We start from the raw sequence: 57,209 nt of genomic DNA, 5'->3' as shown, positions 1-57,209 counted from the left end.
GACGCCGACGTCGACCCCATCGAGGTGCGCCGCCGGATCGGCATGGTGTTCCAGAAGCCGAACCCGTTCCCCAAGTCGATCTACGACAACATCGCCTACGGCCTACGGGTCAACGGCGTGAAGGCCAACCTCGACGACCTGGTCGAGGAGGCGCTGTCGCCCGCGCCATCGCGGTCCGGCCGGACGTGATCCTGATGGACGAACCCTGCTCGGCGCTCGACCCGATCGCCACCGCCCGCATCGAGGACCTGATGGCGGGGCTGGCCAGCGAGTACACCATCGTCATCGTCACGCACAACATGCAGCAGGCGGCCCGTATCTCCGACTACACCGCCTTCTTCACCGCCGACGTCGACGACAACGGCGTACGGCACGGGCGGCTCGTCGAGTACGACACCACCGAGAAGATCTTCGAGAATCCAGCCGACAAACGCACGGAGGACTACATCACCGGCAGCTTCGGCTGACCGATGCCGTTGCCCGCCGGTTACGGTGAGGGCTACCGGTGCGTCGGCGATCTCGTCGGCGGGTGCTTCGACGGGGTCGAGGCCCTGGGTGGTCAACCTGCATGAGGGCGTGCTGCCTGGCAGCCGTCCGCCCCACAACCGTTCGCGGTCTTGGGGGCGCTGTCCCCAGCGCCGGGGTCAGCGGGCGAGGACGCGGTTCAGCCAGGCCGGCAGGTCGCTGACGATCTCCTGTTTGTTGGTCTCGTGGAACAGTTCGTGGCGGGCTTCGGGATAACTGAGATGGGTCGCTACGGCGAGGTCGGCCTCGCCGTAGCGTTCGACAAGCAGCTTGCTGAGCGAGAGCTCGGCGTTCAGCGGATCGTGATCCCCGGCCAGGAAGCAGATGGGTAGATCCGCCGGGATGCCCCTGGGCTGGGCAAGTGCCGCCGAGGCGATGGTGATGTCGGCCATGCCCAGGGCGGGACTGGACCATTCCTCGACACACCGTCAGGCCGTACGCACCAACAATGTGACAACGCCCGATGGGTTGATCGGACGACCATTTTTGCGGGCAATGAAATGCTCTTGTGGTGCTACCTTGCGGCGGTGCAGACTCACGCAACACCCGTGTCGCTACTGTCCGCGCTGAGGCCCCGCAACCAGGACAGGCTCTACGGCTTCTACCGGGAACTTCGAAACGCTGACGACCTCTACTGGGATCGCCACTTGGACGCCTGGGTCGCGACCAGTTATGCAGTGGTCAGCAGCACGGCAAGTGATCCACGCTTCTCCTCGGTGCGCTATCCGGACATCGAGGCGGTCTCCGAGGAACTACGGCCACTGGCCCGGGTCCTGAGCCGGCAGATGCTCTACAGCGACGCCCCTGACCACGCCCGGCTGCGCTCCCTGCTCAGCAGAGCCTTCACCCCCCGGGCCGTGGCGACGCTACGCGACCGGATCTCCGACGCAGTCGACCAGATCATCACCGCCGCAGCGCCGACCGGCCGGTTGGACATCGTCGCTGACCTGGCTCGCCCACTGCCCCTGGCTGTCATCTGCGACCTCCTGGGGGTGCCGGAACAGGACCGACCCGCTCTGTCCTCCTGGTCAGACCCGGTCGCCGCAGCCATCGGTAGTTCCCGGCTGGACGCCGACGACAGCCGAGCCGCCTCGCAGAGCATGCAACAGATGCTCGCCTACCTCCGGGAACTCCTCACCCGCAAGGACGGCCCGCCCGCGCCCCACACCCTGCGCGCGCTGCTGGCCACCGGAACCGAGAACGCCGACCAGGACTTCGACGAACTCCTCGCCAACTGCGCCCTGCTCCTGATCGCCGGCCATGAGACCACCACCCACTTCATCGGCAACTCCGTCCTCGCCCTCCTGCGTCACCCGCAGGCCGCCGACCAACTGCGCAGCCGGGCGGACCTGATCCCCGCCGCCGTCGAGGAACTCCTGCGCTACGACAGCCCGGTGCAGCTGATGCTGCGCCGTGCGCGGCACGACCTCGACCTCGCAGGCCGCTCCATCACCGCCGGACAGGCGGTGCTCCTGGTGTGTGGTGCCGCCAACCGGGATCCGGTGGCCTTCCCCGACCCTGACCGGCTGGACTTCCAGCGTCCTGGTGGGCGACACGTCGCCTTCGGCTACGGGCCGCACTTCTGCCTCGGCGCAGCGCTGGCCCGGCTGGAGGGCGCCGTCGTTCTGGAGGCACTGCTCACCCGCCTGCCCGACTGGAGGCTCGACGGCACCTCGCCGCGCTGGCAGCGCAGCCTCAACTTCCGGGGTCTGACCAGCCTGGACATCGCCTTCACCCCGTCCTCGGACAATCACGACACCAGTACGCAGGCCCTGGCGACCTGAGCTCGAGGGAGAGGGCGCAACCCGGAGAGGGCGCAACCCTCCACGGAAAGGTCTTAGCTTCGACGAACGCGGCGAACGCCTCCTCTCACGCAGAGTCTTCAACGACGAACTGGCCCTGCTGGAGCTGATCGCAGACGTGTACTCGCGCTGTGCGAGGACGCCCTGTGGGCGGTGGACATCAACCAGGGTGGCGCCGCCCTCCTCATCGGCCTCCTGCTCAGCCACGACCAGCCGGTGGCCTACCTCACCGGCCTGGCCGTGCACCAGGTGCGGCGTGCTGGAGGTAGGGGGCGAGGCGGTGTTTGAGGGCCAGGCCGGCCCCGCTGGGTACGCGAGCAGCACGACTTCCTCACCCTGCCGTTGCTGGCCCGCCCCGGCGAGACGGCCCGCTTCGGCGTCCGCCGCGAGGAGACCGCCTCCACGTCACGACCGACAGTCCGCACCCCTGGCGGCTGCGGATCGGTGGTCCCGGCGGCACCGTGCACACCCACACCGCGGGGCGCGCGACGACCGAGTTGCGCTACGAGGACTGAGCCTCCTTGCTCTGGTGATCACGTCGGATCGCCTCCGGGCGCGGTCCGTGCTGCAGCGCAGGGCCGGCCGGTGGGCGAGGCTCAGGCCACGTACCGACGGGCTCTGCGCTCGCGGACCCACTGCAGGTCCTTCTTCGTCCTTCGTCAGTGGGTTCGCACTACATCGAATACCGAAAGGGCCACATGAAGTTCGGTGCGTTGTTCGCCGGACTCGAGGTCACGGGCGAGGAGGCGCTCGATGGTGCGCAGGCGTTGGTACATGGTTTCGCGGGAGAGGCCGCCCCGGCGGGCCGCGGTGGTCTTGTTGCCGGCCGCGTCGAGGTAGTGCCGCAGGGTCGTCAGCAGGTCGGTGCCGTGCTGGGTGTCGTGGTCGATGAGTCGCCCGAGCTGCCGTTCGGTGTACTCCTGGATCCGGGTGTCCTCGCGGAGGGCGTGCAGCAGCCGGCGGAGACCGATGTCGGACAGCTCGTGGAAGGAGCGGTCCGGGGGGAGTGGCTGGCCGGGCGGGGTGGCCTCGGTGACGTGGGCCGCCTCGCGGAAGGAGCGGGCGGTGTCGAAGAGCTCCGTGACCTCGGAGCCGACACTCACGACTGCCTGCGGGGCCATGCCCAGCGCGGTGCCGGCCAGGCGTTCGACGACGGGGCGCCAGAGTTGGGAGGCGCGCAGAGCCAGCAGGATACCGAGGCGGCCGGGGGACAGTTCGCCGACGAGGGCCGGGATGCCTGCCGTGCGAAGCTCCTGCAGCAGGCGGGTCTCGGGCTCGGCTTCCCCCTCCCCGGTACGGAGATCCACGAGGACCCCGACGAAGGTGCCGCCCTGGGCGGGCAGGCCCAGCGCGGCGCAGCGGGTGCGGGCGTCCGCCGGGGAGCGGTGGCGCTGTTCGGCCAGGTCGCGCAGGGCGTTGCGGTGTGCGGTGTGTTCCCACGGTGTGGGGTGGATGAGACGGGCGACGGTCAGGGCCATCGCCGTTCGCTCCAGGACGGTGATGTCCTCGGGCCCGAAGGCGGGTTCCTCCGTGCGGGACGGGAGCATGGCCACGCGGCCCCAGCGTTCGCCCTGGTACTCGACGGGTGTGGTGAGCCAGTTCTCCGGGCCGCGTGTCGCCGTACTGTCGCCGGGCCCGGTTGCCCTGGAGCGCCGTTCCCAGGCGGTGAGTGCCTTCTCCACCGTGGTGCCGGAGGGTTCGCAGATCAGTGCCTGGTGCACCAGGTTCTCCAGCACGACCGTGCGCCCACTCATCTCCGCCGCCGCGCGCACCACGTCCTGCGGCCCGGCGCCCCGCAGCGTCAAGGCGGTGAACGCCTCATGGATGTGCTGCGTGCGGCGCATCGCCTCCGCCTGGTTGCCGAGCAGGAGCGCGTGCACGACCTGGGTGACCTCAAGGAAGTTGACGTCCTTGGCCAGGGTGACGAGGGGCAGGCCGCGCAGGCGGCAGGCGTCTACGAGCGCGTCCGGCGGGCGGTGATAGCGCCGTACGAGTTCGATGACCAGCGCCGCCGCCCCGATGTCGGCGAGTTCGTCGACGTATCGGCGCACGCCGACCGCGTCCTCCGGCAGCGGCATACCGGTGGTGAGGACGAGTTCGCCGCCCTTGAGGAAGGAAGCGGGGTCGGTCAGTTCGGTGATGTGGACCCACCTGACCGGCCGGTCCAGGTGGGTCACGCCGGTGACCACCTGGGGCTGTCCGGCGGCCAGGACGGGAAGGGCCAGGACGTCGGCCACGGTGAACGGACGGGTGGGCCCTTGGCCGGCCGGGTGGTTGTCGTTCACGGTGTCTCCCTGGGGGTCCCCTGCTCGAGCTGAGCCGAGAGCTCGGGGGAGTGCCCGGCCACTCTGACAAGCGTCGCTGACCTGCGCAAGAGCGATCCGTGAGCGATCCGTGGGGGAACGGCACCCGGCATGATCCCGTGCAGGGGGAGGGGGGCTGACACAACGTCCGGATATCGCGTCCAGGCCGGACAGATCGTGCGTTGGCGCGGCCCTGGTCCGCCGAGATGCTCGGGAGACCGCAGCAGACCGAACCGAGGCCGGGAGACGAACATGACCGCACTGTCGCCGCACCTTCGCCAGGCCACGCCCGTGGTGGCGGCCCGGGGCGAGGGTGTCCACCTCTATGACCAGGACGGCCGCCGCTATCTGGACTTCACCGCCGGCATCGGCGTCACCAGCACCGGGCACTGCCACCCCAAGGTCGTCGCGGCGGCGCAGGAGCAGGTGGGCACGCTGATCCACGGCCAGTACACGACGGTCATGCACGAGCCGCTGCGTCGGCTGGTCGACAAGCTCGGCGAGGTGCTGCCGGCCGGTCTGGACAGCCTGTTCTTCACCAACTCCGGCAGCGAGGCGGTGGAGGCCGCGCTGCGGCTGGCCCGCCAGGCCACCGGCCGCCCCAACATCGTCGTCTGCCACGGCGGCTTCCACGGCCGTACGGTGGCCGCCGCCGCCATGACGACCTCCGGCACCCGCTTCCGCTCCGGCTTCTCCCCGCTGATGAGCGGGGTCGTCGTCACCCCCTTCCCGTCGGCCCACCGCTACGGCTGGGACGAGGAGACCGCGACCCGCTTCGCCCTGAAGGAGCTCGATTACACGCTCCAGACGATCTCCTCGCCCGCCGACACGGCCGCGATCATCGTCGAGCCCGTACTCGGCGAGGGTGGGTACGTGCCCGCCACCCGGGCCTTCCTGGAGGGGCTGCGAGAGCGGGCGGACCGCCACGGCTTCCTGCTGATCCTCGACGAGGTGCAGACGGGCGTCGGCCGCACCGGCCGCTTCTGGGGTCACGACCACTTCGGTGTCACGCCCGACATCCTCGTCACCGCCAAGGGACTGGCCAGCGGCTTCCCGCTGTCCGGCATCGCCGCCTCCGAGGAGCTGATGACCAAGGCGTGGCCCGGCTCGCAGGGCGGCACGTACGGCGCCAACGCCGTCGCCTGCGCCGCGGCCTGCGCGACCCTGGACGTCGTACGCGACGAGAAGCTGGTCGAGAACGCCGAGGCGATGGGCAAGCGGCTGCGCCAGGGCCTGGAGGCGGTGGCCGACCGGACGCCGGGCATCGGCGACGTCCGCGGCCTCGGCCTCATGCTGGCCACCGAATTCGTCACCGAGGACGGCAGCCCCGACCCCGAGACCGCCGCCCGCGTGCAACGTGCGGCGGTGGACCAGGGGCTGCTCCTGCTGCTGTGCGGCGCCTGGAACCAGGTCGTACGCATGATCCCGGCGCTCGTCATCGACGAGACGGCGGTGGACGAGGGCCTCCACGCGTGGGCGACCGCGGTCGAGGTCGGCACATCGGGAGCGGCAGGGCGATGACGGACACCACCACGGCCCTGGAGCCGCTGGTCGCGCGGCTCACCGAGACCGCTCCCGGCCTGCGGGTGGAGACCGGACCGGGCTCCACCGGCCTCTACGCCTACGACGCCTCCAACTACCGGGTCCCCCCGCGGGCCGTGGTCTTCCCCCGCGATGCCGACGACGTGGTCGCGGTGCTGCGCGCCTGTCGTGAGACGGGCGTCCCGGTCACAGCGCGCGGCGGCGGCACCAGCCTGTCCGGCAACGCGGTCGGTCCGGGTGTCGTCCTGGACTTCTCCCGGTACATGAACCGGATCCTGGACATCGATCCGATCACGCGCACCGCCCGCGTCGAGGCAGGAACGATCCTCGACGCGCTGCGCAGCGCGACCGCCGTGCACGGGCTCACCTTCGGACCCGACCCCTCCTCGCACAGCCGCTGCACCCTCGGCGGCATGATCGGCAACGACGCGTGCGGCAACCGGTCGGTGCGGCACGGGCGTACCAGCAGCCACATCGAGGCGCTGGAGATCGTGACGGCCGACGGAGTGCGGGCCGTCGCCGACCGCACCGGCCTGCGCGCGGCCGACCCGAACGACACGGACGCCGGCCGGCGTGTCGCCCGCCTCGAAGCGGATGTGCGCCGCCTGATCGACGCCAACCTGGCGCCGATCCGCACCGAGCAGGGCCGTATTGCGCGCCAGGTCTCCGGTTACCAACTGCACCACCTGCTGCCCGAGCACGGCTTCGACATGGCACGTGCCCTGGTGGGCACCGAGGGCTCCTGTGCGGTCGTCACCGCAGCGACGGTCCGCCTGGTGGCGACCGCACAGGCTTCCACCCTGCTGACGCTCGGCTACGACGACGTGGTCGACGCGGCCGAGGACGTGCCGGAGATCCTGCGCTGGAATCCCACCGCCGTGGAGGGCATGGACGAGGCGATCGTCGCCACCATGCGTGCCCGGCGTGGTCCCGACTCCGTCACCGGACTGCCCGACGGGCGGGCCTGGCTGTACGTCGAGCTCGACGGTGACGACCAGGACGGGGTCGACGCCCGCGCCGCCGAACTGCTGGACGTGCTCAAGACCCGGGGCCGCATGACCGGCGGGCGCGTCGTGCAGAGCGCGGCCGAACGGCGTGCGCTGTGGCGGGTCCGTGAGGACGGTGCCGGGCTCGCCGCCCGCCTGGTGGACGGCGGGGAGTCATGGCCCGGCTGGGAGGACGCGGCGGTCGCGCCCGCGAACCTGGCCGCCTACCTGCGCGACTTCCGCAAGCTGCTGGTCGACCACGGCCTGACCGGCGTGCTCTACGGGCACTTCGGCGCGGGCTGCGTCCATGTGCGCATCGACTTCGACTTCGCCACCGCCGACGGACGCAGCTCCGCCCGCCGCTTCCTGAGCGAGGCGGCCGCCCTGGTCGTCGGCCACGGCGGCACCCTGTCGGGTGAACACGGCGACGGGCGGGCCCGCAGCGAGCTGCTGGAGGTCATGTACAGCCACGGGCTGATCCGCGCGTTCGCCGCCTTCAAGGAGATCTTCGACCCCGAGGGACTGCTCAACCCGGGCATCATCGTGGCACCGGCCCGGCTCGACGCCGATCTGGCGCTGCACACGCCCGCTGACGTGCTGCCCGTCGAGACCCTCTTCTCCTTCCCGCACGACGAGGACGGCTTCGCGGGCTCGGTACGCCGCTGCGTCGGTGTCGGCCGCTGCCGTAGCGACGCGGGCGGCGTGATGTGTCCCAGCTACCGGGCCACGGGCGAGGAGAACGACTCCACGCGGGGCCGGTCCCGCCTGCTCCAGGAGATGGTGCGGGGCGAGCTGGTGGAGGACGGCTGGCGCTCGACCGAGGTGCGTGACGCGCTCGACCTGTGCCTGTCCTGCAAGGCCTGTTCCAGCGACTGCCCGGTCGGCGTGGACATGGCCACGTACAAGGCGGAGTTCCTGCACCACCACTACAAGGGCAGGCTCCGGCCCCGCTCCCACTACTCCCTCGGCTGGCTGCCCTTGACCTCCGCACTCGCCGGATTCGCCGCCCGCCCGCTCAACGCGCTGCTGCGTGGACCGGTCGGCAAGCTGCTCGCCCGGCTCGGCGGCGTGACCACGAAGCGCCGGATCCCGGCCTTCGCCTCCCGGCGCGCCCGGCGCAAGGTCCTGCGCGCGGCGAAGTCCGGTGAACCGGCGAAGGCCCTGCTCTTCGTCGACAGCTTCACCCGCGCCTTCCGCCCCGAGGTGGCGGGAGCGGCGAGCCGCGTACTCGCCGACGCCGGCCTCCCCTGCACGGCACAGGACGGCCTGTGCTGCGGCCTGACCTGGGTCAGCACCGGCCAGCTGTCCATCGCCCGCCGCGTGATGGCCCGTACCGTCGCCCGGCTGGACAACGGCGACGACCGGCCCATCATCGTGGCCGAACCCAGCTGCGCCGCGGCCCTCAAGCGTGACGTGCCCGAACTGCTCGGCACCGACGCCGCCCAGCGCGTCGCGGCTCGCGTCCACACCTTCACCGGTGCCCTGAGCGACCTCGCCGCGCCCGGCTGGACGCCTCCCGAACTGCCGGACAACGTCGTCCTGCAGACCCACTGCCACGAGTACGCCACCTTCAAGGGCCGCCACCCACGCGACCTGCTCAGCCGCCTCGGCGTGACGAAGGTCGACGAGGCCGAGGGCTGCTGCGGACTCGCCGGCAACTTCGGCTTCGAGGCACAGCACTACGACACCTCGATGGCCGTCGCCGAACTGGCGCTGAAGCCAACCCTCGACGGCATCGACCAGGACACACCCGTAGCCGTCGTGGCAGACGGCTTCAGCTGCGCCACACAGATCGACCATCTCGCCGGTGACCAGGGCATCCGCGCCCTGCACCTGGCCGAACTGCTCGACACCGCCGCCGACCGATCAGGAGAGCCCTGATGACCGACACACCCACGCAACTGTTCATCGGCGGCGCCTGGGTGGACGCCGTGGACGGCGCCACCATGCCCGTCGACGACCCAGCGACCGGCGACGTCCTGTGTCACGTGGCCGACGCCGGCCCCAAGGACGCCCGGCTCGCGGAGGACGCGGCCGTCCAGGCGCAGGAGGCGTGGGCCCGTACGGCACCCCGGGTGCGCAGCGAGATCCTGCGCCGGGCCTACGAAATCATCGTCGAGCGCACCGACGAGCTCGCCCACCTGATGACGGCCGAGATGGGCAAGCCGCTGGCCGAGGCCAGGGGAGAGGTGGCGTACGCGGCGGAGTTCTTCCGCTGGTTCTCCGAGGAGGCCGTCCGCATCGACGGCGGCTTCGGCACCCTGCCCGACGGCCGCAACCGGATGCTGCTCTCCCGCCGCCCGGTCGGCCCGTGCCTGCTGATCACCCCGTGGAACTTCCCGTTGGCCATGGGGACCCGCAAGATCGGGCCGGCCGTCGCGGCGGGCTGCACGATGGTGCTCAAGCCGGCCCCGCAGACCCCTCTCTCCAGCCTGGCCCTCGCCGCGATCCTCAAGGAGGCCGGGCTGCCCGACGGCGTGCTGAACGTCGTCACCACCTCCCGTGCGGGGGAGGTGTGCGAACCGCTCCTGCGTGGCGGGCGGATTCGCAAGCTGTCCTTCACCGGCTCCACGGCCGTCGGGCAACTGCTCCTCGCCCAGAGCGCGGAGGCGGTCGTGCGGACCTCGATGGAGCTGGGCGGCAACGCGCCGTTCATCGTCTTCGAGGACGCCGACCTGGACAAGGCCGTGGACGGCGCGATGATCGCCAAGATGCGCAACATGGGCGAGGCATGCACGGCCGCCAACCGCTTCTTCGTGCACCGGTCGCTGGCCCAGGAGTTCGGGCGGCGCCTGGCCGAGCGCATGGGCGCGCTCGTCGTGGGCCCCGGCACACGGGACGGCGTCGACGTCGGCCCGCTGATCGACAGGACCGGGCGCGGCAAGGTGGAGGCGCTGGTCGCCGACGCGGTGGAGCGCGGTGCCCGAGTCCTCGTCGGTGGCCGTACGCCGGAGGGTCCGGGCTGCTTCTACCCGCCGACCGTGCTCACGGACGTGTCCCCCGAGAGCCGTCTCATGGACACGGAGATCTTCGGTCCCGTCGCCGCGATCCTCACCTTCGACGACGAGGACGAGGTGATCCGGCGAGCCAACGACACCCCCTGGGGCCTGGTCGGCTACGTCTTCACCCAGGGCCTGGACCGCGCACTGCGCGTCAGCGAGCGCCTTGAGGTCGGCATGGTCGGCCTCAACACCGGCCTCGTCTCCAACCCGGCCGCGCCCTTCGGCGGCGTCAAGCAGTCCGGGCTCGGCCGCGAGGGCGGCCGGGTCGGAATCGACGAGTTCCTGGAGTACCAGTACCTCGCCTTGCCCGTGCGGTGATCTCCGCCGCCGAATGATGGTTGCCGTGACCTTCCGGCCCGGTTGGGCCACGGGGCGCTGCGCACGGCCGGGGTCGCCCTCGTGACCCCGGCCGCCGCGCTGGTGGTGCTGCCCGTGCCGGGGAGGACGGCAGCGTACTCGCCCTTCAGGCGCGGTGCGTCTCGTCGATCACGTATCCGCGCCGCTTGTCCACAACGTTGCGCAGTGGCCGGCCCTCGATGTGCCGGGTGAGGTTGTCGAGGAACACCTCGACGAGCGCCTCCCGCTCGCTGGTGGTCTCGCCCGCCGTGTGCGGGGAGATCATCACGCCGGGCATGTCCCACAGGGGTGATTCGGCAGGCAGCGGTTCCTGGGCGAACACGTCCAGGGCCGCGCCGGCGAGCCGTCCGGCGGCGAGGTGGTCGACCAGCGCCTCCTCGTCGACGAGTCCGCCCCGGCCGACGTTGATCAGCCGGGCCCCCGGCTTCATCGCGGCCAGCACGGGGGCGTCGACCATGCCCCGGGTGTTTTGGGTGAGGGGGGCGGCCAGGACGACGTAGTCCGCCTCCGCCAGGGCTGCGTGCAGGGTGGCGGAGGCGTGGACCGTGCCGAAGTCCGGGTGGTCCGTGCGGGCCCTGCGCCCCGCGCCGCAGACCCGCATGCCGGCGGCCCGCAGCAGCCGGGCGGTGGCCCGGCCGATCGGCCCCGTGCCCCAGACCAGCACGGTGCGTCCGGTGATGCCGTCACTGGGGCGTGGGCGCCACTCCCGGCGCCGCTGGTGCTCCCAGGTGCCGGGGAAGTCCTTGGCGAGGGCGAGGATCAGGCCGAGGACGTACTCGGCGGTCGGCTGGTCGTAGACCCCGCGGGCGTTGGTCAGGACAACGCCCGGATCGTCCACAAGGGCGGGGAACAGGAAGGAGTCCACTCCCGCGGAGGACGCGTGGACCCAGCGGGGTGCCTTCTCGGGGTTGTCGGGCCAGGCTTCGCGGATGGCCGGGGTGATGGTCACCCAGGCCAGGAGGGCGTCGGCACCGGGGAGGAGGTAGGGGAGTTCCTCCTCGGTGGCGTAGACGGTGTCCGCGAGCCGCTCGATGAGTCCTGTGGCGGGGGGCCGGTTGCCCCGGTAGAGGACGACGAGGCGGTCGGCCATGTCAGGCTCCGGTAGGGACGGCGATGTACTTGTATTCGAGGAACTCGTCGATGCCGACGCGTCCGCCTTCGCGGCCCAGTCCGGACTGCTTGACGCCGCCGAAGGGGGCGGCGGGGTTGGAGACCAGTCCGGTGTTGAGGCCGATCATGCCGCTTTCGAGGCGTTCGGCGACGCGCAGGGCGCGGTCGAGGTTCTGGGTGAACAGGTAGGCGGCCAGGCCGAATTCGGTGTCGTTGGCGGCGGCGATGGCCTCGTCCTCGGTGTCGAAGGTACGGATCGCGGCGACCGGGCCGAAGATCTCCGTGTCGATGATCGCGGAGTCGGGGGCGATGCCGGTCAGGACGGTCGGCGGGTAGAAGCAGCCCGGCCCCTCGGGGAGTTCACCGCCGGTCAGGACGGTGGCGCCGCGCTTGACGGCGTCCCGCACCAGGTCGTGGGCCTTGCTGCGGCCGGCGGCGTCGATGAGGGGGCCGACGTCGGTGCCGGGTTCGGTGCCGTCGCCGACGGTCAGGGCGGCCATGCGGGCGGTGAGGCGGGTGGCGAACTCGTCGGCGATCGAGGTGTGGACGTAGATGCGGTTGGCTGCGCAGCAGGACTCGCCCATGTTGCGCATCTTGGCGACCATGGTGCCTTCGACGGCCACGTCGAGATCGGCGTCGTCGAAGACGATGAGGGGGGCGTTGCCGCCCAGTTCCATGGAGGTGCGGATGACGGTGTCGGCGCACTGGGCCAGCAGGATCCGGCCGACCTGGGTGGAGCCGGTGAAGGAGAGCTTGCGGATCTTCCCCCAGCCTCCGGCCGGGGGGACCCCCATCTCGCTTCGCTCCCCGCGCAGCAGCGGCTCGACGACACCGGCGGCGTCGGTGGTGGTGACGATGTTCAGCACACCGGCCGGCAGACCCGCTTCGGTGAGGATCTCCGCCAGGGCGAGGCTGGCCAGGGGGGTCTGGGGTGCGGGTTTGAGAACGATGGTGCATCCGGCGGCGATGGCGGGGCCGATCTTGCGGGTGCCCATCGCCAGAGGGAAGTTCCAGGGGGTGATGAGCAGACAGGGGCCGACGGGCTGACGGGTGACCAGCAGGCGGTTCCTGCCGTCGGGGGCGGTGGTCAACCCGCCGTCGATACGGACGGCTTCCTCGGAGAACCAGCGGAAGAACTCCGCCGCGTAGGCGACTTCAGCACGCGCCTCGGCCAGGGGCTTGCCCATCTCCAGGGTCATCAGCAGCGCGAGGTCCTCGGTGCGCGCGATGATGATGTCGTAGGCGCGGCGCAGGATCTCGCTGCGCACCCGGGGCGGAGTGGCGGCCCAGGCGGCCTGCGCGGCGACCGCCGCCTCGACGGCACGCCGGCCGTCGGCGGGTGAGGCGTCGGCGACCCGGCACAGTTCCTCGCCGGTGGCCGGGTTGTCGACGGACAGGGTCCGGCCGGACTCGGCGTCCTGCCAGCCACCGCCGATGAACAGCTGCTTGGGAACATCACGGACGACAGTCATGGTGGGTATCTCCTTGTATGTGTAGAGGGGCTGCCGACCGGTCAGCGGATGCGGTCCAGCGTCTTGTAGTAGGCGCCCGCGAAGGGCAGGAACCAGGCAGTGCCGTTGTAGAGGGGGATGCGGGGCGGGGCCAGGTCGCGGACGGGGCTGACCTCGGGGTGGCCGTCCATCACCTCGGCCATGACCTGCCCCATGTGCGTGGCCATCTGCACGCCGTGGCCCGCGTATCCCATGGAGTAGTAGACGCCGTCCTCGGTCTGCCCGGCGTGCACGATGCGGTCCATCGCGAAACCGACGGAGCCACCCCACACGTACTCGACCTTTGTCCGGGCGAGTTGGGGGAAGATCTCGCACATCTCACGGAACAGAACGACCCCGCTCTTCTTGTCCGAGGTGGGATCGGACGGCGCGAAACGGGCACGGCCGCCGAACAGCAGCCGGTTGTCCGGAGTGAGCCGGAAGTAGTGGCAGACCTTGTTGGAGTCGACGATGAGGCGGGCCTTGGGGATGATGTCCCGGGCGAGCTCCTCGCCGAGCGGCTCGGTCACGATGATGAAGCTGCCCAGGCAGACCTGCCGGCGGCGCAGCCACGGGAAGTTCTTGTCGGTGTAGGCGTCGGTGGCCATCATGACCTGCCCGGCGCGGATCACACCGCGCTCGGTGCTGACCTCGAACCGGCCGGCGGCGGTTCGCCGTACGGCGATGGCCGCGTTGCGCTCGTGGATCTCGACGCCGGTGCGCTCGCACGCCTCGGCCATGCCGCGCACGAAGCGGCCGACGTGCAGTGCGGCGCTGAACGGGTCGAGCAGGCCGCCGTGGTAGGCGTCGGACCCGATCTCGGAACGCAGCTCGGACTTGCCGATCAGAGTGGTCTCGTGTCCGAAGTGCTTGGCCAGGTCGCGCTGTTGGGCCTTCTTGTTCTCGAAGTGCGCGGGGCGGGAGGCGACGCCCAGACGTCCGACGCGACTGAACTGGCAGTCGATGGACTCCTCGTTCACGAGCCGCTCGACGGTGTCCACGGCCTCGCCGTAGGAGTTGTAGATCTCGCGGGCCCGTTCGAGTCCGTACCGGCGGATGGCCTGGCTCACGCCGATCGTGAAGCCCAGGTTCGCCATGCCTCCGTTGCGCGCTGAGGCACCGGAACCGATCTGGCCCTTCTCGACAAGGGTGACACGGGCACCCTTGCGGGCGGCGTGCAGGGCTGTGGACAGACCCGTCAGGCCGGCGCCGACGACCACCAGGTCGGTGTCCTCGGTCAGCGGCTTGCCGGACCGGTCGGGAAACACCCCAGCGGTTTCTATCCAGTAGGGAATCGTCTTCATTTCGGGTCCTCTGCGGGGAGTTTCGAAGTGGGGCGCGGCCGGGCGCCACCAGGGCCCGGCCGACGGCGCTGTCAGCGGTATCGCGTCCCGTGCCGGCGCAGGGCTCAGTTGAGGCGTTCGACGGGGAGGACGCCGCCTTGCTGGTTGCGGTGGCCGCCGAGTTTGCGGACAAGGGCGACCAGGGCGAGGGCGAGGATGGCCAGGGCGATGAGCACGGCGCTGACGGCGGTGACGGTGGGGTCGACGTCGAACTGCAGGGCGTTGAAGACCAGGACCGGCAGGGTGCGGGTGTCGGGTGTCGACATGAACTGGGCGATGAAGAACTCGTCGAAGCTGGTGATGAAGGAGAACACCGCTGCGGCGATGAGGCCGGGTGTGGCCAGGGGGAAGGTGATGCGCCGGGCGATGGTCATCCGGCTGGCGCCCATGCTGGCGGCGGCGTCTTCGAGCCGTTCGTCGATGCCCTTCAGGGTGGAGATCATGATGAGGATGGCGATGGGTGCGGCGAGCACCGTGTGGCCGAGTGCGATGGCCAGGGGGCTGCCGAGCATGCCGACGGGTTCGAAGAACAGGAACAGGCCGAGTGCGATGACCACTTGGGGGATGAGCATGGGGGCCAGGACCAGTCCGTAGACGGCTGCGTGCAGGGGCAGTCGGCCGCGGGCCAGGGCGGTGGCCGCGGTGACTCCCAGGATGAGGGAGAACACCGTGGTCAGTGCGGCGACCAGGCTGGACAGGGCGATGGAGGTGGCCCAGTTGCCGCCGGGTGCGGCCATCTGCTCGTACCAGCGGGTGCTGTACTCCTTGGGCGGGAAGGTGCCGATGCCGTCCGCGCCGAAGGAGGTGACCAGGATGATCACGATCGGCATGGCCAGGAAGAGCAGGATGGCGGTGGCGCTCAGGGCGCGGCCGATGTGTCCGGCGCGGGTGGGGGGCAGTTCCATCATGAGCTGCTCCTTCGTGCGTGTGCCTTGGTGCGGCGGAGCTTGGCCAGGCCGAGCACGCCCAGGCCGGCGAAGGTGAGCAGGAGCAGGATGACGCCGAAGGCGGCGGCGGAGTTCCACTGGTCCTGCTTCATCACCTGCTGGTCGATCAGCGCCGCGACGACCGTCTGCTTGCCGCCGCCCATCAGGGCCGGGGTGATGTAGTAGCCCAGGCAGAGGATGAAGCTGAGCAGCCCCGCAGTGCCGATCCCGGGCGCGACCAGCGGCAGGTAGATCCTGCGGAAGATGGTGAACCGGCTCGCGCCGAAGCCTGCCGCTGCGGCCAGGAGCCGGCCGTCGACGCCCCGCATCACGCCCTGCAGGACGAGGACGGTGTAGGGCAGCATCACCGAGGTGGTCCCGATGACGACACCGGTCTCGTTGTAGAGCAGCGAGTAGGGGGCGCCGGGGGCGTGCACGGAGGTGGCCAGGGTGTTGATGAGGCCATGCTCGCCGAGCATGATGATCCAGCCGTAGGTGCGTACCAGGGCACTGATGAAGTGCGGCACGACCACGATCAGCATGGCCAGCGCGGCGAAGACGGGCCGCATCCGGGCGATGGCGTGCGCCAGGACAAAACCCACCAGGAGACTCAGCAGCGCGGTCTCCGCGGAGATCCGCAGGGTGGACAGCAGCACGGACAGGTTCACGCCGCTGAGGGCGTCGGCGTACCAGTGCAGGGTGAAGCCCCCACTGTCGCCCTCCAGGCTGAGGGAGAGCACCCCGATGATCGGGTAGACGAACAACACCAGCAGGAACACCGTGACGGGGACGGCGTTGACCAGGGCAATCCGGGAGCGGTGCCCACGCTTCTCGGACGTTTTCACACGCACCTTGGCAGGTGCGAGAGCGGTGCCGGCCACGGCTCACCCCCCGTCCGTGGCGTCGAAGACGCTGACGTCGTCCCGGTCGGCGGTCACGCATACGCGTTCGCCCGGACGTGGCGGGGCCAGGGCGGTTTCGATCCGCAGCGGCGGGGTCCCCGGAGCGGCACCGTCCAGGCGGACGGTGATCCGGGTGAGCGAGCCGACGTAGACGGCCGTCTCGACCGTGCCGGTACAGCAGCTCTCCTCGGCGCTGACCAGGCGCAGCTTGCCCGGCCGCACCGCGGCGCGCACGCTCTGTCCGGGCACGCAGGGGTGGGCACGGGCCGTGAGGACGCCGCCGGTGTCCAGTCGCACGCGGGTGAAGTCGTCTCCCCGGCCGTCCTCGACCTTGCCGGTGAGGAAGTTGGCGGCGCCGAGGAAGTCGGCGACGAAGGGGGTGCGGGGGCGTTCGAACAGGCCGCGGGGGGTGTCGAACTGCTCGATACGGCCGTCTTTCATGATGGCGATCCGGTCGGACAGGACGAGGGCTTCCTCCTGGTCGTGTGTCACGTAGATGACGGTCAGGCCGAGTTCGCGCTGGATGGACTTGATCTCGGTCTGCATCTGGTCGCGCAGCTTCTTGTCCAGCGCGCCCAGTGGTTCGTCCATCAGCACGATCGGTGGGCGGTAGACCAGGACCCGGCACAGGGCGACGCGCTGCTGCTGGCCGCCGGAGAGCTCACGGGGCTTGCGGCCGGCGAACTTCGACAGGCCCGCCGCCTCCAGCGTCTCACCCACCCGGCGGCGGATCTCCGCCTTGTCCACCCCCCGCAGTTGCAGCGGGAAGGCGACGTTCTCGGCGACCGTCATGTGCGGGAAGAGCAGGTACTGCTGGAAGACGAAACCGAAGTCACGCTTGCCCGGATTGAGCCGGGTGATGTCATGGCCGTCCACTGCGACGGAGCCGGAGTCGGGCTCGGTGAACCCGGCCAGCATCATCAGCGTGGTCGTCTTGCCGGAGCCCGACGCGCCGAGGAAGGTGACGAACTCACCGGCCGCGATCTCCATGTCCACGCCGTCGACCACCGTCGTCCCGCCGTAGGACTTGCGCAGCCCCGTCACCGACAGCGACTTGCCCGTCGGTGAGGAGGAGCGAGGGGCCAGGGCAGCGGCGAGGTCGTCGGCGGACAGCTTTCCGGCGGTCAGACTCTGGGTCCGCTCAGGCATCGGCCCACTCCTGCCAGCGCTTGATGACGGCGTCACGGTTCTTGTCCCACCAGGCGGCATCGGCATCGAACCCGGTCTTGAGGTTCTGCGGCGAGGTCGGCAGCGTGGCCAGGACGTCGTCCGAGAGCTGCTTGGTTGCCGCCGGGACGACCGGGCCGCCGGTGGGGCTGAGCTTGGCGAACGCCGCCTGCACCTCGGGCCGCAGCGAGAAGTCGATCAGCTTGTAGGCCGCGTCCGTGTTGTCCGCGCCCTTCGGGACGCCCCAGCCGTTGGTCATCCTGCGGGCGCCGTTCCACTGGTAGGCGACCGGCATCCCCTGCTTGATGAGCTCGTCCGCGCGACCGCCCCACAGGCTGGTCGCGACGACCTCCTTGCGGCCGAGCAGGACGGCCGGCAGGGCGCCGGTGTTCCAGAACTTCTTCACATCACCGCGGATCCGCGACATCGACGCGAAGGCGCGGTCCACATCGAGCGGGTACAGCTTGTCCAGCGGCACCCCGTCGGCCAGCAGTGCGAACTCCAGCTCCGGCAGGTCCGCCTCCGCGCTCTGCAGCGAGCGCGGACCGGCGAAGGCGTCCGTGTTCCAGAAGTCGGCCCAGCTCTTCGGGACACGCTTGAGGCTGTCCGTGCGGTAGGCCATCACGCTCGCCCACACGTTCTTGCCGACCGCGTGCTCCGGCAGGTTGTGCTCCGCGATCCCGGCGCCCTTGACACTCTTCAGCCGGTCGTGGTCCACCGGCTCCAGACACTCCAGCCGCGCCATCTTCTGGAAGTTCAGCAGTGTGTTGTCCATCAGGTCCACCTGCGGACGGCCCTGCTTGACCTGGGCGATGATTTGCGCCGACTGGTAGTTGACCGTCGTGACCGTGATGCCGGTCTCCTTGGCGAACGGCTCGTAGATCGCCTTCGTCAAGGCGTCGTTGTAGGCGCCACCGCTGTTGCTGACGACGAGCCTCTTCTTACCGCCGCCCGACGAGCCGCGGCTTTCGCCGGTGCCCATGAGGGTGCCGCAGCCGGTCACCGCGGTGGCGGCGGCCAGCGCGCCTGCGGTGCGGAGTACGGTTCTGCGTCCTATCCGGTTGGCTTCCATCGGGCGCCTCCTGGTGATGGGTGTGGATTCGGGGGAGCGGAAAACGCTGAGGTGGGGGGTGGGGGTCCTTCGGGGTTGTCCGTGCGGGACGAGGGGCGTCGCGAGTCAGATGCCGAGCATGGTGTTGAGGTCGTCCAGGGACTTCACGGTCACGTAGTCGTAGCCGTGGGTGACCGGGTCGCAGCCACGGTCCAGGAGGATGAGGTTGCGGAAGCCCATGTCGTGCATCGGCATCAGGTCGTAGCGGGTGTGGGAGGAGACGTGCACGAAGTCCTCGGGGGACGCGTCGAGTTGGTCGAGCATGTACTCGAACGCGGCGTACCGGGGCTTGTAGTAGCCGGCCTGCTCCGCGGTGAAGACCGCGTGGAAGTCCGCGCCGAGCCGGGGCACGCTCTCCTCCAGGTAGGCGTCCCCGGCGTTGGAGAAGATCACCAACTTGTAGTTCTCGCCCATCTTCTTCAGCGGTTCCGGCACGTCGGCGTGCGGGCCCCAGCTGCGCACGCCGTCGGCGAACCGCTTGCCGGCGTCCGGCGCCGCCTTGACACCCCACTTGCGGCAGACCCGCTCGAAGGAGTCCTGCAGCACCTGCTCGTAGGGGTAGTACTCGCCGCGGACCTGGTCGTAGCGGTAGCCGCGGAACTCCCGGACGAACTGGTCCCACTGCTCGGCGGGGATCTGGTCGCCGACGAGCTCACGCGTGATGGGGGTCATCGGCCACTCGATCAACGTGCCGTAGCAGTCGAACGAGACGTACTTCGGGCGGAACTGAAACGAGGGAATGGGCATGAGGATGGTCCTGTCTTTGCTCAGGGGAACTGGTTACGGTCGGCGTGTGGGCTTTTCGGGCATGCCCATGACAGAGATGTCGGGGTGGGGGGGCGGGGGCGGTGCCGTCGGCATCGCCGGGGATCAGGCGGCGCCGACTCCTGCCGGAGCGAGGAAGTCGATGGGGTGATCAGTGGTGTCGTCGAGCGCCAGGTCGGCGGCGATCTCTCCCATCGCGGGCGAGATCTTGAAGCCGCTGCCGGAGAATCCGGCCATGACGATGATGTCGTCCTCGCCGGGGAGATGACCGACGAGCGGGTTTCCGGACTCCGTGTAGCCCTCCATGTAGGCCGACATCCTGATGGGGTCGGGGTTCAGGTCGGGCATGAGTTCACTGATGAGCTCACGGAAGGTGCCGAGTTCTTCGGGACGGACCGTACGGTCGAGCCGTTCGGGCTCGGGCACCGGCAGATGGCGTGCGAAGGAGAGACCGAGCTTGACGGAGATGCCGTCGGGCGACGGGAGCCCGAAGCAGTCGTGGGGTGTGGCACGTACGAAGGGGGGAGCTCCGCCCGCGAACCAGTCGTGGCGGGTGGGCAGGTGCCAGGAGCAGACCACCCGGCGGACGTCGACGGTCCGTGGGAGGTCCGGGAGCAGTGTGTTGATCCAGGGGCCCACGGTCACCACGGCGGCATCAACGTGGTCAGTGCCCTGGTCGGTGACGATCTGCACGCCGCCTCCCGCCGCAGGCACGACCTCCCGCACCGGGGTGTAGCGGTGCAGCAGGGCGCCCAGCTGCTCGGCGCGGGTGGCGGCCGCCTGGACCGACGCCTCGGGCCTGATGACGGCGCCCTCGCGGTCGAGGACGGCGGTGTGCCCGTCCGGGAGACGGTGCTGCGGGAAGCGGCGGGCGAGTTCCTCCCGGTCCAGTACCTCGTGATCCAGACGATGGGTGGCGCTGGAGGAGAGGAGCTGGCGCATGGCCGGTGATGCGGTCTCTCCCATCACGAGGCAGCCGCTGCGGCGTCGCAGCGTCCGGCCCGTCTCCGCCTGGAGCTGCTCCCACAGCCCGTCCGCGAGCCGCAGCAGCGGAACGTACCCGGGTTCGCCGAGGTGGGCGGCTCGGAAGATGCGACTCTCGCCCCCGGCCGCGCCGCGGTCGTGACCCGGCGCGTACCGGTCGTAGCCGATGACCTCGGCTCCGCGGGCGGCCAGTCGCCACATTGCCTGGCTGCCCATGCTGCCGGCACCGATCACGGCGACGCGCTTCGGGATGCGCATGAGGTCGCTCCTTTCGATGGTGTGGCCTGGGTGGCAGTCGGGCCCAGTTCGGTGCGGACACCGTGTGGACCCTTCCGGTTCGGGTCCCGCTGGGGATGGCGTTCACTTTCGTCCCGGGGGAACCTGCAGGTCAACCCACACTGTGTTCCACCTTGGGGCCTTCTCGAGACGGTCTGTCACTGCGGACGGCCGGGCCGCACGAAATGCCGGGCACCCTCTTGTCACGGTGAGTGGCCGGTGCGAGGGTGAGCCCGATCCCCTCGGATGAAAGCACCCCCTATGCCGCCCAGACGTCCTGCAGCCGGGCAGTTCCCCACCATCGCGGAGGTACTGAGCCTGCCCGTGCTCGCCGAAGGGATGCCGCGCGTGCTGGCCGGTGAGTCACAGCTGGACAGGGCGGTGCGCTGGGTGCATGTCACCGAGCTGCTCAACCCCGCCGATTTCCTGGAGGGCGGCGAGCTGGTGCTGACGACCGGCATGCCGCATCCCGAGGACGCCTCCGAGCTGCGCGGCTACGTCGACCAGCTCGCCGACGTCGGCGCGGCCGGTCTGATCGTGGAGCTCGGTTACCGGTACCGGAAGGTGCCCGACGAGCTGGTGGCGGCGTGCCGTGCCCGTGAAGTGCCGCTGGTCGAGCTGGCCCGTGGCGTCCGGTTCATCGACGTCACGCAGACGGTGCACGCGCTCATCCTTGACGCCCAGGGGGCCCTGCTGCGTCGCGGGAGGGACATCCAGGACATCTTCACCGCCCTGACGCTGCGGGGCGCGGACCCCGAGGAACTGGTACACACCACCGCGGAGCTCACCGGAGCCCCCGTGGTGCTGGAGGACCTCACTCACCGGGTCCTGATGTGCGAGCTGCTCGGCCGGCCGTACGAGCCGGTGGTGTCGGCCTGGTCGCGACGTTCGCGGGCTGCCCCCACGCCGGAGACGATCACGCCGAGCGGCCCGGAGGGGTGGCTGATCGCACCGGTGCAGGACCACCACGGGCTGTGGGGGCGGCTGGTCCTGCTGGAGGGCCGGCTGAACGCCGAGCCCGACCCGGAACACGTCCTGGTGCTGGAGCGGGCGGCGGTCGCGCTGACCATGGCGCGCCTGGCCGGGCCGGCCTGGTGGGAGCGACGGGCCCACCGCTCCGTACTGCGGGACCTGTACGAACGGCGCTTCCGTTCCCCCGCGGACGCGCGCGCCCGCGCCGAGGCACTGGGGCTCCCGGCCTTCGGGCACCGGCTCTTCGCCGTGGTCATCCGCCACACGCACACCGGCACCGAGGGTGAGCACCTCGACGAACGGATCGCGAAGGCGCTGGCGCAGACCGGCGTCCGCGCCCTGGTCGGCGAGACGGCCCCGGGCCGGATCGGCGTACTTCTGGCACTGGCCCAGGCGAGCGCCTGGCAGCCGGTCGCCGAGCGGATCGGCCGTCTGACCCGGGAGGAGCTGGGACCGGAGGCCGTCGTCGCCGTCGGCCCCGGGGTGACCGACCTCTCCGGGATCGCCCGGTCGTGGCAGGAGGCCGAGCAGACGGCCGAGGCCATCACACCGGCCTCCCCGGAGCGGTGGTTCTACGTCCCCGCCGACGTCCGGCTGCCGGAGTTGCTGGGCGTCCTGCGGGAGGACACCCGTCTTCAGCGGTACGCGGAACGGCAACTGACCCGCCTCATCGAGCACGACGACCGCAACAGCGGAGATCTGCTCCCGGCACTGCGCGCCTATCTGGCGGCGGCCGGGAACAAGTCGGTCGCGGCCAAACGCGCCGGCATGTCCCGGCAGGCGTACTACCAGCGCCTCCACACCATCGAACGGCTTCTCGGCTGCGACCTGGAATCAGGTCTGCAGCGCACGTCCCTGCACGTCGCGGTGCTGGTCCTGGACGCGCGAGAAGCAGCTGCTCCCGGCGCATGACCGGCACGCCGGTCGTCACGCGGAGTAACCTCGCGGCGAACGGTGCCAGCGGGAGACGCCTCATGCCGTTGTGACTGAGCTCGGGCCCGGCCTGTTCTGGCCGGGCCCGAGCGCGCGTACGCATCCGGCGTACGCTCCTCCCGGGCATGGCGCGACGAGGACCTGGGACGTGGGTGGCTGCCCAGCGGTTCAGGCTTGCGTCGGCAGACTTTCCGGAAGGCTCGCGGCCTGTTCCGCTGGGGAGAGGGCGCGGGAGTGCCCGGTGAGCGGTGGGCGGTCGTCCCTGCCGCCCACCGAGGGGGAGATGGCTCAGAGGAGCTCGATCAGCTTGTCGGTGAACTCGGCGGTGTTCGCGGTTCCGCCCAGGTCACGGGTGCGGATATCGGTCTTGGCCAGGACCGAGGCGATCGCGTCCGTGATGTCCCTGGCCGCGGCGGGATGGCCGAGGTGGTCGAGCATCATGGCCGCGGACCAGATCGCGCCGAGCGGGTTGGCGATGCCCTGGCCCGCGATGTCGGGCGCGGAGCCGTGCACCGGCTCGAACATCGAGGGGAAGTCCCGCTCGGGGTTGAGGTTGGCCGCCGGGGCGATGCCGATGGATCCGGCGACCGCGGCCGCGAGGTCGCTGAGGATGTCGCCGAAGAGGTTGGAGGCGACGACGACGTCGAAGCGGCCTGGTTCGAGGACGAACTTGGCCGCGAGCGCGTCGATGTGCTCCTGGTCCCAGGTGACCTGCGGGAACGAGGCGGCCCGCTCGGTGACGAGCTGGTCCCAGAACGGCATGGTGTGCACGATGCCGTTCGACTTGGTCGCGGAGGTCAGGCGGCCGCCGCGCTGGGAGGCGAGCGTGAAGGCGTAGTCCAGCACGCGTGTGACGCCGGCCCGGGTGAACACGGCCTCCTGCACGGCGATCTCGTCCGGGAAGCCGCGGTTGAGTCGGCCGCCGACCTCGCTGTACTCGCCTTCCATGTTCTCGCGTACGACGACGAAATCGACCTCGCCCGGCCGTGCGCCACGCAGCGGACTGTCGATGCCTTCGAAGACACGGATGGGCCGGAGATTGACGTACTGGCGGAAGCTGCGCCGGATCGGGATCAGCAGCCCCCACAGCGAGACATGGTCGGGCACCCCCGGGTATCCCACCGCGCCCAGCAGGATCGCGTCCTTGTCGCGCAGCTGGTCGATCCCGTCGGCGGGCATCATGGCGCCCTCCCGCAGGTACCGCTCGCACGACCAGTCTTCGTACGTCGTGTAGGACAGGCTGAAGCCGTGGCGGCGGCCGAGAACATCGAGCACCTGCTGTGCTGGGGGCAGTACCTCGGCGCCGATGCCGTCGCCGGGGATCAGGGCAATGCGGTGGTTCGTTGTCATGCCGTCGATTGCAGCAAGGCGGTCCGTGGGGCGTCCAAGACGCAAAGCGGATCTCCCTTATAAGCAGTGCCTATCGGCAGTCGGCGGCCGAGGTTGCGCTCGTGACGAACGCGGCGGCTGCGGGCGACAGGCTGCCGCGGCGGCTGACGAGGGCGATGTCCAAGGTGGTCTCCGGCTCGATGTCCAGGACGCGGGCGCCCAGTCGCCGGGCGACGTCCCGCCAGGAATCCGTCACCACCGCGAGCCCGACCCCGGCCGTTACCAGGGGCATGAGCGACACACGGTGCTCGGTCTCGGCGGCGACGGTGAACTCGATGCCCTGCTCCCGCAGCGCGTCGACGTAGGCGCGCATCCCGGTACCCGGCTGCCCGACGATCAGCCGCTGGCCCGCAAGCTCCCGGCACTCCACTGCCGTCCGATCAGAGAACGGGCCGTCGGTCGACACCACCAGCACAAAACGCTGCCGCCCCAGCGCATGTGAGGCGACCTCCTTGTCGGAGACCGGACCGGCGGACGCCAGGAGCCCCAACTCCACGGCACCCGTGCGCACCATGTCGATCACATCACGCGACGTGAACGCCGCTTTGATGGCCACAGCGACGCCGGGATACCGATGGCTGAAGGCACTCACCAAGGTCGTCAGCGGCTCCACCGCCTGCGACGGCATGGATGCCACATCCAGGCGCCCCTCACGCAGCTCATGCACCGCCGCGACACTCGCCCGCGCCGTCTGAAGACTCCGCACGGCCTCCCGGGCAGGCTCGATCAGGGCCCTTCCGGCCTCCGTCAGGACTGCCCTACGCCCGATGCGATGGAACAGCTCGGAGCCGAGATCACGCTCCAGCGCCCGCACGGCCTGCGACAGCGACGGCTGCGACACGTACAGAGCCGAGGCCGCACGGTTGAACCCCCCACGATCAACAATCGCAAGGAAGTACTCCAGCTGCCGAATGTCCATACGCGCTCTCTGCCCCTCGAGAAATCAACCGACGACTCCATTGGTCCCGACCATGGTTGCGTGAAGGATCGCCTCGACGAAGTGACGAAGTACGGACCACCCATGCACTGGCCGTAATCGTCACCGAAGCGCGGTCACAGCTAACTGAGGCACTCCGGTTTGCGGAGTCGGCCCGTCGGATCCTGGTTGATCTGGTAGGTGGAGGTGCCGCGCTGGGCTGGGTCGGACCACCCTCGCGGGATGAGTGGGCGGAACTTCTCGGCCACGCTGCGGTACGCCTGACCGACCCATCGGCCCCACGTCGATCTGGAGAAGATCGTGGTAGGTGCTGCTGCACATGGTCGTGCCGGTTCCTGGCCGCAGACCAGGCCCCGGAAGCCCGATGCCGAAGGCTTCCGCGACGAGGTCTCCATGGAGATCGCGGGGGGCGAGTTCGTCACCTTCCTGGTTCTCCGGCTCCGGCAAGTCCACCACCTTGATGATGATCGCCGGGTTCTGCGAACCGGACTTCGGCCCGCTCAACAACGGGGAGAGCGCCGCCTGAACGTGGCCATCACCCGCGCCCGCCAGTCGATGACCGTCGTCAGCTCCTTCACCCACCACGACTTCGACCTCGGCAAACTCAGAGCCACCCGCAACCGTGGCCCCGAAATGCTGCGCGCCTTCCTCGAGTACTGCTCCCACGGAGGCGACCTCCACCGAACCGGGACCGCACGCACCGACTGGAACCTCAACGGCTTTGAACAGCAGGTCCTCGCCGCCCTCGGCCAGATGGTCCTCGCGCGCGACGCCTCACGACAGGCCGACCATGTCCCACCCACCCCCGAACCCGAGCCCGCCCCACGTCCCGCCGCACCCCCGCCCGCAGCAGACACCCGTGGCCCGCGTCCCGTCCTCCCCGACTACACCGACACCGATCTGCTCAACCTCGCCACCTGGCTGCTCAGCGACGGATTACAACCGGCGAGCCCGCGTCATGGTCCGTCCGTTGTCGCGGACACGGCCTTCTCCCAGGGTATGGCCGCTGGTTCCAGCGGATGAAGCACGAGGCGGGGGGGGATGAGGGCCCGGTCAGCCGAGTTTGAGAAGGCCGGCTTCGACGACGGCGCGACCGAAGGGGCTGGCGAGTTCGGCGAGACGCTCACAGTCGGCGTCACCCAGGACGGCGTAGGCGGGGAGGGCCAGGCGGTCGGTGCGGTCCTCGATGTGCCGGCGCAGGAGTACGCCTTCCGGGCTGAGGGAGTCGCCGTCGAGGAGGCCTCGCGTGCGTAGGCGCTCCTGGGTGCCGGCCCACTCCTCCTCGGGCCATGCACGGCTCGCCTTGAGGAAGTCGACGGGAACATCACCGGTCGCGGCGTGCAGAACCAGGGCCTCCAAGCCTGAGACACCCTCGCTCAGCAGGCACGCGACATGGCCGTCTCCACGGAACTCCCGGAGCAGTGTCTGAGCATGCCACAGCTGCAGTACCGGCTCCTGCGGCCAAGGCAGTGCGGCATGCGCGGCGAACAGCGGGCGGCCCTGCGCGTGTTCGCAGGCCGCCTCGGCGGCCCGGCGGGTCAGCGCCAGCACCACGTCGAAGTTGGGCAACCCGTGGATTCCCGCCCGTCGCAGGGCTTCGCCCGCCGCGTCGTACCGCGCGTCCAACACCTGCTGCGGCGTAGTGGCGTCCCAGGCCCCATCGACCGCCTGCCGTACGACATCGGGGTTGAAGTTGTAGAAGGTCGAGATGACCAGCTCGGCGGATGCGCGGCCGAACGCGGCGCTCCTGGAGGTGAAGTACCCGGCGCGACCGCTCAGGCCGAGGTCCGCGTACCGTCGCCTCCCCTCGGGGACGAAGTAGATCATTGCGTGGACGGGCTCGAGGCGGCGCCAGGCCGCGCGCGCAGTCTCCATGGGGTCATCTCTCCGGAGAGTCGACGAACGGGATATTCGCTGCGGGTTCAGTACTCGCCGTGCGCTCGCAGGTGTTCGAGCAGGAGGCGGCTCAGCGTTTCGGGCGCCTCCTCGGGGATCCAGTGGCTGACGCCCTGGAGGGTCTCGAACCGGTACGGCCCGTTGACCCATCGCTCGGTCTCCTGCGCGGCTGCCGGGCCGAACGCGCTGTCCTCCGTGCTCCAGACGTACAGCGTGGGCAGGTCGACAACGTCGATCGCGCCGTCGGGGCGGCCGGCCCGGTACCAGTTCAGTGCCGCGGTGAGAGCGCCGGGCTGGGACAGGTGGCGTACGTAGGCGTCCGCACTGTCTTGCGGGACCTTTCCGGCGTAGAAACCGCGAAGTTCTTGGGCATCGTGGGCGAGCATGCGCTCCTCGGTCGCGGGTGTTTCGCGCCAGTCGATCATGTATTGCGAACGCTTGCGCTGGTCGTCGTCGGTGCGCAGGGCGGTGGCCAGGGCGCCGGGATGAGGTGTCGAGGCAACCGTCAGGGTGCGTACGCGGTCGGGGTGGGCGTGCGCGGTCCACCAGGCCACCGCGCCTCCCCAGTCATGGCCGACGAGGTCGAACGCCGCCCAGCCCAGTTCCTCGCTGATCGCGACCACGTCGTCTACGAGAAGGCTGATGCGATAGCCCTCGGGCCGCTCGGGGCGGGCGCCGGGGGAGTACCCACGCTGGTCGGGTGCCGCCACCCGGTAGCCGTGCGCGGCCAAGGCCTCGATCTGCCGTCGCCACACCAGCCCCGTCTGCGGGAAGCCGTGCAGCAGCAGCACCGGGCGGCCCTCGGGCGGTCCCGCCGCGATCGCGTCGAACACACCCGCATCCGTGGAGATGCTCAGCTGGGTCACGACCCCACCTCTTTATACCGACTGGTCGGTACCTTCCAGGCGCAGGAGCGGGCTGTCAAGACCCGGGGCATGGTTGAACCTGACGCCGAATTCAACTATAACGGTCGCGGGCCGACCCCTGTCACCCCTGCGGCCATGACATGTCATCGGTCACCCGAGGAGTCGGTCAATGAGCCCTCTCCCCGCCGCAGTTGGCGTTCGGCCCCCCTATCGGCAATCGAGCCCGGCTCGCGGCGTTCGGAGTTCCGGCCCCGAGGGCCCCGGACGAACCGGACCAACAGGAATCAGTGAGGCGACATGAGGGAAGCAGTCATCGTTTCGACGGCACGGACGCCGATCGGAAAGGCGTACCGCGGCGCGTTCAACGACACCCAGGCGCAGGAACTTGCCGCCCATGCCCTTGCGCACGCGGTGCAGCGCGCCGGGCTCGAGGGAGGTGAGGTCGAGGATGTGATCTTCGGCTGTGCAGTGCAGCAGGGGTCCTCGGGTTTCAATGTCGCGCGTCAGGCTGCTCTGCGTGCCGGACTTCCGGACATCGTGTCGGGGATGACGATCGACCGGCAGTGCTCGTCGGGTCTGATGGCCATTGCGACGGCCGCCAAGCAGATAGTCGCGGACGGAATGCAGATCGCTGTCGGCGGCGGGGTCGAGTCGATCTCCCTGGTGCAGAACGACCACATGAACACCCACCGCATGACGGATCCCTGGCTGGTGGAGCACGCGCCGGGCATCTACCTGCCGATGCTGCACACGGCGGAGATCGTCGCCGAACGCTACGGCGTGAGCCGGGAACGCCAGGACGAGTTCGCGCTGGCCTCACAGCAGCGCACGGCGGCGGCGCAGGACGCCGGCCGATTCGACCAGGAGATCGTCGCGCTCGACAGCGTCAAGAAGGTCCTGGACAAGCAGTCCGGGGAGCTGCGGGACGAGGCCGTGACCCTGACCCGGGACGAGGGCAACCGCGCGTCGACGACGCTCGAGGGCCTGGCCGGGTTGGCGCCGGTGCTGCCGGACGGTCAGGTGAGCGAGCATTCCAGCGTCACGGCGGGCAACTCCTCGCAGTTGTCGGACGGGGCCTCGGCGTCGGTGCTGATGGAGTCGAAGGAGGCCGAGCGCCGCGGACTGGAACCGCTGGGCGTCTACCGGGGTATGACCGTTGCCGGTTGCGGGCCGGACGAGATGGGCATCGGGCCGGTGTTCGCCATTCCGAAGCTGCTGAAGCAGCACGACCTCACCATTGACGACATCGGCCTGTGGGAACTCAATGAGGCGTTCGCTTCCCAGGCGTTGTACTGCCGGGACGAACTGCACATCGACCCGGAGCGGTTCAACGTCAATGGCGGCGCCATCTCGGTCGGTCATCCGTACGGAATGACCGGCGCCCGACTGGTGGGGCATGCCCTCATCGAGGGCAAGCGTCGGGGCGTCCGGTATGTGGTGATCTCGATGTGCGTCGGCGGCGGAATGGGCGCAGCCGGACTGTTCGAGGTTGCCTGAGATGTCGAGCGTGACGGACAAGGCCCGAACCGCAGTCCTCGTGGACTTCGGCGGTGTCATCACTTCCAGTGTGTTGCGGGCTTTCACGGACTTCGGCGCCTCGCTCGGCGGCGACCCGCGCCTGCCGCTCGACCTCCTCGGCCGGGACGAGGCATCACGCACCCTCCTGGCCGACCACGAGTGCGGCCGTATCGACGCCGAAGCCTTCGAGCGAGGATTCGCCGAACGGCTCCGTGCGCACGGAGCCGACGTGGTCGCCGAGGGGCTCACGGCCCGCATGCAGGCGGCCATGTCGATCGACCAGGACATGCTCGCGCTGCTCGGTGATCTCCGAGCCGCCGGCCGTCCCGTCGCGCTCGTGTCCAATTCCTTCGGTACCGGAACCTACGACGGGGTCGAACTCGCCGCTGTTGCCGACGTGATCGTCATCTCCGCCGAGGTCGGGATCCGCAAGCCCTCCCGGCGGATCTACGCGATCGCATGTGAACGCCTCGGCATCGACCCCGAGGAGGCGGTCATGATCGACGATCTGCAGCAGAACCTCGAGGGAGCGGCACGGATCGGAATCGAGGGCGTACTGCACACCAGCGCCGCCGACACCCGTCGCCAACTCGCCGAACGCTTCGGGATCATCACCTGACGATCCACCGACCGGGCGGAGTGAGGTCGGTCATCCGGCCACGCAGCCCGAGGACTTGATGCCGAAGCCGGGCCAAGTCAACCCATCGGAGAGGGTGCGCCCCGCACCATCACCTGCTCACATCCCGGAAGGCACGCCCATGACCAGCGTCTTCGATCCTGTGTGCCGCCACGCGGCCGCCACTCCCGACAACATCGCACTGCGCGGCGCCACGGATCAGTGGACCTACCTTCAGCTGCGTGACGCGAGTATGCGGTACGCGGGCGCCTTGGCCGCCGCGGGCCTGTCCCCGGGGGACCGGGTGCTGCTCGCGGCGCCGTCGGTGCCCGAGTTCGTGGTGGCCTACCTCGGGATTCAGGCCGCGGGCTGTGTCGTGGTGCCGGTCAACACGATGTCCACCCGGGCGGAGGTCGAGTACGTTCTCGGCGACGCCGGATGCTCATTGGCGATCGCATGGCACGCCCTCGGCCCCGCCGTCGCGGAGGCGGCCGAGGCGCTCTCGGTGCCCTCTTGGACGCTGTCCCCGGGCGCGCCGGTCACCGCTGCCCCTGCCGACGTCGTCGACCGGGATCGCGACGAGACCGCGGCCATCCTGTACACATCCGGTACCACAGGGCGGCCGAAGGGGGCCCAACTCACCGTCGGGAACCTGCTGTCCGCCGGGGAGATCGGCGCCGAGTGCAGCCGAGCATCGAGCGCCGACCGCACCGGCACCGGACTCCCGTTGTTCCACGTTTTCGGCCAGGCGTCGGTCATGATGGCGACCTTGACCGTGGGCGGCTCGATGTCGTTGCTGGCCCGCTTCGACCCGGCGTCGATGCTGGACATGCTGCGCCGCGACCGGCTCACCATCATGGCCGGCGTGCCGACCATGTGGAACGCGCTGCTGCACGCGGCGGGTGACGCGAACCCCGCGGACTTCGCCGGCCTCCGCGTCGCCGTCTCCGGCGGCGCGTCGCTTCCCGGGGAGATCGCCCGGGCCTTCGAGGCCCGCTTCGGCTGCACGATCCTCGAAGGGTATGGGCTCACCGAGACCACGGCGTTCGGCACCTTCAACGACATCGACCGCGGCGGCAAGACGGGGTACACCGGCAGGGCGGTGCCGCGGATGCGGGTTCAGGTGCGTGACGACGACGGCAACGAGTGCCCGCCGGGCGGCGTCGGCGAGGTGCACATCAAGGGGCCCACGGTGATGCGCGGCTACTGGAACCGCCCCGCGGACACCGCCGCGGCCATCTCGTCCGACGGTTGGTTCCGGACCGGCGACCTCGGTGAAACCGACACGGACGGGGACCTGCGCATCGTCGACCGTCTCAAGGACCTGATCATCCGCGGCGGTTACAACGTCTACCCCGGCGAGGTCGAGGAAGTTCTCTACGAGCATCCGGACATCGTCGAGGCAGCCGTGATCGGCGTTCCCGACGAGCACTACGGCGAGGAGGTCGCCGCGCTCATCGCGGCGAGGCCCGGTTCCGAGCTCGGTGCAGCCGAGGTGTCGAGCTGGGCACGAGCGCGGCTGTCCGCCTACAAGATCCCGCGGATCGTCCGGTTCGTCGACGCGCTGCCCAAGGGTCCGACCGGGAAGATTCTCAAGCGGTCCATCGACCGTACGGCTCTGACCCGTGACACGGCGCCCGCCGACGCTGCCGCCCACCGCCACTGAGTCCGCGCCCTTCGGGTTTGTGATTGTGGTGTCGGATTCAAGTAGAGTTCCCGGGATGGAGACTACTGCGCCCGAGGAGATCGACGGCGAGCAGGCACCGCCCATGGCGCCCCTCTCGCACCTTCGCGAGCCGCCTACGACGAAGCGCGGAGCTCGGACACGGGCAGCATTGGTGAAAGCCGCGCGGAAGGTGTTCGAACGGGACGGCTACCTCGACACCCGCCTGACCGACATCACCAAAGAAGCTCAATGCGCGGCGGGATCCTTCTACACCTACTTCGCCAACAAGGAAGAGGTGCTCGCCGCCGTCCTCCTGGAGGCGCAGGAGGACATGATGCACCCCGGCATGGGCCGGGTGCAGGGCACCGACGATCCCTATGCGGTACTCGAGGCGAGCAACCGCGCCTATCTCGCGGCATACAAGCGGAACTCGAAGCTGATGGCATTGCTGGAGCAGGTCGCCCAAGTGGAGCCGGAGTTCCGTGAGTTCCGAAGGCGGCGCGGGGACGCGTTCATCCGCCGTAACGCCCGCGGCATCGCCGACCTGCAGGCGCGGGGCGTCGCCGACCGTGAGGTCGATCCGATGATGGCGTCCCGTGCGCTGTCGGGAATGGTCAGCGTCATGGCCTACAACGCCTTCGTGCGCAGTGAAGGGCAGGAAGAGGAAGGTACGCCGGTGGACTTCGAGGAACTCGTGGCCACGGTCACCCGGCTCTGGGCGAACGCCCTGCGGTTCCCCGGCCACCGCTGAAACCACCTGCCTCGTAGCCGCTCATACCCCTGGGGTTGGGCGGCTTTTCCATGTGGTTCCGTGCGGGCAACTATTGAACTTGACGTCGGGTTCAACTATACAGGTCACGGATGCATCGCACGCCCCGTCAACGGAGAGGGTTGCCGTGAACGTTGCAGAAAGAGTCGCCATCGTCACCGGTGGGGGTGGCGGTATCGGCAGCGCGCTGGTCGCACGGCTCGCTCGCGCGGGTGCCCGGGTCGTCGTCGCGGACCTCGACGCGGACAGCGCGCGGGCGGTGTCGGAGACGGTCAACGCCGACCATCCGGGAAGCACCGTCAGCGCCGGCGCGGACGTGTCGGACACCGAGCAGATCCAGCAGTTGGTCGACCTGGCGGAGAGCGCCTTCGGCCCGGTCGACCTCTACTTCGCGAACGCGGGCATCGCCGGGGCACCCGGCCTCGACGCGAGCGAGCCGGACTGGGACCTCTCGATCGACGTGAATCTGCGAGCCCACGTCCGTGCGGCAAAGCTGCTGGTACCGGGCTGGCTCGAGCGCGGTGAGGGCTACTTCGTCAGCACCGCCTCGGCGGCCGGATTGCTCACCCAGATCGGCTCCGCCACGTACGCCGTCACCAAGCACGCGGCCGTCGCCTTCGCCGAATGGCTGAGTGTCACCTACGGCGATCGCGGGGTCCGCGTCAGCTGTCTGTGCCCGATGGGCGTGAACACCAGGCTGCTGTTCTCCGGGGAGGACTCCGGGGACGCGCTGGGAAGGGCCGCGACGCGGGCCGTCACCTCCGCCGGTGACGTCCTGGAGCCGGCCGACGTCGCCGACTCCGTCCTGGCCGCGATCGAGGACGAGCGCTTCCTGATCCTGCCGCACGAAGACGTTCTTGAGATGTACCGGCAGAAGGGCTCGGACTACGACAGGTGGCTGCGCGGGATGCGCCGCTACCAGAGCTCCCTGCTGGCGCAGGCATGACCGGCGCGCCGGGTGAACTCGTCCTCGCCGAACACCGAGGGCCGGTGCTGGTGCTCACGTTCAACAGGCCAGCCAAGCTGAACGCCTGGACCGACGAGCTCGAGGACCGCTATTTCGCGCTGCTCGACGCCGCCGAAGACGACCCGGACGTACGTGCCGTCGTGGTCACCGGCGCGGGACGCGGATTCTGCGCCGGAGCCGACCTGCAACGGCTGCAGGCGGTCGGCGAGGTCTCCGAGGCCGACAGGGCACGGCGCCGTCCGCGGGACATTCCGCGGACCCTGCGCAAACCGCTGATCGGAGCGATCAACGGGGTGGCCGCCGGCCTGGGCATGGTGGAGGCCCTCTACTGCGACCTTCGCTTCGGCTCGCCCTCGGCCCGGTTCACCACTGCCTTCGCGCAACGCGGACTGATCGCCGAGTATGGGATCTCCTGGCTGTTGCCCCGACTGGTCGGGCACAGCCGGGCAGCGGACCTGCTGCTGTCGAGCCGCATGGTGGATGCCGAGGAGGCGTTCCGTGTCGGACTCCTCGACCACCTGGTCACCACCGGCAGCGTGGTGGATGCCGCTGTCGTGTACGCCGCCGATCTGGCGACGCGATGCTCTCCGGCATCCATGGCCACCATCAAGAGCCAATTGAGCAACGACGCGGACGGCACCTACGCCGATTCCGTGACCCGGGCGGAAGGCCTCATGTTCCAGGCCTTCCGCGGGGCCGACGTCGTCGAAGGCGTGGCCAGTCACCTGGACAAGCGCCCGCCCAACTTTCCCTCCCTACCCGTCAGGAGTTCGGATGTCCCTGTTTGAGATGTCGGACCGCGCCAAGAAGTACCGGGCGGATCTGCTCGAGTTCATGGATGAGCACATCTACCCCGCCGAGGCGGTGTACGACGAGCAGATGCGCGCGTCTGGCGACCCGCACTTCCACCCGCCCATCCTCGAGGAGCTCAAGGCCGAGGCGCGCAGGCGTGGACTGTGGAACCTGTTCCACCCGCACCCGGAGTGGGGCCCCGGTCTGACCAACCTTGAGTACGCGCCGCTGGCGGAGATCATGGGCCGCAGCCACATCGCCTCCGAGGCGTGCAACTGCAACGCGCCCGACACCGGCAACATGGAGGTGCTCACGCTGTTCGGCAGCGACGAGCACAAGGAGAAGTACCTCAAGCCCCTGCTCGACGGGACGATGGCCTCGGCCTTCGCGATGACCGAGCCGCGAGTCGCCAGTTCCGACGCCACCAACATCGAGCTGCGGATGGAGCGCGACGGCGACGAGTACGTGCTCAACGGCCGCAAGTGGTTCGCCTCCAACGCGATGCACAAGAACTGCAAGGTGCTCATCGTGATGGGCAAGACCGACCCCACGGCGGCCCCCCATCGCCAGCAGTCGATGATGGTCGTCCCGATCGACGCCCCCGGGGTCACCGTGGTCCGCAACCTCCCGGTGTTCGGGTACGCGGATCGCGAGGGCCATGCGGAGATCATCTTCGAGGATGTCCGGGTGCCGGCCAAGGACGTGCTCAAGGGCGAGGGTGAGGGTTTCGCGATCAGCCAGGCCCGGCTCGGGCCCGGTCGTATCCACCACTGCATGCGGGCCATCGGCGCCGCCGAGCGGGCGCTGGAACTGATGTGCCGACGCGCACAGTCACGGGTGACCTTCGGCAGTCCGGTCGCCGAACGGTCCAACATCCAGGACTGGATCGCGGAAGCGCGCATCGACATCGAGATGATCCGTCTGCTCACGCTCAAGGCCGCGTACCTCATGGACACGGTCGGGAACAAGGAAGCGCGCACCGAGATCGCGGCCATCAAGGTGGCTGCCCCCGACATCGCGTTGAGGATCGTCGACCGCGCGATTCAGGTGCATGGGGGAGCGGGAGTGACCGACGACTTCCCCTTGGCGATGATGTACGCGCATCTGCGGACGTTGCGGCTGGCGGACGGTCCCGACGAGGTTCACAAGCGGGCCATCGCCAAGCAGGAACTGCGGCAGTACCGCGACGTGGCGACGGCGGCGGTGAGCTGAGATGGCAGGACTCGATCTCACCGGTCGCACCGCCGTCGTCACCGGGGCCTCGCGCGGCATCGGGCTGGCCATCGCCCAGGCCATCGCGGAGGCCGGCGGAAACGTCGTCCTCACCTCTCGCTCTCAGGAGGCGGCGGACGCCGCCGCGGCCCAGGTCAAGGGCACAGCGGTCGGCGTCGGTGCGCACGCGGTCGACGAAGAGGCGGCTCGGCGCTGTGTGGAGCTGACGCTCGAGCGCTTCGGTAGCCTGGACATCCTCGTCAACAACGCGGGGACCAACCCGGCCTACGGGTCGGTCATCGACCAGGACCACCGCCGGTTCGCGAAGACCTTCGACGTGAACCTGTGGGCGCCCGTTCTGTGGACGGGATTGGCCACGCGGGCCTGGATGGGGGAGCACGGCGGGGCGGTCGTCAACACCGCGTCGGTGGGCGGCATGGCCTCCGAGGCGAACATCGGGCTGTACAACGCCTCCAAGGCCGCGCTGATCCATCTCACCAAGCAACTGGCCCTGGAGCTCTCGCCGAAGGTCCGCGTCAACGCGGTGGCACCGGGTGTGGTGCGCACGAAGCTGGCCGAGGCCCTGTGGAAGGAGCACGAGCAGGCGGTGTCCGCCTCGATGGCGCTGGCCCGCATAGGGGAGCCTGCCGACATCGCCTCCGCGGTCGCCTTCCTCGTCTCGGACGCCGCGAGTTGGATCACCGGCGAGACCATGGTGATCGACGGGGGGCAACTGCTCGGTGACGCGCTCCCGTTCAGGCAAGGAGCCGGTGTCGGTGTCTAGCGCGGACTTCGTCGGAATCGACGCCGGGGCCGTGGGCCGCTGGTTCGCCACCCTCGGCGTCGACTTCGCCGGGCCCTTGGCCTTCGAGCGGATCGGGCTGGGCCAGTCGAATCTGACGTATCTCGTAAAGGATCAGGACGGCCGCAGATGGGTGCTGCGGCGCCCGCCACTGGGTCGGCTGCTGGCGTCGGCGCACGACGTGGCCCGCGAGGCGCGGATTTTGTCCTCCCTGGAGAGCACCGCCGTCCCGACCCCGCGGGTGCTCGGGCTGACCGAGGATCCCGCCGTGACCGACGTCCCGCTGCTGCTCATGGAGTTCGTGGACGGCGAGGTCGTCGACAAGATGTCGATCGCGCGGTCGTTGACGCCCGAGCGCCGCCGGGCGATCGGCATGTCGTTGCCGCGGACGCTGGCGAAGATCCACGCGGTCGATCTCGAGGCGACCGGGCTGACCGGTCTGGCCAGCCACAAGCCGTATGCGCAGCGTCAGCTCAAGCGGTGGTCGGCCCAGTGGGAGAGGTCCAGGACCCGCGAGCTGCCCGCCCTGGAGGACCTCACCCGGCGCCTCGTCGCCGCCGTGCCGGAGCAGCGCGAACTGACGCTCGTGCACGGCGACTTCCATCTGCGCAACGTCATCACCTCCTACGACAGCGGGGAGGTGACCGCGGTTCTCGACTGGGAGCTGTCGACACTGGGGGATCCGTTGGCGGACATGGGCAGCCTGCTGGCCTACTGGCCCGCCAAGAGTGAGAACACCTTGGGCGACTTCGTCGCGACGGCTCTCGACGGCTTCCCGCCCCGCGAGGAACTCGTGGCGGCCTACCGGGCGACGTCGGGACGCGACCTGACGGCGCTGGGCTACTGGCACGCGATGGGGCTGTGGAAGGTGGCGATCATCGGGGAGGGCGTCATGCGCCGCGCGATGGACGAACCGCGGAACAAGGCCGCGTCCGGGACCCCGACCGCGGAGCGTATCGAGGCACTGGTGGCGAAGGCCCACGAAGTCGCGGACACGGCAGGTATCTGAATCGATCGCCTGCCCACAGGACTTCGACACCCACACTCAGAGGCGAGAAGCAGTGGTGAGTGAGAGGAGCCGAAGCATGGCCGGCCTGCCAGAGGTCCTGGCCCTCGACGAGATCGGGCCGGACCTGTTCCGGTCCGGCCCCCGATTCCCAGCGAGTGGGCGCGGACGTTCGGTGGCCAGATCGCCGCCCAGTCGCTGATGTCCGCGGCGCGCACCCTCGACCGGTCGTACGCGGCGCACTCACTGCACGGGTACTTCCTGCGGCCCGGCGGGGGCGGCGATCTTCACGGTGACGGCGTCGTTCCATCGTGGAGACGAAGGATTTTCCCACCAGGTGGACATGCCGGCGGTGCCGGCACCTGACGACATCCCGGAGTCCGACCGCATCAACGGCTGGGGCATGCCGCGGCCCGCGGAATGGCGCCACTGGGAGATGCGCTGGGTGCCCGGGGGGCGAGATCGGCCACGTCCCGGGGGCGCCGGCCTGCCAGCGGCTGTGGATCCGGTACGAACGTCCGCTGCCGGACGACGGTGCCGTCCACGCCTGCGCACTGACCTGTCTCAGCGACATGGCGCTGCTGGGTTCCGCGCGGACGAGTGACTGCTGTACGACCAGGTCTCCCCTTCGGCCGAGCACGGCCGGGCGCTCACCCGCGGAAGGCTGTTCGACACGGGCGGGCGCCTGGTCGCCGCCGTCGCGCAGGAGGGACTCATACGCTTCGACCGGCCCCGGCCCCGGCCCCGGCCCCGGCCCCGGCCCCGGCCGACGGAGGACGGCGACGGGGAAGCGTCCCTGTCGCCGCCCGCTCCTGCTGTCCCCGACCCGCGTTGACCACCCGTGCGTCACAGGGGCTTGGCGAGGACGGCTTTGCGGTGGCTGAAGGTCTCGATGGAGTAGCGGCCGTGGTAGCTGCCCATACCGCTCTCCCCGACGCCCCCGAACGGTAGGTCGGAGATCGTGAGATGGGCCAGCGGCAGGCCGAACCCGAGGCCGCCGGAGGAGGTTTCGGCGGCGAGCCGCTCCCGGGTGGTGTCGGAGTCGGTGAACGCATACAGAGCCAGCGGCTTGTCGCGGTCGTTGATGAAGCGGATGGCCTCGTCGAGCCCGGCCACCTCGACGATCGGGAGGATCGGGCCGAAGATCTCCTCCTGCATGACTGGCGCGTCCGGTGACACCTCGGCCAGGACGGTCGGCGCGATGTACTTCGTCTCGCGGTCGTACACGCCGCCGGTGACCTGACGGCCGGAGTCGAGGAGAGCGGTCAGCCGGTCGAAGTGACGTTCGTTGACGATTCGCCCGTACTCCGGGGAGGCGGCGGGGTCGGACCCGTACAGCCCCTCGACGGCCTTGGCCAGGGCGGCCTCCAGAGCACGAGCGGTCTCGGGGTCGGTGAGGACATAGTCGGGCGCGACGCAGGTCTGCCCGGCGTTGAGGAACTTCCCGGCCGCGAGGCGGGCGGCGACGGTGTCCAGGTCGGTGCCCCGGTCCACGAACACCGGGGACTTGCCGCCCAGTTCGAGGGTGACGGGCGTGAGGTGCCGGGCGGCCGCGGCCATCACGATGCGGCCGACCATGCCGTTGCCGGTGTAGAGAATGTGGTCGAAGCGCTGCTCGAGCAGGGCGGTGGTCTCCGGCACCCCGCCTTCGACCACGGCGACCGCGTCGATGTCGAGGTACTGCGGCACAAGGCGGGCGAGGGCGGCGGAGGTTGCCGGGGCCAGTTCGCTGGGCTTGGTGACCACCGCGTTGCCCGCGGCCAGGGCACCGGCCACCGGGGACAGCAGCAGCTGCGCCGGGTAGTTCCAGGGGGCGATGACCAGTACGACGCCCAGGGGGTCGTACTGCGTCCAGGCACTCGCCTCCCCGATGAACGCGGGGACCGGGGCCGGTTCGGGGCGCAGCCACCCGTCGAGATGCTCCAGGGTGTGGTCGATCTCGCGGATGACGAAGTCGATCTCCGTGCGGTAAGCCTCGGTGGAGCTCTTTCCCAGGTCGGCGTGGAGCGCCGCGGCGAATGTCTCCCCCTGCTCGGTGAGCAGGGCTCGCATCCGGTGCAGCTGGTCGATACGCCAGGACACGGGCTTGGTGGTGCCGGCGCGGAAGGTGGCGCGCAGCCGGGCGACGAGCTCGGCGGGGTGCTCGGGCGCGAGGTCGTTCATGGTTCCCTCACAGGGTGCGGTACGGGGACGGGGCTTTTGTCGCCGCGCGGCGGGGCGGCCCGGGCGTCGGCGTCGGGCAAGGGGTCAGCCGCGGTTCAGGGTGTCGATGAGGTTCCGGGCGAGCTGCGCCGAGGAGGCGGGGTTCTGACCGGTGTGCAGATTGCGGTCCGCCACGACGTGCTCGCTGAACGGGGCCGCGGCCTGGAAGTCGGCCCCCAGTTCCACCAGGCGGTCCTGGAGCAGCCACTTGGCCTTGTCGGCGAAGCCGGCTGCGGTCTCCTCGGTGTTGGTGAAGCCGGTCATGCGGTAGCCGGCGAACGGCCAGTTGCCGTCCTCGCGCCGGGCGGCGAGCAGGGCCGCGGGGGCGTGGCACAGCACCCCGAGCGGCTTGCCGGAATCCAGCGCCGCGGTGAGCAGGCGGCCGGAGCCGGCGTCCACGGCGAGGTCCTCCATGGGGCCGTGGCCACCGGGGTAGAGGACGGCGGCGTACGCGTCGAGGTGGACCTCTTCGAGCTTGGCCGGGTTCTCCAGGTCGGCGCGGATGGAAGCCAGGTACGCGCCGATGGCATCGGCCTGCTCCTTGCCGCCGGTGGACTCGGCGGCGAGGCTGACGGCGTCGACGGTCGGAACAACGCCGCCGGGTGTGGCGACGGTGACGTCGAACCCTGCCTCACGGAACAGCCGGTGAGGTGTGGCGAGTTCCTCGGCCCAGTAGCCGGTGGGGTGCGGGGTGCCGTCGGCGAGCGTCCAGTGGTCGGCGCCGGTGACGACGAACAGAACTGCGGTCACAGCTGTCTCCTTCAAAGTGCGCGCGGGTCGCGCGGTGGGTGGGGGAGTGTCCGGCGGAGTGCCGGTGGTAGTGCGGCGGCGAGCGGTGGCTCAGGCGACGGTGATGATGATCTTTCCGCGCGTGTGGCCCTCACGGTTGAGGCGCTGGGCGTCGGCGGCCTGCTCGAGTGGGAACGTGGCGGCCACGTCCACCCGCAGCTCTCCGCGCTCGGCGAGCTCGGTGAGAGCCTCCAGGTCCCGGGCGTCGGGTCGCACGAAGACGTAACCGCCACCGAGGCCGAGCACGGCGCCGTCCACAGCCGAGGCCAGGCGGCCGCCCTCGGCAAGCAGCCCTGCCGAGACCTTCAGGGCGTCCCCGCCGACGAGGTCGAGGACGGCATCCACGCCCTGCGGCGCGATGGCGTGGACACGGTCGCTGAGGCCCTCGCCGTAGGCGACCGGCTCCGCTCCCAGCCCTCGCAGGTAGACATGGTTGTACTCACTGGCGGTGCCGATGACCCGGGCGCCGAGCGACCTTGCGATCTGTACGGCCAGAGAGCCGACGCCGCCCGCCGCGGCGTGCACCAGCACGGTGTCGTCGGCCTGCACCCGCAGGGCTCGTGTCAGCGCCTGGTACGCGGTGAGGCCGGCCAGCGGAAGGCCGGCAGCCTCCTCGAAGGAGAGGTTGGCGGGCTTGCGGGCGAGCGTACGGACCGGGGCGGCGACGTACTCGGCGAAGGTCCCGCGGGAGACGAAGTCCTCACGGACGTAGCCGATCACCTCGTCACCTGGAGCGAACTCGGTGACCCCGGCGCCGGTCTCCTCGACGACGCCCGCCACGTCCCAGCCGGGGATGACGGGGAAGACGGCGTCCATGACGGCGTCCAGGTACCCCGCCTGGATCTTCCAGTCGACCGGGTTGACGGAGGCGGCCTTCACGCGGACCAGCACGGTGTCCACGCCGAGCTTCGGGTTCGGCACATCGCCGTACTCCAGGACCTCCGGGCCGCCGTAGGTGCGGTAGGTGATCGCTTTCATGGTGGTGACTCCTCGGTGCAGTGGTGCAGTGGTGCGGATCGCGGTGGGCTCGTCAGGCAGCGGTAGTGGCGGCGGCCGGTTTCGTCGCGGGCAGGTGTTCCGTACGAAGCGCCTGGTGTCCCGGTTTGAGGCCGACCAGGGAGAGGGCCAGGACGAAGGCGAAGGCGATACCGGCAAGGGTGAAGCTCAGGGTGAACTGGCTCTCGGCGGGAAGCGGGGGCACTCCGGCCGGAAGGTTCTCGATGGTTCTGGAGGCGAGCAGTGAGGTGATCAGCGCGCTGCCGATCGCGCTGCCTACGGACCGGGAGATGGAGTTGATGCCGTTGGCGATGCCGGTCTGGTGGGGTGGCACCCCCGCGACGATGAGGGCGGGCATCGCGGCGTACCCGAGGCTGATGGCTGTTCCGACAGCCATGCCGGCGCCGATGACCGAGGGTGTCGAGGAGTGTGCGGCGGCCAGCCACGCGAAGCCGGCGATGCCCATCGCGGCGCTGAGGGCGAGGGTGAGGCGTGGGCCGATCCTGCGGATCAGCACGCCACCGAACTGGGAGACGACGAGGGACGCGATCGTACTGGGCAGCAGGTACTCGACGGAGGCGCGGAGAACGGAGGCGCCGAAGCCGTAGCCCGCGACGTCCCTCGGCACCTGCGCCAGGTAGGAGACGCCGAGGAACTGGGCGAACATCCCGAATCCCACGAAGAGGCCCGCGAGGTTGCTGAAGAGCACCGGGCGGTGGAGGAACATCCTCATGTCGACCATGGGTTCGCGGACCCGGCGCTCGGTGAAGCTCCAGACGCCGGCCATGAGGACCGCTCCGGCGAAGCTGCCCAGCGTACGGGCGGACGTCCAGCCCCACTCGTGCCCCTGGGAGATCGGCAGCAGCAGAAGAATCAGGAAGAGGCCCAGAGTCAGGGCGCCGAGTATGTCGGTGCGTCCGCCGGTCTTGGTGCGGCTCGCCGGTACGAGGAGGACGACGGCGATCAGGGTGACCACCGCGAGGCCGGTGGCCAGCCAGAAGACGCGGTGGTAGTCGGCGTCGGCGCCGCGGGTCAGCAGGCCGGTGGTGACCAGTGCGAAACCGCTGCCGAACGCCAGGGTGCCGCTGACCAGTGCCATCGCTCCCGGCAGACGGCGGGCGGAGACCTCCTCGCGGAGCACCGACAGAGCGAGCGGGAAGATCGCGGTGGCGGCGCCCTGCAACACGCGGCCGACGATCAGCCAGAGCAGCGAGTCGGTCGTGGCGGCCAGGACAGAGCCGACGATCATCACCGCCAGCACGCCGATGAGGGTCGGCTTCTTGCCGTGCTGGTCGCCGAAGCGGCCGAGCAGCGGGGTGAAGACGGCTGCCGAGAGCAGGGTCGCGGTGGTGACCCAGCTGACCTCGGCCGCGCTGGCGCCGAGGCTGCTCTGGATCAGGCCGAGGATCGGCACCACCAGTGTCTGCATCATCGACACGATCATCGCGGCGAGGCTCAGGGCGAGGACGACTGCGGTCTCGGCCCGGCGGCGGCCGTGCGGCGGAGCAAGGGGTTGTGACACGGGTGCTTTCTCCGGTGCGGTGCGGTGCGGGGCGTTGTGGCGGGAGCCCGACGGGGCCGGTCGAGGATTAGATGCTTGATGCAGCCAAGCAATGACAGAGACGGTAAACCTCAAAGGTTGAGAACGTCAAACGTTGAGGTTCGCCTACACTTGAGGCATGGCCCACACCCCCGCCCCGCCCGCCGACCGCTCCGCCGCGCCGGACAGCGCCCCTGCCCACGACGCACTCATGGAGCGCCTGGCACGCGCTGCTGCCGGCTACTACCGGGACCTGACGGCGGCGGCCGCCATGCACGGGCTCACCATGACGCAGGCCAAGATGCTCATCCTGCTGCGGCAACAACCGCTGCCCATGCGGGCCCTCGCAGGGCGGCTCGCGTGCGACGCCTCCAACATCACCGGACTCGTCGACCGGCTGGAGGCGCGTGGACTGGTCTCCAGGCACGCCGACGCGGCCGACCGGCGGATCAAGAACGTGGTCGCCACCGAAGAGGGAAGAGAGGCAGTCCGCCTCATCCGCGCCGACATGCGGGCCACCTCGGCAGCGTTCGAGCGTCTGGACGAGGAGGGTCGTCGCAGTCTCTACGAGCTACTGGGGCGCCTGCACCCCGAGGAGACAAGCTGATCGCGGCCGGGGTGCATGGGCTTCCTCGTGAGGCCCTCCACCGGGACATGCGCCGCGCGCTTCAGCCGGGCGGCGCCGTCAGATGGATCAGGATGCCGCACACTTCGTCCACGATCTCCCGGACCTCAGTGTCGTCCCCGCAGTCGCCCAGCTCGCGTGCCGCCCCGCCGATCACGGTGGTGAGCACTCTCACCCGAACCCGGCCGGCACGTCGCTTCTCGTCCACCTCCAGGAGCCGGGCGTTGCGCCGTACCCACGCGCGGTCCCACTGGCGGCGCAGGGCGTCGAAGCCCGCGGGGCCGTCGTCCTCGGCGATGAGTCTGCCGAGCCGCCGGTTGTCCCAGGCACCCTCCAGGTACGCCCTGGCCCCGGCCACGAAGAGGGCGATGGGGTCGTCCACGCCACGACCTCGCTCGGCGGTCAGCGTGGCCGCGGTCCGGCGCTCCTGTTCCTCCCGGAACTCCTCCCAAAGGGCGAGGTAAAGCCCTCGCTTTCCGCCGTAGTGCTGGAAAAGGCTGCCCACCGGGATGCCGGAGCGCGCCGCGATCTCGGCGAGACCGGCGTCGGCGTAACCGCGCTCGGTGAACACCTCCAGCGCGGCGTCAAGAAGCGCACTGCGGACCGTTCGGTGCTCCCCGGTGGCTGCCTCCGGCCGGTCCATTCCCTCCTGCCCGTCCGCCGGCTGACGTAGCGCCTCGGTTCCGGCAGACTCCACGATGCCGCTCACCGGCAATCCCCGCCTTCCCCGGCCCCGTCGCGGATGGCGAGGGCGACCAGCAGTTCCAGGAGGTCGGCGATCCGGCGCGGATTGTGCCCGGTGCGTTCCTCGATCCGGCGCAACCGGTAGTGCGCCGTGTTGTGGTGCACCCGCAGCCGGTCGGCGGCGAGCCGCAGGTTGAGGTCGGCCTCCGCGAAGGCCCGTATGGTGGCCGCCAGTGTGTCGCCCCGTCTGCGGTCCTCCTCCAGCAGCGCACGCACGCGGGGATCGACCAGCTGCCGGGCGAGGTCGTCGGCGCGCAGTGCCAAGTAGTCGAAGGGGGACAGGCGCGGCAGTGCCGCCACCCCGCCCCCGCTCGGCACGAGGTCGAGGGCGGCCCGTGCCTCCTCGTAGGCGCGCGGCAGTTCGCCGGCGCCCTCGGCAACTGTGCTGATTCCCATGGACAGCATGGTCCCCTCTCGCGCGAGCCGTCGCTGTACCGCCTCGAAGTGGGCGCAGATGTCCTCCGCGTCCATGCCGGTGCGGACCACGGGCACGGCCACCACCTCGCCGTGGCGTACGACGACCAGGGTTCGGCCGGCCCAGGGCCCGGCGACGCCGATGGACGCGCTGGTCGCGTAGCCCTGCTCGGCCGAGGTGAGGTCGCCGGTGCGGGTGTCGCCGACGCACACCGCCACGACCGCCATCATCGGCGAGTGCGGTCCGATGCCGTATGCCTGCGCCGCGGCGAGCAGCGGACCGCGCGTCGGTGCCGCGCCGGCCAGGAGTTGATCCAGGAGATCCCGGCGCTCCCGGTCCGCGTCGGCGACCACGTGCTGCTCGTACTCGACATAGGCCTGCGCGGCATGAGTGCTGGCGTAGTCGACGTACCGCATCAGCGGTGTGACGAGGGACAGCGCGGCCTGCTGCGCCTCGGCGGACGTGCCCGCGCAGTCCAGCAACTCGTCCCACAACACTTGCCGCCCCACCCGGAAGGCACTGATCCAGTCCTCGAGGGCGAAACCCGCGCGTGCTCTGCGCATGGCTGCCGCGCGACTGAAGACGAGGTCTTCGGGGGCGATGTCCTGGTCGCCGGCGAGCGCCGCCAGCTGCATCCGGTAGTGCGTGAGGACCTGGTCCCGTACGTCGTCGAAGAACCGCTCGTCCTGGAGCGCGTACGACGGGATCTCGGTGCGCATCACCGCGACGGCGGTCTTCGCCACGTCATCGAGCCGGTCGTGGACGGTGTGCAGGATCCGGTGCCGCTCCCGGCTGAGGGGTTCGGAGAGTGCGGGGGCGCCCAGGGCGGGTCCGCGAGACATGGCGCCGATCGTCGCTGGCCTCCTCGTGTCCCGTCAACAGGCTCGGCGGGCGAGATGCCGGGGGCGTTGGGCGTGGCGCACAAGTCGATGGCCGCGAAGTTGGGTGCTCGCACCCAATGTGCGCTCGGAAGGCCCCCACCTACTGTGACGCTCGCCCACCCCCCAGCACCTCGGAAGGGGCGTCACTCATGCTCGCGGTCGACGGTATCAGCGTGCGCTTCGGCGGGATCACGGCACTGGACGGTGTCGCGTTCACCGTCGAGCCGGGCACCGCCGTGGGGCTCATCGGACCGAACGGAGCCGGCAAGACCACCTTGTTCAACTGCCTCACCAGGCGCTGCACCCCTGATGCGGGGACGCTCCGGTTCGAGGACGAGGACCTGCTCGCCCTCCCACCGCACTCCGTGGCCGGACGCGGCATAGCCCGCACCTTCCAGAACCTGGGTCTGTTCCCACGGCTCACGGTCCGGGAGAACGTCATGGTCGGCGCCCACAGCCGGGGGCATACGGGACACCTCGCCGCGGCGCTCCGGCTGCCCCGCGTCCGGCGGGAGGAGAGGGAACTACGTGACCAGGCGGACGACTTGCTACGGCGTCTCGGCCTGTCGGATGTCGCCGACCACCCCGCCTCCGGGCTGCCGTTCGGCACGCTCAAGCGCGTCGAACTCGCCCGGGCGCTCGCGGTACGGCCCCGGCTGCTGTTGCTCGACGAACCCGTCAACGGGCTCAGCCACGGCGAGGTCGGCCAATTCGCGGATCTGGTCCGGTCGGTGCGCGAGGACTTCGACCTGACGCTCGTGGTGGTCGAACACCACATGGGGTTCGTGATGGGCCTGTGCGACAAGGTCGTGTGCCTCGACTTCGGACGCAAGATCGCCGAAGGCTCGCCGGAGGAGATCCAGCGCAACCCTGCGGTCATCGAGGCGTACCTGGGGGTGGCGGCATGACGGAACCCACCACCGACAGCACCGAGGCCGGGCAGGCGAATGAGGAGCCGGACTTCCTGAAAGTCGCCGGCCTGCATGCCGGATACGGCCAGGCCCGCGTGCTCCAGGGGCTCGACTTCACCGTCGCACACGGCGAGGTGTGCGCGATCCTCGGGCCCAACGGCGCGGGCAAGACAACCACTCTGCGGGCCCTGTGCGGCATGGTCCGCGGACGCGGCTCGGTGACGCTGAACGGTACGGAGCTGCTGGGTCGCTCGCCCGAGCAGACCGCGCGTCTCGGCGTGGCACACGTACCCGAGGGCCGGGGCACCTTCAACGACCTGACCGTCGAGGAGAACCTGCGCATCGGCGCCCACCTGCGCACCGGCCGGTGGCGGCGCGACGGCCGCGCCGAGCGCGCGGCCGTCGCGGCCGACCTGGAGCGCATCTACGGCTACTTCCCCAAGCTCCGCCAGCGGTCCCACCAGGCCGCCGGCAGCCTCAGCGGCGGCGAACAGCAGATGCTCGCCATCGGCAGGGCGCTGATGCTGCGGCCCTCGCTGCTGCTCCTGGACGAGCCGTCGCTGGGCCTCGCGCCGCTGGTCACCCGCGAGCTGTTCGAGATCGTCCGTGCCGTCAACGAGGAGGAACGCACCACCGTGGTCGTCGTCGAGCAGAACGCCCAACTCGCGCTGGATGTGGCGCACCGGGCCCACGTACTGGAGGCCGGCCGCCTGGTGCTGTCCGGGCCGTCCCAGGAGATCCGCGAGGACGGGCAGGTCGCCGAGGTGTACCTCGGTGTCTCCGTCCGGTCCGGAAAGGGCGGGTGAGGGCGGTGACCGAACTGCTCCAGCAAGTGGTGGAAGGGGTCGGCTCCGGCGCGGTCTATGCCAGCCTGGCGCTGGCCCTGGTGCTGATCCACCGGTTCACCGGGATCGTCAACTTCGCTCAGGGTGAGCTCGCCATGATCTCCACCTACGTGGCGTGGCAACTCGTGGCGTCCGGGATGTCGTTCTGGCTGGCGCTGCCGGTGACCCTGGCGGTGTCCTTCGCCGGCGGCATGCTGGTCGAACGGATCGTCATCCGCCCGGTGCAGAACGCGCCCGAGCTGACGATGGTCATCGTCACGGTCGGTCTGTTCATCTTCGTCAACGCGATGGCCGGTCTGATCTGGTCGTTCACCGTGAAGGACTTCCCGCAGCCGTTCCCCGACGGCGGGATCGACCTGGCCGGGGTGCGTGTGGACTGGTCGAGCCTCGGGATCATCGCGGTGGTGGCCGTCGTGATGGGCCTGCTGTACCTGCTGTTCCAGCACACCTCCATCGGCCTGGTGATGCGGGCGGTCGCCTGCAACCCTGCCTCCGCCCGGCTGTCGGGCATCCGAGTGGGCCGCGTGCTGATGCTCGGCTGGGGGCTGGCCGCGACAGTCGGTGCGGTGTCGGGCGTGCTCGTCGCCCCGCTGCTGTTCCTCGAGCCCAACATGATGGGCGGGGTGCTGATCTACGCGTTCGCCGCAGCCACCCTCGGTGGCTTCGACAGCCCGGTCGGTGCGGTCGTCGGCGGCCTGGTCGTGGGCGTGGCCGAGACGCTGGCCGGGGCGTACGTGGACGTGATCGGTGCCGATCTGAAGGTGGGCGTACCCCTGCTGATCATCCTGGCGGTGCTGCTGGTGCGGCCCCAGGGCCTCTTCGGACGGGCGGCGGTGGAGCGCGCATGAGCACGATCACCGCACCACTGGGCACCGACCGCGCCCGCCGCCTGCGGGCCGCGCTCACCGCGCTGCTCGCCGCGGGCGTCGCCGTCGGCGCACCGTTCTACTTCGCCCCCTTCCAGGTCTTCCAGCTGACCATGGTGCTGCTGTACGCCGTGGCGCTGGCCGGCCTGAACCTGCTGGTCGGATTCGGCGGGCAGATCTCCCTCGGGCACGGCGCGTTCTTCGCGGCAGGGGCCTACACGGCAGCGGTCATGCTCGACCGCTACGACACCGGCCACTTGGCCACGCTGCCGGTCGCCGCCGTCGGTTGCTTCCTGCTCGGCCTCGGTTTCGGCGTGCCCGCCCTGCGGCTGCGCGGGCTGTACCTGGCCCTGGTCACGCTCGCCTTCGCGGTGTTCCTGCCACCGCTGCTCAAGCGGCTCGAACCGGTGACGGGCGGCTCCATGGGCCTGACCGTGGACAAGCTGGAACCACCCGCGTGGAGCGGGCTGGCCGAGGACCAGTGGACGTACTTCGTCGTCCTCGCCGTCACCGCGGTGGCTCTGCTGCTCGCCCGCAACCTGCTGCGGTCCCGGGTCGGTCGGGCACTGCTCGCGGTGCGGGACAACGAGAGCGCCGCGGAGGTCATGGGCGTTCGGCTGTCGCTCCACAAGACCCTCGCCTTCGCGTGGAGCGCGATGTTCGCGGGTGTCTCCGGATGCGTCTACACCTGGGTGATCGGCTTCGTCTCGCCCGACTCGTTCAGCTTCGTGCTGTCCATCACGCTGCTGGCCGGCCTGGTGGTCGGAGGGCTCGCCTCACTGTACGGACCGCTGCTGGGCGCGGCCTTCGTGATGTACGTGCCGAACGTGGCCCAGGACATCAGCGAGGCGGCACCCGGCGTGGTGTTCGGCCTGCTGATCATCGCGGTGATGTTCGTGGCGCCGACGGGGCTGGCCGGTCTGGCGGGCCGGGTCCGGGGCGCCGCCGCCGGCCGCCTCACCCGCACCACCACCCCCGCCGCCGACGACCGGACGCCCGACCCCGAACCCTCCGCGCCCCCCACTCCGGCGGACCCCGCACCTGTCGATGCCGAACCCGTGGGCGCACCGCCCCGCACGGAAAAGGAATGAATCACATGCGCATGACGACCACTCTGCGGGCGGCCGCGGCCGCGTCCGCCGCCCTGCTCCTCGCCACCGCCTGCACCAGCCAGCGCGGGCAGGACGACAAGGACGCCGCCGCCGACGGCGCGTGCCAGGGCCAGCAGACCACCGGCATCACCGACAAGACCATCAAGCTGGGCGGCATCTACCCACTGTCGGGACCGGCCTCCGCGTACGGCACGATCAGCAAGGGCGTGAGCGCCTACTTCAAGCACGTCAACGACAAGGGCGGCATAGACGGCCGCACGGTGGAGTTCACCGTCCGCGACGACGGCTACCAGCCGCCCAAGGCGGTCGAGGAAGCCCGCAGACTCGTCGAGCAGGAGAAGGTCTTCGCCGTCTTCCAGACTCTGGGCACCCCGTCCACAGCCGCCGTTTGGGACTACCTCAACAAGCGGAAGGTGCCGCAGCCTTTCGTTGCCACCGGCGCCTCCGTCTGGGGTGCGGACGGCGACCACCCGTGGACCACCGGCTGGCAGCCCAACTACGTCGCCGAGGCGCGGGTGTACGCCAAATACCTCAAGGAGGAGAAGCCGAAGGCCAAGGTCGCCGTCCTCTATCAGAACGACGACTTCGGCAAGGATCTGCTCGGCGGGTTCGAGGCGGCACTCGCCGGCAGCGGCATCAAGGTGGTCGCTGAGGAGAGCTACGAGGTCACCGACCCGTCCGTCTCCGCACAGATGACAAGCCTCGCCCGGTCCAAGGCGGATGTGCTGCTCAACGTCACCACACCGAAGTTCGGCAGCCAGGCCCTCGCCGCGGATGCCAAGAACACCAAGTGGAACCCGCTGCACATCGTGAACAACGTGTCCTCGTCGGCCACCGTGCTCAAGCCCGTCGGGTTCAAGAACGTCCAGGGCGTGGTCTCGGCGACCTACTTCAAGGACCCCGCCGACCCGCAGTGGGCCGACGACGCGGAGATGAAGACGTACCAGGACGCGCTGCGCAAGTACGCGCCCGACTCCGACCCGGCCAACCAGTTCAACGCCTACGGCTGGGCCGCCGCCTCCAGCTTGCACAAGGCTCTGGACGCGATGAAGTGTCCGACCAGGGAGGGGATGCGGGACGCGGTGCGCAACCTCAAGGACGTCAAGGTGGACATGCTGCTGCCCGGCGTCACCCTCTCCACCGGGCCCGATGACGCCTTCCCGATCGAGACGATGCAGCTGATGCGGTTCGAGGGCGAGCGGTGGCAGCTGTTCGGTGAGCCGGTGGACACCCGCAAGGAGTTCGGCCCGCTGGCGAAGTGAGCCGGCGGGGGCGGCCCCGGTCGATGCCCTGACCCCTGGGGCCGCCCTCGCCGACCTGCCGACGGATCTGGCCGCGGCACACCGCTCCTTCGTATCCGCGAAGTCGCCCGCAGCGCGCACGTTCATGTCAGCATCTGCCGTAATCCCTGATGCCCGCCACGCCGCGCCACGCGGCGGGCAAGGCCGCGGCCTCCGCCGGGTTTCAATAGGCTTACATGGTCAGGAGGTCAGCAGGTCAGCGTGCATTCGAGAACGCCGAGCCACCGCCGCAGACGCCGTCATGCCGGTCACCGGCCGCCGTCAGGGCACGCGGCAGAACATCGGCGACCGAGTACACGGTGGTGTCCAGCGGTGGAGAAGCGGATGACGGAGCTCAGCGAAGGCCACGACGATCCGTTCGCCCTGCACCTCCCCGCGTTGGCGGTGCTCGACGACCGGGGAGTCGTGGTCGGATGGAACCGGCGGGCTCAGGAACTGCTCGGCTATCCGGACACAGCCGTGATCGGTCGTCCGGCGGTCGAGGTCCTTGTCGACCCTCGTGATCTGCCGGCCGTCACTCAGGCCGCGGCGAACTGCAGGAGAGCCGACGGCTGGTTCGGTGTCCTCACAGTGCGGCACCGCGACGGGCGGCTCGTGGAGCTGGGGCTCAGGGCCCAGGAGCTGTCACGCGATGGCCGGGTCCGTGAGTGGTTCCTTGCGGGGGCACTCGCGGTTGACGTCCTGGAATGGCAGAGGGACCGCGCGGTTCTCGACGGGTTGTACCGCCAGTGCCCGATCGGCTTGGTCGTCCACGGCCCCGATCTGAGGATTCTCCGGGTCAACCGGGCCATCGAACGGTTCAGCGACGTCCCGGCAGCAGACTTTCGGGGGCTGCCCACCGGCCGGATGCTCCTCCCCGACGACGCGCGCAAGGCTGTGGACCGTGTGCGCCAGGTGATGCAGACCGGAAGACCCCTGGTCTACTCCGAGCAGTTCGTTCGCCTGGAGCAGGATCCGGCACGAGAGCGGGTCGCGTTGGTCTCGTCCTTCCGGATGGAGGATCCCTCCGGCCGCGTCCTGGGTGTGGCCGAGTTGATCGAGGACATCACCGAACGCCATCGGGCCCAGCGTCGGCTCGCGCTCCTCGACCAGGTCGGCAGCCGCATCGGAACCACCCTCGACGTGGCGGAGACCGCCCGGGAACTCGCCGAGGTGATGGTGCCTCACCTCGCCGACCATGCGTCCGTGGACCTGCTTCAGCCGGTGACGCGCGGTGAGGAACCGACGCGCGCGCTGGCCGGGCCTGTGGTCCGACTGGGGACCTGTAGCGTCGGTGCCCAGCAACCCGGCCCGCCCCACCCCGAGGGCGAGCCTGTGGAGTTCGGGCCGGACACACCGCAGGCCGGATGCCTGGCCGAGGGAAGGCCCGTCCTGGAACCGGTTCTCCCGCCCGACTGGTTCTCGGCGGAAGGCCTGCAGGGGGCCCACGCTCCGGACCTGAGCGCCCACTCGCTGATCGTGGTACCTCTTGCCGCGCGTGGCCTGGTGCTCGGCGTCATGACCTTGTGGCGTTCCCGCCGCCCCGATGCCTTCGAGGCGGACGATCTCACCCTCGCTCAGGAACTCGCCTCGCGCGCCGCCGTCGCCATCGACAACGCCCGGCGCTTCACGCAGCAGCAGCAGACCGCGTTCACCTTGCAGAGCAGCCTTCTGCCCCGGGCGATTCCAAATCAGTCGGCCGTCGAGGTGGCCCTGCGCTACCTGCCGGCCAGCGCGGGCCCGGGCCTGGGCGGCGACTGGTTCGACGTCATTCCCCTGTCCGGGGCCCGGGTCGCCCTCGTCGTCGGCGACGTGGTCGGGCGAGGCATCCATGCTGCCGCCACCATGGGCCGGCTGCGCACCGCCGTCCATACGCTCGCCAGCCTCGACCTGGAACCGGACGAGCTCCTCTCCCGCCTTGACGACCTGGTCAACCTGCTGGCGGCCGAACAGGAAGCGGTCGGCGAACGGCCCGTGGGTGAGCAGGTCGTCGGCGCCACGTGCCTGTACGCCGTGTACGACCCGGTCTCCGGACGCTGCTCCGTGGCCCGCGCCGGTCATCCACCGCCGGTGGTGACCGCTCCGGACGGACAGGTGGCTCTGCTCGACCTGCCCGCCGGACCACCGCTCGGCCTGGGCGGCCTGCCGTTCGAGGCCCGGGACATCGAACTGGCAGAGGGAAGTCTGCTGTGCCTTTACACCAACGGAATCATCGGTGAACGTCACATCGATGCCGACGTCGCCCTGACGAAGCTGTGTGCAGCGCTCACCCGCCCTGCGGGCACGCTGGAACGGACATGCCAAGCAGTGGTCGACGCGCTGGTCCCCTCGCTCCCCAGTGACGACGTCGTATTGCTGATCGCTCGCACCCGCATGCTGCCACCGGAGAATGTCGCCTCCTGGCAGCTACCGCCGGAGCCTGCCAGCGCCGCCCGGGCCAGGGCATTGACCTCGGCCAAGCTGACCGAATGGGGTCTGGAGCACCTGGCGTTCACCACCGAGTTGATCGCCAGCGAACTGGTCACCAACGTCTACCGCTACGCCGGCGGTCCTGCGACCCTACGGCTGATCCGTGAACGGTGTCTGGTGTGCGAGGTCAGCGACACCAGCCACACCTCACCGCACCTGCGCCGCGCCCGGACGACCGACGAGGGCGGGCGCGGCCTGTTCCTGGTGGCTCAGATGACCGAACGCTGGGGTACCCGCTACACCCGCGAGGGCAAGACCGTGTGGACCGAACAATCGCTGACCGGCACGTCCGCCTGACCGGTCTCGAGCACAGGGCTCCAGTGCGGTGCCCCGGACGAGGTTCCCCTCATCGGCGTGTGATTCATCACAGCACGTTATGTTGTGCACAATTTAATTGCTGGCTAGGTTTTGGGAGTCAACGGCACTGTCACAGGGAGGCAGCACCATGGATCCCGTCCGCTATGAGGATTACCGCCCCGCCGAACGTCCGGCATATCAAGCAGAGTTGGACGCAGTGGTCGCACAGGTGGCGCAGCGCACCGGCGCTTCGGTCGAGCGCGAGGCCGTCGGCCGCGCCGTCCGTACCGCCCACGGAAAGACGTACGGCCTCCTCAAGGCCACCGTCACGATCGGTGACAACCTCGGCTTCCACGCGCAGGGCATCTTCGCCCGGCCCACCGTGTACGACGCCGTCGTCCGCTACTCCAACGGTCTGGGCCACCAGCGTCCCGACCACCAGCTGGGCGCGGCTTGCGGGATGGGCATCAAGCTGTTCGGGGTTCCTGGCCGGTCACTGCTGGCCGATGAACCGGACACCGGTACCTTCGACCTCAACCTGATCAACAATGACGTCTTCTTCGCGAACACCGCCTACGACTACATGGTCATCGAGGAGTTGTTCGCGGAGCTGCCCGAAGGCCTGGCGAACCCCGCCCGCCGCAAGACCTGGATGGCCGAGTTCCTGACCCGCCGGGGCACGCTCACCGATCCCGACGGCTGGCTGTGGGACGAACTGTTCGCCATGCTCTCGTTCACCACCGTCCCGCGCAGGAACCTGCTGTCGTACACCTACAACAGCATGGGTGCCTTCCGATACGGCGACCACATCGCCAAGATCCGCACCGTGCCGACGGCCGAGTCCCTGGCCGCCCTCACACACCAGATCGTGGACGTGCGCGCGGACAACGAGGCGTTCCGCCGCACGCTGGTTGCCGAGGCCGCGGAGCGCGACCATTCCTTCGAGCTCCAGGTGCAGCTCAACACCGATCTGGCTCGCATGCCGGTGGACAACACCTCCGTGAAGTGGCCCGAAGAGTTGTCCCCCTGGGTGACCGTCGCCCGTGTGGACCTCCCGGGTCAGGACATCGGCGGGGAGGACAACGTGGCGGCCGCCGACGCCACGTCGATCACACCGTGGCGCTCCCGAGAGGAGCACCGGCCCATCGGCGAGATCCAGCGGGTGCGGCAGGAGGTGTACCGGCGCTCGTCCATCGAGCGGCACCGCGTCAATGGACAACAGCGGCGCGAACCGGTGAGCAGCGCGCAACTGCTCGGTTGAGCCGGCCGAGCCGCGTTCCGCAGCCTGCGCCGACCGCACTCGGACCGAACGGCTCCGTCACACCACCATGCACCCGCCGGATCTGACCGCCAGTCAATAGGGCGGAACCCGCCCTACCCCTGCTCGGGAACGGCCATCTCGCCCAGCAGCGCCCAGTCGTCCTGCGGAATGTTCGCGTTCACGATGCGGGGTGTCTCGATCAGATGGGGCGGCAACGTCTGCTGCGCGGCCCTGAAGTGCGCCGACTGCACGTGAGCAGCGCCTGCTTCGTCATCGCGGAAGGCCTCGACCAGGACGTACTCCGTGGGGTCCGTCACGCTTCGCGACCACTCGAACCAGAGGCAGCCGGGCTCCCGGCGCGTGGCTTCGGTGAAGTCGGCGGTGATGTCCGGCCACCGATCGGCATGCTCGGGACGGACTCGGAACTTTGCGGTGATGAAGATCATCAGCCTTCCTGCCTCCTCGGACGTACGTCGTCTCGGTTGCCGTCCGGCAGTAGATGACGGAGGCCGGCATGCGCGGCCCGGCCGGTATGCCCGGGGTGCGGTTCGAACGGGCCGGCAATGGAGTGCCGGCGATGCCGGTCCGCCGAACGAGCAGTCGCCGGCTCATACCCAGCTACCAGTGATGCGTGGCGACAGGATCGTACGACGTCAGCCGCGCATGGGCAGTTCACCCGCGCCAGGAAGTGCCTTTATGGAGGGTCTTGCGGACGCCGTCGGAGCGGCCTGCGAACAGTTCGTACGCCGCTGGGCCTTCGGAGAGGGCGTAGCGGTGGGAGACCGCGACCTCGGGCTTGATCCGGCCGGCACGGGTGAGGGCGATCAGGGGAGGGAGTTCGTAGTGCACCGAGCACAGGCCGATGGCGAACTCCAGTTCCTTGATCTGGGCCAGTCCCATGTGGAAGGGGAATGCCTTGTTCTGGCTGACCCCGATGACACTCACCCGGCCGGCCTGTCGGACGGCCTTGAGGGCGAGTTCGATGGTGGTGTCGGAGCCCACGGCCTCCACGACGGCGTCCGGCCCGCGTCCGCCGGTCATGGCCCGTATGGCCGCCCGCGCACGAGGACGAGCACCGCGTCGGCATCGGGTCGGCGGAAGTGTGGTGCGATGCCAGGCGCGAGGCCGTCGCGGTCACGCTGCCTACCACGCACCGGCCCGAGCCGAACACGGCCTCTCTCCACGTGTTCGCGCTCGCTGTCCAACCGGCCGCCCAAGGCACGACCCTGACGCTACGTCATGCCCGCTCCACGGCCTCGCTGCTGGATCCCGGCGGCGCCCAGAGCGTGGAGGCGACGCTCGTCAACGCGGGGACGGAGCCAAGTATGCCGAGTGGCATTGGAACCACATGCAGGACCGGAACAACGCCGTGTACGCCTATCACGCACAGACGTACGGCGAGGACTTCGCCTACGACGACTTCATCCCCATGTTCCGGGCCGAACGGTTCGATCCGCGGGCGTGGGTGGAGGTGTTCCGGGACGCGGGCGCGCAGCACCACGTCCTGACCTTGAAACTCCACGAGGGCTTCGCGCTGTGGGACACCAAGCTCTCCGAACGGAACTCGGTGAAGATGGGGCCCGGGCACAACCTGGTGCACAATCTCGTCGACATCGTCTCCAAGAACGGCAACCTGCTCCTCGACGTCGGCCCGCGTGCCGACGGCACCATCCCCGAGATCATGCAGACGCGGCTGCGTGAGACCGGCCGCTGGCTCAAGGTCAACGGCGAGGCGATCTACGACACCACCTACTGGTCCCGCATGGCGCAGGTCGGCCAGGACCTTCGTTTCACGGTGCGGCAGGGCAAGGCGTTCTACATCCACTCCCTGGCCGAGCCGGGAAGCCGCCTGACCGTCGAGGCGCCGGTGCCCATCCGCAGCGGTGACAAGATGACGCTGCTCGGCCACGACGGCCGCTGACCTGGGCCGTGCGAGGTGGAGCACTGGTCATCGACGTGCCGGTGGCCGCTCGGGCGGCGGGGGAGCACGTGTGGGTCTTCAAGGTGGAGTGGAGCGACTGAGCGTCCCCGCGCGGGCACCCGCGCGGGGTGATCATTACGCCCCTTCAGAATCGCGAGCACCGCCTCCACCGTCGGCTGCCGAGCGGGTTCCCCGCCGGCGGGGGGCTTCTCGCCAGTTCGACACCCGTCTTGCGGATGTTGGCGTGCTCCCCGCTCGCGGTTGCATTCCGAGGGCCTGGTGGTTCGCGCAGCCATCGCTTGGGGCTCGCCGCCGACGCATCCAGGCGTTCGTGCCCTGCGCCACCACTCTCGTGCTGGTTCCGTGCTGACTTCGGCAGCCGGAATCATGGAAAACCGCAGATCCTAGCCCCGATCGAATGAGTTGTCGTACCACTCGATGGTGGTGCCGATGAGGCTGGCGGCGACGATGCGACGGAGGTTCGCGGGTGGTGGGGGAGCGGTGGTTCCGGAGGCCATGTGCGCCACTTCCTCGTGTGCGGTGGGGACGGGCAGGTACCGGCAGACGGTAGAAAGGCGCAGGTCAGGCGCACATGTGGTGGGGCAACATAGTTCTGGGTCTGGGTATGCGTACGGGCTCCATGCCTCCTTGTGGAGCGGTGGTTCAGAGGCCCGCGAAAGGCCGAAGCGACCGCTGTCCGAGAGGCGCAGTTGGGGATGACTTGACGGCGCCGTGCTGACTCCCGTGCTGGTTTGGTTCACCGAGTGGACCGAGGCCCGGGTGTGGGCCAAAGCATCCGGCGCCGCATCGCCCGCAAGGGACTCGAGTCCTCCCAACGACTGGGACGGCACCGCTGGGTCGTGGAACGAACCCCGTCCTGGCTGTCCGGCTGCCGTCGACTCCACCGCCGCTGCGAACGCAAGTCCGAACACTTCCTCGCCTTCACCGCCATCGTCGCCGCCCTCATATGCCGCCGCAGACTCACCAACTGAAATGGGCCTCTTAAAGAGCGTTTTGTCCCGGCGAGGTTGTTTGGTTCGAGATTCAGGTGTCGCGCCAGTTCGGGGTGGATTCGCGGGTGAGCCTGCGGCTTATGAGGTCGATCATCGCGACGTGGATTATT

General features: G+C 69.8%; 50 protein-coding genes and 3 pseudogenes (1 of these 53 running past the window's edge). 30 read left to right on the top strand and 23 right to left on the bottom strand.

What is annotated here, in order from left to right; all coding sequences use genetic code 11:
* Positions 1-467: pseudogene (locus tag ACIA8X_RS39430) on the top strand (phosphate ABC transporter ATP-binding protein); its annotated part reaches 57 nt to the left of the window's first position; the annotation flags it as partial.
* Positions 468-644: 177 nt separating this feature from the next.
* On the opposite strand, the gene ACIA8X_RS39425 reads toward ACIA8X_RS39430, so the two are convergent.
* Positions 645-917, bottom strand: a complete 273-nt coding sequence (locus tag ACIA8X_RS39425; RefSeq protein WP_393462029.1) for a hypothetical protein — start codon at positions 915-917, stop codon at positions 645-647.
* A gap of 135 nt (positions 918-1,052) precedes the next feature.
* On the opposite strand from ACIA8X_RS39425, the gene ACIA8X_RS39420 reads away from it, so the two are divergent.
* Complete coding sequence (locus ACIA8X_RS39420; RefSeq protein ID WP_393462027.1) at positions 1,053-2,309, top strand: cytochrome P450; 1,257 nt, start codon at positions 1,053-1,055, stop codon at positions 2,307-2,309.
* A gap of 171 nt (positions 2,310-2,480) precedes the next feature.
* Positions 2,481-2,615 carry a hypothetical protein gene (locus ACIA8X_RS39415; RefSeq protein WP_393462025.1) on the top strand — a complete coding sequence of 45 codons (135 nt, stop codon included), beginning with the start codon at positions 2,481-2,483 and terminating at the stop codon, positions 2,613-2,615.
* Positions 2,616-2,986: 371 nt separating this feature from the next.
* Here the strand turns inward: ACIA8X_RS39415 and ACIA8X_RS39410 are convergent, their stop codons facing one another.
* Complete coding sequence (locus ACIA8X_RS39410) at positions 2,987-4,612, bottom strand: PucR family transcriptional regulator (protein WP_399460334.1); 1,626 nt, start codon at positions 4,610-4,612, stop codon at positions 2,987-2,989.
* A 270-nt stretch (positions 4,613-4,882) separates the two neighbouring features.
* Here ACIA8X_RS39410 and ACIA8X_RS39405 point away from each other — a divergent pair, with 270 nt between their 5' ends.
* The 3 genes from ACIA8X_RS39405 to ACIA8X_RS39395 are packed head-to-tail and all read left to right on the top strand — an operon-like array spanning position 4,883 to position 10,478.
* Positions 4,883-6,151: an aspartate aminotransferase family protein gene (locus ACIA8X_RS39405; protein ID WP_399460333.1), complete on the top strand. Its 1,269-nt coding sequence runs from the start codon at positions 4,883-4,885 to the stop codon at positions 6,149-6,151.
* Positions 6,148-9,039, top strand: coding sequence for an FAD-binding and (Fe-S)-binding domain-containing protein (locus tag ACIA8X_RS39400; protein WP_393462019.1), 2,892 nt, complete (start codon positions 6,148-6,150; stop codon positions 9,037-9,039). The genes ACIA8X_RS39405 and ACIA8X_RS39400 overlap by 4 nt, the downstream gene beginning before the upstream one ends.
* Positions 9,039-10,478, top strand: coding sequence for an NAD-dependent succinate-semialdehyde dehydrogenase (locus tag ACIA8X_RS39395; protein ID WP_393462017.1), 1,440 nt, complete (start codon positions 9,039-9,041; stop codon positions 10,476-10,478). The genes ACIA8X_RS39400 and ACIA8X_RS39395 overlap by 1 nt, the downstream gene beginning before the upstream one ends.
* Before the next feature lie 145 nt (positions 10,479-10,623).
* Here the strand turns inward: ACIA8X_RS39395 and ACIA8X_RS39390 are convergent, their stop codons facing one another.
* The 9 genes from ACIA8X_RS39390 to solA form a co-directional block, all read right to left on the bottom strand.
* Positions 10,624-11,607: a D-2-hydroxyacid dehydrogenase gene (locus ACIA8X_RS39390; RefSeq protein ID WP_399460332.1), complete on the bottom strand. Its 984-nt coding sequence runs from the start codon at positions 11,605-11,607 to the stop codon at positions 10,624-10,626.
* A 1-nt stretch (position 11,608) separates the two neighbouring features.
* Positions 11,609-13,099 (bottom strand): NAD-dependent succinate-semialdehyde dehydrogenase, encoded by a 1,491-nt coding sequence (locus ACIA8X_RS39385; RefSeq protein ID WP_393462013.1) that lies wholly within the window; start codon positions 13,097-13,099, stop codon positions 11,609-11,611.
* 41 nt (positions 13,100-13,140) lie between these two features.
* Positions 13,141-14,421 carry an NAD(P)/FAD-dependent oxidoreductase gene (locus ACIA8X_RS39380; RefSeq protein ID WP_393462011.1) on the bottom strand — a complete coding sequence of 427 codons (1,281 nt, stop codon included), beginning with the start codon at positions 14,419-14,421 and terminating at the stop codon, positions 13,141-13,143.
* 104 nt (positions 14,422-14,525) lie between these two features.
* A complete protein-coding gene (locus tag ACIA8X_RS39375; RefSeq protein ID WP_393462009.1) occupies positions 14,526-15,368 on the bottom strand; it encodes an ABC transporter permease in 843 nt (280 codons plus the stop codon).
* Positions 15,365-16,231, bottom strand: coding sequence for an ABC transporter permease (locus ACIA8X_RS39370; RefSeq protein WP_393462007.1), 867 nt, complete (start codon positions 16,229-16,231; stop codon positions 15,365-15,367). Before ACIA8X_RS39370 ends, ACIA8X_RS39375 begins: the two co-directional genes overlap by 4 nt.
* Positions 16,232-16,270: 39 nt before the next feature.
* Positions 16,271-17,437 carry an ABC transporter ATP-binding protein gene (locus ACIA8X_RS39365; protein WP_393462005.1) on the bottom strand — a complete coding sequence of 389 codons (1,167 nt, stop codon included), beginning with the start codon at positions 17,435-17,437 and terminating at the stop codon, positions 16,271-16,273.
* Positions 17,430-18,527 (bottom strand): extracellular solute-binding protein, encoded by a 1,098-nt coding sequence (locus ACIA8X_RS39360; protein WP_393462003.1) that lies wholly within the window; start codon positions 18,525-18,527, stop codon positions 17,430-17,432. Before ACIA8X_RS39360 ends, ACIA8X_RS39365 begins: the two co-directional genes overlap by 8 nt.
* Positions 18,528-18,632: 105 nt before the next feature.
* Positions 18,633-19,313: a haloacid dehalogenase type II gene (locus ACIA8X_RS39355; RefSeq protein ID WP_393462001.1), complete on the bottom strand. Its 681-nt coding sequence runs from the start codon at positions 19,311-19,313 to the stop codon at positions 18,633-18,635.
* A 123-nt stretch (positions 19,314-19,436) separates the two neighbouring features.
* A complete protein-coding gene (gene solA, locus ACIA8X_RS39350; protein ID WP_393461999.1) occupies positions 19,437-20,573 on the bottom strand; it encodes an N-methyl-L-tryptophan oxidase in 1,137 nt (378 codons plus the stop codon).
* A gap of 279 nt (positions 20,574-20,852) precedes the next feature.
* Between solA and ACIA8X_RS39345 the strand changes: the two genes are divergently transcribed.
* Positions 20,853-22,475, top strand: coding sequence for a PucR family transcriptional regulator (locus ACIA8X_RS39345; protein ID WP_399460331.1), 1,623 nt, complete (start codon positions 20,853-20,855; stop codon positions 22,473-22,475).
* A gap of 309 nt (positions 22,476-22,784) precedes the next feature.
* On the opposite strand, the gene ACIA8X_RS39340 is transcribed toward ACIA8X_RS39345, so the two are convergent.
* A complete protein-coding gene (locus ACIA8X_RS39340; protein WP_399460330.1) occupies positions 22,785-23,846 on the bottom strand; it encodes a tartrate dehydrogenase in 1,062 nt (353 codons plus the stop codon).
* 70 nt (positions 23,847-23,916) lie between these two features.
* Positions 23,917-24,804 (bottom strand): LysR substrate-binding domain-containing protein, encoded by an 888-nt coding sequence (locus ACIA8X_RS39335; protein WP_399460329.1) that lies wholly within the window; start codon positions 24,802-24,804, stop codon positions 23,917-23,919.
* 411 nt (positions 24,805-25,215) lie between these two features.
* Between ACIA8X_RS39335 and ACIA8X_RS39330 the strand changes: the two are divergent.
* Positions 25,216-25,333 (top strand): annotated as a pseudogene (locus ACIA8X_RS39330) (polyamine ABC transporter ATP-binding protein); the annotation flags it as partial.
* A gap of 17 nt (positions 25,334-25,350) precedes the next feature.
* Positions 25,351-25,845: a hypothetical protein gene (locus tag ACIA8X_RS39325; protein ID WP_393461991.1), complete on the top strand. Its 495-nt coding sequence runs from the start codon at positions 25,351-25,353 to the stop codon at positions 25,843-25,845.
* Positions 25,846-25,875: 30 nt separating this feature from the next.
* Here the strand turns inward: ACIA8X_RS39325 and ACIA8X_RS39320 are convergent, their stop codons facing one another.
* Positions 25,876-26,697, bottom strand: coding sequence for a hypothetical protein (locus tag ACIA8X_RS39320; protein ID WP_399460328.1), 822 nt, complete (start codon positions 26,695-26,697; stop codon positions 25,876-25,878).
* A gap of 47 nt (positions 26,698-26,744) precedes the next feature.
* Positions 26,745-27,584 (bottom strand): alpha/beta fold hydrolase, encoded by an 840-nt coding sequence (locus tag ACIA8X_RS39315; protein ID WP_399460327.1) that lies wholly within the window; start codon positions 27,582-27,584, stop codon positions 26,745-26,747.
* Positions 27,585-27,881: 297 nt separating this feature from the next.
* Between ACIA8X_RS39315 and ACIA8X_RS39310 the strand changes: the two genes are divergently transcribed.
* The 11 genes from ACIA8X_RS39310 (at position 27,882) to ACIA8X_RS39260 (ending at position 37,767) form a co-directional block, all read left to right on the top strand.
* A complete protein-coding gene (locus ACIA8X_RS39310) occupies positions 27,882-29,081 on the top strand; it encodes an acetyl-CoA C-acyltransferase (RefSeq protein ID WP_399460326.1) in 1,200 nt (399 codons plus the stop codon).
* A 1-nt stretch (position 29,082) separates the two neighbouring features.
* The gene (locus ACIA8X_RS39305) at positions 29,083-29,721 is read left to right on the top strand and encodes an HAD family hydrolase (protein WP_399460325.1); all 639 of its coding nucleotides are present in this window, start codon (positions 29,083-29,085) and stop codon (positions 29,719-29,721) included.
* 139 nt (positions 29,722-29,860) lie between these two features.
* Complete coding sequence (locus tag ACIA8X_RS39300; RefSeq protein ID WP_399460324.1) at positions 29,861-31,384, top strand: class I adenylate-forming enzyme family protein; 1,524 nt, start codon at positions 29,861-29,863, stop codon at positions 31,382-31,384.
* A gap of 55 nt (positions 31,385-31,439) precedes the next feature.
* Complete coding sequence (locus tag ACIA8X_RS39295) at positions 31,440-32,135, top strand: TetR/AcrR family transcriptional regulator (protein WP_393461979.1); 696 nt, start codon at positions 31,440-31,442, stop codon at positions 32,133-32,135.
* Between the two features lie 145 nt (positions 32,136-32,280).
* Positions 32,281-33,099 carry an SDR family oxidoreductase gene (locus tag ACIA8X_RS39290; RefSeq protein WP_399460323.1) on the top strand — a complete coding sequence of 273 codons (819 nt, stop codon included), beginning with the start codon at positions 32,281-32,283 and terminating at the stop codon, positions 33,097-33,099.
* On the top strand, positions 33,096-33,908 hold the full coding sequence (locus ACIA8X_RS39285) for an enoyl-CoA hydratase-related protein (RefSeq protein WP_399460322.1): 813 nt from the start codon (positions 33,096-33,098) through the stop codon (positions 33,906-33,908). Before ACIA8X_RS39290 ends, ACIA8X_RS39285 begins: the two co-directional genes overlap by 4 nt.
* Positions 33,895-35,124, top strand: coding sequence for an acyl-CoA dehydrogenase family protein (locus ACIA8X_RS39280; protein ID WP_393461973.1), 1,230 nt, complete (start codon positions 33,895-33,897; stop codon positions 35,122-35,124). Before ACIA8X_RS39285 ends, ACIA8X_RS39280 begins: the two co-directional genes overlap by 14 nt.
* A gap of 1 nt (position 35,125) precedes the next feature.
* Positions 35,126-35,908, top strand: coding sequence for an SDR family oxidoreductase (locus ACIA8X_RS39275; protein WP_399460321.1), 783 nt, complete (start codon positions 35,126-35,128; stop codon positions 35,906-35,908).
* Positions 35,901-36,935, top strand: a complete 1,035-nt coding sequence (locus ACIA8X_RS39270) for a phosphotransferase family protein (RefSeq protein ID WP_399460320.1) — start codon at positions 35,901-35,903, stop codon at positions 36,933-36,935. The genes ACIA8X_RS39275 and ACIA8X_RS39270 overlap by 8 nt, the downstream gene beginning before the upstream one ends.
* Positions 36,936-37,079: 144 nt before the next feature.
* Complete coding sequence (locus tag ACIA8X_RS39265; protein WP_399460361.1) at positions 37,080-37,298, top strand: acyl-CoA thioesterase domain-containing protein; 219 nt, start codon at positions 37,080-37,082, stop codon at positions 37,296-37,298.
* A gap of 238 nt (positions 37,299-37,536) precedes the next feature.
* The gene (locus tag ACIA8X_RS39260; protein WP_399460360.1) at positions 37,537-37,767 is read left to right on the top strand and encodes a hypothetical protein; all 231 of its coding nucleotides are present in this window, start codon (positions 37,537-37,539) and stop codon (positions 37,765-37,767) included.
* Between the two features lie 11 nt (positions 37,768-37,778).
* Here ACIA8X_RS39260 and ACIA8X_RS39255 read toward each other — a convergent pair whose 3' ends face one another.
* The 4 genes from ACIA8X_RS39255 to ACIA8X_RS39240 form a co-directional block, all read right to left on the bottom strand.
* A complete protein-coding gene (locus tag ACIA8X_RS39255) occupies positions 37,779-39,095 on the bottom strand; it encodes an aldehyde dehydrogenase family protein (RefSeq protein ID WP_393461967.1) in 1,317 nt (438 codons plus the stop codon).
* An 84-nt stretch (positions 39,096-39,179) separates the two neighbouring features.
* Positions 39,180-39,884, bottom strand: a complete 705-nt coding sequence (locus tag ACIA8X_RS39250) for a type 1 glutamine amidotransferase domain-containing protein (protein ID WP_393461965.1) — start codon at positions 39,882-39,884, stop codon at positions 39,180-39,182.
* Positions 39,885-39,974: 90 nt separating this feature from the next.
* Positions 39,975-40,901 carry an NADP-dependent oxidoreductase gene (locus tag ACIA8X_RS39245; protein WP_399460319.1) on the bottom strand — a complete coding sequence of 309 codons (927 nt, stop codon included), beginning with the start codon at positions 40,899-40,901 and terminating at the stop codon, positions 39,975-39,977.
* Positions 40,902-40,953: 52 nt separating this feature from the next.
* Entirely contained in the window at positions 40,954-42,441 is a 1,488-nt protein-coding gene (locus ACIA8X_RS39240; RefSeq protein ID WP_399460318.1) for an MFS transporter, read from the bottom strand.
* Positions 42,442-42,598: 157 nt separating this feature from the next.
* Between ACIA8X_RS39240 and ACIA8X_RS39235 the strand changes: the two genes are divergently transcribed.
* Positions 42,599-43,066 carry a MarR family winged helix-turn-helix transcriptional regulator gene (locus tag ACIA8X_RS39235; protein ID WP_393461959.1) on the top strand — a complete coding sequence of 156 codons (468 nt, stop codon included), beginning with the start codon at positions 42,599-42,601 and terminating at the stop codon, positions 43,064-43,066.
* Positions 43,067-43,127: 61 nt separating this feature from the next.
* On the opposite strand, the gene ACIA8X_RS39230 is transcribed toward ACIA8X_RS39235, so the two are convergent.
* Positions 43,128-43,793, bottom strand: a complete 666-nt coding sequence (locus ACIA8X_RS39230) for a TetR/AcrR family transcriptional regulator (protein ID WP_399460316.1) — start codon at positions 43,791-43,793, stop codon at positions 43,128-43,130.
* Positions 43,790-45,085 (bottom strand): PucR family transcriptional regulator, encoded by a 1,296-nt coding sequence (locus tag ACIA8X_RS39225; RefSeq protein ID WP_399460315.1) that lies wholly within the window; start codon positions 45,083-45,085, stop codon positions 43,790-43,792. Before ACIA8X_RS39225 ends, ACIA8X_RS39230 begins: the two co-directional genes overlap by 4 nt.
* Before the next feature lie 188 nt (positions 45,086-45,273).
* Between ACIA8X_RS39225 and ACIA8X_RS39220 the strand changes: the two genes are divergently transcribed.
* From ACIA8X_RS39220 to ACIA8X_RS39190, 7 genes are all read left to right on the top strand, one after another.
* Positions 45,274-46,032, top strand: a complete 759-nt coding sequence (locus ACIA8X_RS39220; protein ID WP_399460314.1) for an ABC transporter ATP-binding protein — start codon at positions 45,274-45,276, stop codon at positions 46,030-46,032.
* A complete protein-coding gene (locus ACIA8X_RS39215) occupies positions 46,029-46,841 on the top strand; it encodes an ABC transporter ATP-binding protein (RefSeq protein WP_399460312.1) in 813 nt (270 codons plus the stop codon). The genes ACIA8X_RS39220 and ACIA8X_RS39215 overlap by 4 nt, the downstream gene beginning before the upstream one ends.
* A gap of 5 nt (positions 46,842-46,846) precedes the next feature.
* The gene (locus tag ACIA8X_RS39210) at positions 46,847-47,728 is read left to right on the top strand and encodes a branched-chain amino acid ABC transporter permease (protein WP_393461949.1); all 882 of its coding nucleotides are present in this window, start codon (positions 46,847-46,849) and stop codon (positions 47,726-47,728) included.
* A complete protein-coding gene (locus tag ACIA8X_RS39205) occupies positions 47,725-48,837 on the top strand; it encodes a branched-chain amino acid ABC transporter permease (RefSeq protein WP_399460311.1) in 1,113 nt (370 codons plus the stop codon). Before ACIA8X_RS39210 ends, ACIA8X_RS39205 begins: the two co-directional genes overlap by 4 nt.
* A gap of 11 nt (positions 48,838-48,848) precedes the next feature.
* Positions 48,849-50,120 carry an ABC transporter substrate-binding protein gene (locus ACIA8X_RS39200; RefSeq protein ID WP_393461945.1) on the top strand — a complete coding sequence of 424 codons (1,272 nt, stop codon included), beginning with the start codon at positions 48,849-48,851 and terminating at the stop codon, positions 50,118-50,120.
* A gap of 363 nt (positions 50,121-50,483) precedes the next feature.
* Positions 50,484-52,904, top strand: a complete 2,421-nt coding sequence (locus ACIA8X_RS39195; protein ID WP_399460310.1) for a SpoIIE family protein phosphatase — start codon at positions 50,484-50,486, stop codon at positions 52,902-52,904.
* Positions 52,905-53,121: 217 nt separating this feature from the next.
* Complete coding sequence (locus ACIA8X_RS39190) at positions 53,122-54,165, top strand: catalase family protein (protein WP_393462037.1); 1,044 nt, start codon at positions 53,122-53,124, stop codon at positions 54,163-54,165.
* A 113-nt stretch (positions 54,166-54,278) separates the two neighbouring features.
* Here the strand turns inward: ACIA8X_RS39190 and ACIA8X_RS39185 are convergent, their stop codons facing one another.
* Together ACIA8X_RS39185 and ACIA8X_RS39180 are read right to left on the bottom strand one after the other, a co-directional pair.
* Complete coding sequence (locus ACIA8X_RS39185; RefSeq protein WP_393461941.1) at positions 54,279-54,611, bottom strand: putative quinol monooxygenase; 333 nt, start codon at positions 54,609-54,611, stop codon at positions 54,279-54,281.
* Between the two features lie 226 nt (positions 54,612-54,837).
* Positions 54,838-55,215, bottom strand: a complete 378-nt coding sequence (locus ACIA8X_RS39180; protein WP_393462035.1) for a zinc-binding dehydrogenase — start codon at positions 55,213-55,215, stop codon at positions 54,838-54,840.
* 298 nt (positions 55,216-55,513) lie between these two features.
* On the opposite strand from ACIA8X_RS39180, the gene ACIA8X_RS39175 reads away from it, so the two are divergent.
* Both ACIA8X_RS39175 and ACIA8X_RS39170 read left to right on the top strand, forming a co-directional pair.
* Positions 55,514-56,086, top strand: a complete 573-nt coding sequence (locus ACIA8X_RS39175; protein ID WP_399460309.1) for an alpha-L-fucosidase — start codon at positions 55,514-55,516, stop codon at positions 56,084-56,086.
* A gap of 785 nt (positions 56,087-56,871) precedes the next feature.
* Positions 56,872-57,078 (top strand): annotated as a pseudogene (locus ACIA8X_RS39170) (transposase); the annotation flags it as partial.
* Positions 57,079-57,209: the final 131 nt, after the last annotated feature.

The organism is Streptomyces sp. NPDC051738 (genome assembly GCF_044453205.1).
In the GTDB taxonomy this organism is placed as follows: Bacteria; Actinomycetota; Actinomycetes; order Streptomycetales; family Streptomycetaceae; genus Streptomyces.
The sequence above is the reverse complement of the archived record's forward strand: the minus strand, read 5'-3'. Positions and strand labels throughout refer to the sequence as shown.

Coding starts and splice junctions, on each gene's coding strand:
- ACIA8X_RS39425 (WP_393462029.1), bottom strand. CDS start 917: ATGGCCGACATCACCATCGCCTCGGCGGCACTTGCCCAGCCCAGGGGC.
- ACIA8X_RS39405 (WP_399460333.1), top strand. CDS start 4,883: ATGACCGCACTGTCGCCGCACCTTCGCCAGGCCACGCCCGTGGTGGCG.
- ACIA8X_RS39400 (WP_393462019.1), top strand. CDS start 6,148: ATGACGGACACCACCACGGCCCTGGAGCCGCTGGTCGCGCGGCTCACC.
- ACIA8X_RS39395 (WP_393462017.1), top strand. CDS start 9,039: ATGACCGACACACCCACGCAACTGTTCATCGGCGGCGCCTGGGTGGAC.
- ACIA8X_RS39390 (WP_399460332.1), bottom strand. CDS start 11,607: ATGGCCGACCGCCTCGTCGTCCTCTACCGGGGCAACCGGCCCCCCGCC.
- ACIA8X_RS39385 (WP_393462013.1), bottom strand. CDS start 13,099: ATGACTGTCGTCCGTGATGTTCCCAAGCAGCTGTTCATCGGCGGTGGC.
- ACIA8X_RS39380 (WP_393462011.1), bottom strand. CDS start 14,421: ATGAAGACGATTCCCTACTGGATAGAAACCGCTGGGGTGTTTCCCGAC.
- ACIA8X_RS39375 (WP_393462009.1), bottom strand. CDS start 15,368: ATGATGGAACTGCCCCCCACCCGCGCCGGACACATCGGCCGCGCCCTG.
- ACIA8X_RS39365 (WP_393462005.1), bottom strand. CDS start 17,437: ATGCCTGAGCGGACCCAGAGTCTGACCGCCGGAAAGCTGTCCGCCGAC.
- ACIA8X_RS39360 (WP_393462003.1), bottom strand. CDS start 18,527: ATGGAAGCCAACCGGATAGGACGCAGAACCGTACTCCGCACCGCAGGC.
- ACIA8X_RS39355 (WP_393462001.1), bottom strand. CDS start 19,313: ATGCCCATTCCCTCGTTTCAGTTCCGCCCGAAGTACGTCTCGTTCGAC.
- solA (WP_393461999.1), bottom strand. CDS start 20,573: ATGCGCATCCCGAAGCGCGTCGCCGTGATCGGTGCCGGCAGCATGGGC.
- ACIA8X_RS39345 (WP_399460331.1), top strand. CDS start 20,853: ATGCCGCCCAGACGTCCTGCAGCCGGGCAGTTCCCCACCATCGCGGAG.
- ACIA8X_RS39340 (WP_399460330.1), bottom strand. CDS start 23,846: ATGACAACGAACCACCGCATTGCCCTGATCCCCGGCGACGGCATCGGC.
- ACIA8X_RS39335 (WP_399460329.1), bottom strand. CDS start 24,804: ATGGACATTCGGCAGCTGGAGTACTTCCTTGCGATTGTTGATCGTGGG.
- ACIA8X_RS39320 (WP_399460328.1), bottom strand. CDS start 26,697: ATGGAGACTGCGCGCGCGGCCTGGCGCCGCCTCGAGCCCGTCCACGCA.
- ACIA8X_RS39310 (WP_399460326.1), top strand. CDS start 27,882: ATGAGGGAAGCAGTCATCGTTTCGACGGCACGGACGCCGATCGGAAAG.
- ACIA8X_RS39305 (WP_399460325.1), top strand. CDS start 29,083: ATGTCGAGCGTGACGGACAAGGCCCGAACCGCAGTCCTCGTGGACTTC.
- ACIA8X_RS39300 (WP_399460324.1), top strand. CDS start 29,861: ATGACCAGCGTCTTCGATCCTGTGTGCCGCCACGCGGCCGCCACTCCC.
- ACIA8X_RS39295 (WP_393461979.1), top strand. CDS start 31,440: ATGGAGACTACTGCGCCCGAGGAGATCGACGGCGAGCAGGCACCGCCC.
- ACIA8X_RS39285 (WP_399460322.1), top strand. CDS start 33,096: ATGACCGGCGCGCCGGGTGAACTCGTCCTCGCCGAACACCGAGGGCCG.
- ACIA8X_RS39280 (WP_393461973.1), top strand. CDS start 33,895: ATGTCCCTGTTTGAGATGTCGGACCGCGCCAAGAAGTACCGGGCGGAT.
- ACIA8X_RS39275 (WP_399460321.1), top strand. CDS start 35,126: ATGGCAGGACTCGATCTCACCGGTCGCACCGCCGTCGTCACCGGGGCC.
- ACIA8X_RS39255 (WP_393461967.1), bottom strand. CDS start 39,095: ATGAACGACCTCGCGCCCGAGCACCCCGCCGAGCTCGTCGCCCGGCTG.
- ACIA8X_RS39245 (WP_399460319.1), bottom strand. CDS start 40,901: ATGAAAGCGATCACCTACCGCACCTACGGCGGCCCGGAGGTCCTGGAG.
- ACIA8X_RS39235 (WP_393461959.1), top strand. CDS start 42,599: ATGGCCCACACCCCCGCCCCGCCCGCCGACCGCTCCGCCGCGCCGGAC.
- ACIA8X_RS39225 (WP_399460315.1), bottom strand. CDS start 45,085: ATGTCTCGCGGACCCGCCCTGGGCGCCCCCGCACTCTCCGAACCCCTC.
- ACIA8X_RS39220 (WP_399460314.1), top strand. CDS start 45,274: ATGCTCGCGGTCGACGGTATCAGCGTGCGCTTCGGCGGGATCACGGCA.
- ACIA8X_RS39215 (WP_399460312.1), top strand. CDS start 46,029: ATGACGGAACCCACCACCGACAGCACCGAGGCCGGGCAGGCGAATGAG.
- ACIA8X_RS39205 (WP_399460311.1), top strand. CDS start 47,725: ATGAGCACGATCACCGCACCACTGGGCACCGACCGCGCCCGCCGCCTG.
- ACIA8X_RS39200 (WP_393461945.1), top strand. CDS start 48,849: ATGACGACCACTCTGCGGGCGGCCGCGGCCGCGTCCGCCGCCCTGCTC.
- ACIA8X_RS39195 (WP_399460310.1), top strand. CDS start 50,484: ATGACGGAGCTCAGCGAAGGCCACGACGATCCGTTCGCCCTGCACCTC.
- ACIA8X_RS39185 (WP_393461941.1), bottom strand. CDS start 54,611: ATGATCTTCATCACCGCAAAGTTCCGAGTCCGTCCCGAGCATGCCGAT.
- ACIA8X_RS39175 (WP_399460309.1), top strand. CDS start 55,514: ATGCAGGACCGGAACAACGCCGTGTACGCCTATCACGCACAGACGTAC.